Source organism: Trinickia dabaoshanensis (assembly GCF_002879885.1).
In the GTDB taxonomy this organism is placed as follows: Bacteria; Pseudomonadota; Gammaproteobacteria; order Burkholderiales; family Burkholderiaceae; genus Trinickia; species Trinickia dabaoshanensis.
Genome location: NZ_PNYA01000010.1, coordinates 168,977 through 224,823 on the forward strand (window position 1 = coordinate 168,977; position 55,847 = coordinate 224,823).

Sequence of the window (55,847 nt, forward strand, 5' to 3'; positions counted from 1 at the left end):
CGCCCGGCCGTAAAACCGGTTCTATTGCGATTGCGTCGATCTCCAAATAGAGACGTTCGATTCGCCGGAAACGACCGGCTCATAGGTCGCACCGCGGATTCGCGGCGGATCGATGCTGTGTCTCCGTTCTGAGATATGCTGTCGCCGATTGGAGAATTCGCCCGATCGTGCCGAACGACGGCACAGCCAGGAGCCACTACCTCAAATGAGCGATCCCATCGGCGTACCGGCCGATTACAGCGCGATCGTGCGCCGCGCGATGAATTCGTTGTTCAAGGCATTCGAGAATTTCAGCGAAGGTACGTTGATTGTCGATTGCGATGCTCGAATCGTTTGGATTAGCGAGCGCTATGCGGCGCGTTTCGGCTTTACGGATACTCGTCAAGCGATTGGGCTCGATTGCGAGGCGGTAATTCCAAACAGCCTGATGCGGGAAGTCGTGCAAACGGGCAAGCCGATCTTGCTCGACGTGCTCGAAAACGGACGCGAGCCGCTGGTCGTTACGCGCTTGCCGCTCGAGGACGAAACCGGAAGAACGGTGGGGGCCGTCGGCTTTGCCCTGTTCGACGAGATGAAATCGCTGACGCCGCTCTTTTCGCATTACTCGCGCATGCAGGCCGAACTGATTGCCGCGCGGCAATCGCTTGCACAAGCGCGGCGCGCCAAATACACGCTGGCGAGCTTCGTCGGCACGAGTGCGGCCAGTCTCGAGGTCAAACGGCAAGCCCGCCGCGCGGCAAGCGTGGATTCGCCGGTACTGCTGCTCGGCGAAACCGGTACCGGCAAGGAATTGCTCGCGCATGCGATACACGGCACGTCGCCGCGCGCGAGCGGCCCGCTCGTCACGGTCAACGTCGCGGCGATTCCCGATACGCTGCTCGAGGTGGAGTTCTTCGGCGCGGCCCCCGGCGCTTATACGGGCGCGCAGCGCCGCGGCCGCGCGGGCAAATTCGAACTCGCGCATGGCGGCACGCTGTTTCTCGACGAGATCGGCGATATGCCGCTGCACCTTCAGGGCAAGCTATTGCGCGTCCTGCAGGATCAGGAATTCGAGCCGTTGGGCTCGAACCGGATCGTGCGAACCGACGTGCGCATCGTGGCCGCCACCTCCGCGGATCTCCCGGCGCTCGTCGCCGCGGGGCGCTTTCGCGCCGATCTCTTTTATCGGCTCAATGTCCTGACGGTGCTCGCGCCCCCGCTGCGGGCCCGGCGCTCGGATATCGAGGCGTTGGCCTATGCGATCCTGGAGGATCTGTGCGCGCCCGGGCGGGGCGGGCACGGGCGCCACTTCGTCTTGCAAGACGATGCCTTGCGCCTGCTCTCCGCCTACGATTGGCCGGGAAACGTGCGCGAGTTGCGAAACACGTTGGAACGCGCGGTCATGCTGTCGGATTCCGAGCGCATCGATGCGCGCATGCTCGCATCGTTCATCGGCGCCTCGGCACTGCCGCCGCCGGATGTACCCGGTGCGGCCGAGCCGGGTTCGGGCAACGAGGCCCGCCCAATGGGTGCGGAGTCGTACGTGCAGGCGATGACCGAATTCGAGCGTCGCTTTTTGGCCGACGCGCTGCGCGCCACGGGCGGCCGCGTGGCCGAGGCAGCCAGCCGGATCGGCATGGGGCGGGCCACGCTCTATAAGAAGATAGCGGCCTTGGGAATCGATATATGAGCGATCTTGCTCAATCGCGGCTTGAAAGGCGTGCGCGCTTTACGGTTCCGGCATTATGCCGTGGCATACTCGGCCATTCGAAAAAAGAACGTTAGGCCAAAGGAGTTCGTTCGATGAAGGGTATGTCTTTCTTTCATTTGCGCGCGGTATCGATTGCTCGCTGCGTTGCGGCAGCGTCGGGATGCGCCGTTATCCTCGCCGGATGCGGCGCAAGCGCGCCGCTCTTCACGAGCGATGGGCGGCCCACGACGGTCGTGCAATGTTCCGCGAGCAGTGCGTGGGAGAACTGCACCGAGCATGCGCGTGCCATTTGCGGCCGCGATATCGACGTGCTCGATCAAACGGATGTGGACGGCTCGCATAAGTTACTGTTTGCTTGTAAGGCCAAATGAGCCGGCACGCCATGGACGCAGGGCGCGGCAAGGATGCATCGCCGCGGTCCATGGTTTGCTGTCTTTGCGGGAGGGTACCCGGCGATTGCACTTTTGCACGAACGGGCAGTCACAGAAGCGTTTACCGTCAATCAACAAGGAGGCGATTTTCTATGGCGACGTATAGGCAGTTGACCGAGCAATTGGCGAAGGTGCAGGCGCAAATGGAAGCGGCTCGTGAAAAAGAGCTTTCCGCCACGATCGATCAAATCAAGGAGCAGATCGCGGAGTACGGCATTACGGCCGAGGAGCTGGGTTTCACGAGCAAGCGTACGACGTCGCGTAAAACGGGCGGTCTTCCGCCGAAGTACCGCGATCCCAAGACCGGCGCCACCTGGAGCGGTCGTGGGCGAGCGCCGGCATGGCTCGGCAAGCGGCGCGAGAAGTTTCTCATTCAGTAGTACTCAGCGGTTCTCGGCGCAGAGCGGCGCCGTCGTAGTCGAACGAAAAGCACGCTTTTGCTTTTCGTTCGACTACGGTTTCGTTTAGCATCGCAGCCATCCACAACAATTCGAAATCCGGAGAGACATGGCTTCGATCGCGCGAAACCTTTTGGGCATGGCCGCCCTATTGGCGATTGCCTTCGCCTTTTCCACGAATCGCCGCGCCATCCGGCCGCGCACCGTCGTCACGGCGTTGCTCGCGCAGGTCGCGATCGGTGCATTCGTGCTGTTCGTACCGTTCGGTAAGGTGGTGCTGGCCGATATGGCGGCGGGCGTCAATCACGTTCTCGATTATGGCAACGCCGGAATCGAATTCTTATTCGGCGGTCTCGTCCAGTCCAAAATGTTCGCCCTGTTCGGGGACGGCGGATTCGTATTCGCCGTGCGCGTGCTGCCGGCAATCATTTTCGTGACCGCGTTGATTTCCGTCTTGTACTACCTTGACGTCATGCGGTGGATCGTGATCGTTCTCGGCACGCTCTTTCACAAGCTGCTCGGGGTGTCGAAGCTCGAATCGTTCTCCGCGGTGACGACGATCTTTCTGGGGCAAAGCGAGATGCCGGCGGTCGTGAAGCCGTTCGCGCGCGATATGACGGGAGCGGAATTGTTCGCGGTCATGTCGAGCGGGATGGCGGCCGTCGCCGGTTCGGTCTTGGCCGGCTATGCGGGGCTCGGCGTGCCGATCCAATACCTGCTTGCCGCCTCGTTCATGGCGGTGCCGGGCGGCTTGCTATTCGCGAAGATCATTCATCCCACGACCGAGCCGAGTCGTGTCCAACTCGAGCATCTGAGCTTCGAGGAGCGCCGCCCGGCGAACGTGATCGAGGCGGCGAGCTCGGGGGCCGCGGTCGGCTTGAAGATCGCCGTCATGGTTGGCGCGATGCTGATCGCATTCGTCGGACTCATCGCACTCCTAAATGGTTTGGTCGGCGGTATCGGCGGCTGGTTCGGTCATCCCAACGCGTCGATGCAATCGATCCTCGGCAGCGTCTTCGCGCCGCTCGCCTATTTGATCGGCGTGCCGTGGAACGAGGCCATGGTGGCCGGCAATTTTCTCGGCCAGAAAATCATTCTCAACGAATTCGTCGCCTATGCCTCGCTTTCGCCGTATTTGAAGGATACGGCGAGCGTCGCCGCGGCGGGACTGCAAGTGCTGACGCCACGCACGCTCGCGATTCTTTCGTTTGCGCTGTGCGGATTCGCGAACTTCGCGTCGATCGCCGTGCTGACGGGCGGATTTAGCGCCGTCGCGCCCGAGCGCCGTTCGGAAGTCGCGCGTTACGGACTGCGTGTCGTATTGGCCGGCACCCTATCGAACCTGATGAGTGCGACCATCGCCGGTATGTTTTTAACCTTCCATTGATCGCCGAAAAGAGAGAATCGGCGAGCTTGAACGAGGGATCCCATGACATTGGAACAATTGCTCGAAAGAGCGAAAACCGCACGTGAGCGGGCCTATGCGCCGTACTCGAAATTCAAGGTGGGCGCGGCCTTGCTGACCAAGGACGGGCGCGTGTTCGACGGCTGCAACGTCGAAAACGCCTCGTACGGGCTGTGCAATTGCGCCGAGCGCACGGCGCTGTTCAGCGCGATTGCGGCCGGGTGCCGGCGCGACGAGTTCGCGGCGCTCGCCGTGGTGGGCGATACCGATGGGCCGATTGCACCGTGCGGCGCTTGCCGCCAGGTCATCATCGAACTGGGCGGGCCCGACCTAACGATCAGGCTCGGCAATTTGCGCGGCGATACGCGCGATACGACGGCGCGCGAGCAACTGCCCGATGCGTTTTATCTTTGAGCTCGAGCATGCATAAAGTCATCTACGATACGGACCCCGGCGTCGACGACTCGATGGCGCTCGTATTCCAAGCGCTGCATCCCGAGATCGAATTGCTCGGCGTCACGAGCGTATTCGGCAACGCGACGATCGACACGACGACGCGCAATGCGCTGTACCTCGTCGAGCGATTCGCGCCCGGCGTGCCCGTCGCGCGCGGTGCGGCCGCGCCGCTCGAGCGCGAGGCTCCCGCGCCTATCGGCTGGATTCACGGCGACGACGGTCTCGGCAATACGGGCCTGCTGCCGCAAGGGCAAGCCGCGCTCGACGCGCGGCCCGCGCATCGTTTCATCATCGATACCGTGCGCGCGCATCCGGGCGAGGTCGCGCTCGTTGCCGTGGGGCCGCTGACGAACCTCGCGCTCGCGCTCGAGGAAGATCCCGGCATCGCGGGTCTCGTCAAACAAGTCGTCGTCATGGGCGGCGCGTTCGGCACGAACGGCCGCAACGGCAACGTATCGCCCGCGGCGGAGGCGAACATGCTCGGCGACCCGCATGCGGCCGATATCGTGTTCGGTGCACCGTGGCCCGTGGCCATCGTCGGCTTGGACGTCACCGAAAACACGATCATGACCACCGGCTACCTCGCGAAGCTGCGCGACGAAGCCGGAGAGAACGGACGCTTCGTTTGGGACGTGTCGCGCGACTACGAAGCGTTCCATCGATCGAGCGCGGGGCTCGAAGGCATCTACGTGCACGATTCGTCCGCCGTTGCTTATCTGCTCGCGCCGCAGTTGTATCTGACGCGCAGTGGGCCCGTGCGCGTCTTGACCGAAGGCATCGCGGCCGGTCACACCATTCAAAAGCCGATCGGGTTCGCGGCGCCCGCGCCTGCCTGGGACGGGCGGCCCGCATGCGAAGTGTGTGTCGGTGTCGATAGCGCGCGAATGCTCGAACTCTATGCGCGTACTTTGAGCGGCACGCTTTAGGCGATTCGGCGCCGTCCGAGAGCACGCGATCCAGCCCGCGTTGGCCTGCTCCCGAAAACACTCACCTCAAAGGCATTGAGCCGCCCATCGGACCGCCTCTACACGGTGCTTTGGGCAGTCTCCTAATCCCCACTCCCGCAAACCCTCACCTTTCGAACGATCAAAGCGTAAAACGGCGAGCGAGCCGCGATTACCGTTTTGCGCTAACGCGCGCAGTGCGTTTGCGTGCCGGGGGCGCGCTCGGCGTAGGTTTGCTCGGGGCCGGCGCGGCAGGTGGTTGGGCAGCCCACATGCGCAGCAGGGCCCGCGTGTTCGAGAACACCGTTTGTTTGACGAACTCGATCTTTTCCGCATCGAGACTGGCCCATCCGAACAGCAGCAAGATGCTGCGCGGTGCCGTGTGGAACAGCATGAACTGTCCGTGCAACGAAACGAGGCGCATGATCGTCAGCGGGTCGTCGGGCGGCATGCCGCAAATCTTCCCGATGAGTTTCGTGGCGACACTGTTCATTGGGCGCCGCACGCGCTGCTGAATGATCTCGGTCGCGATAGGCGGTTCTTGTCCGCCTTGTTCGCGCACGAAAAACAGCTTCAGCGTCGGCGCTTTCGAGGTCTCGAACGCTTTGTCCATCATGACGCCTTGCAAATCGACGAACGCCTCGATGAGCACCGATACATCGTCGGTCGACTCCAGCGTCTGCGCCGTATTGCGTACCACCGGTTCGAACTTCTTCCACGCTTCGTCGGCGAGATGCTCGGCGCACGCGCGATACACGCCTTCCTTGTTCTCGAAGTAGTACTGCAACGCCGGCGCGTTGACGCCCGCTTTGGCCGCGATATCGCGTGTCGAAGCGGCGAGGAACCCATGTTCGCCGAATAGCTCGATGGCGGCTTGGATGATGCGAAGGCGAGTTTCCTCGCCGCGCGCGTAGCCTCCCTCGGTCGAGCGGCGAGGGCGCTTCGTCTCGGTCATGACGTCGATTCCTTTCTAACGATTACGGCGGTGTGCGTCAGAAATATATCACTTGACACATTTCTTCCAACTGGAATAATTGTGGCCGAATCAATTTCCCCTCATGACGGGACACCGGAAACATGTCAACGACAACCGATGCGCGGCCACGCGGCCAGACGCAACAAGAGAGCGATGGCGCGCCGCGGCGCGCGCGCAATCGCGGCTGGCTGATCGGCGCGCTGATCGTCGCGCTCGTAGCCGGCATTGCCTGGGCCGCGCACTGGTGGACGGTCGGGCGCTTCATCGAGAGCACCGACGATGCGTATCTGCAAGCCGATAGCGTGACCGTCGCTCCGAAGATCAGCGGCTACGTCACGCAAGTCTATGTGCGCGATAACGAGACGGTGGCCGCCGGCGCGCCGCTCGTGCGGCTCGATACTCGGCAGTACGAAGCATCGCTCGCTCAGGCGCAAGCCACCGTCGATGCACGCGAGGCCGATCTGGCTCGCGCTCAGGCCGATTTGAAGCAGCAACAGGCGGGTGTGGTGCAAGCGCAGGCGCAAGAACAAGTGGCTCGCGTCGCGGCGCGCCATGCCCAAGACGACGTGACCCGTTACGCGCCGCTTGCGGCCACCGGCGCCGAAACGAGCGAGCGGCTGGCGAGCTTGGTGAGCACGCGCGATCAGGCGCGGGCGACGGTCGAGGCCAACGCTGCCGCCGTGCGCTCCGCGCAGACGCAAGTCGATGCCACGACGGCGCAAATCGCGCAAGCTCGCGCGCAAGTCGAAGCGGCGCGCGCGAGCTTGCGGCAAGCGCAACTCGACGTGAACGACACGACGCTCTATAGCCCCGTGGCAGGCAAGATCGGCGACAGGTCCGTGCGCGTCGGGCAGTACGTGCAGCCCGGCACACGTTTGCTCACCGTCGTACCGGTGCAAAGCGTCTATTTGGAAGCGAATTTCAAGGAGACGCAAATCGGCCATATGCGTCCGGGCCAAAGCGCGACGCTGCACGTGGACGCGCTGCGCGGCATCGATCTACATGGCGTCGTGGATAGCTTCGCACCAGGCACCGGGGCGCAATTCGCATTGCTGCCGCCCGAGAACGCGACCGGCAACTTCACGAAGATCGTGCAGCGGGTGCCGGTGCGGATTCGCGTCGATGCGGGACCGCAAACGCGCGCGCTGCTGTTGCCGGGCTTGTCGGTGACGGTCGACGTCGATACGCGTACGGCGCGCGGCGACGACCGGCGCTTGGCCGAAGAGAACGCGCATGGCTAACGCCGCATCGCCTTCAGCGGGCGCCGCCACGCCAAGCCAGCCCGAGCGCGCGAGCGCGATCGATTGGATCGCCGTGGCCGCGGGCTCGCTCGGGGCGCTGATGGCGACGCTCGACATCTCGATCACGAACTCGGCGCTGCCGCAGATTCAAGGCTCGGTCGGGGCAACGGGAACGGAAGGCACGTGGATCTCCACGGGCTATCTGATGTCGGAAATCGTCATGATCCCGCTCGCCGCGTGGCTCACACGCGTGTTCGGGCTGCGCAACTTCTTGCTAACGAACGCTGCGTTGTTCATGGCGTTCTCGATGGTCTGCGGCTTATCGCACTCGCTCGAATGGATGATCATCGGGCGGGTCGGTCAAGGGTTCACGGGCGGTGCGATGATCCCCACCGCGCAAACGATCATCCGTACGCGCCTGCCGCGTTCGCAGCTCGCCGTCGGCATGACGATCTTCGGCCTCATCGTCATGCTCGGGCCGCTGCTCGGGCCCGTGCTCGGCGGATGGCTTGCCGAGAACGTGTCGTGGAAATGGTGCTTTTTCATCAATCTGCCCGTGTGCATCGCGCTGCTGGCCCTATTGATCGCGGGCTTGCCGGCCGATCGGCCGCATTGGCACGACTTCGTCAACGCCGATTGGATCGGCATCGTGGGGCTGTCGATCGGCCTGAGTTCGCTCACGCTGGTGCTTGAAGAGGGGCAGCGGCATCAATGGTTCGAATCGAGCGAGATCGTGATTTTCTCGGCCGTTACGCTGCTCGGCTTCGTGTTGATCGGCATTTCGCAGTTCGTCGCGGTCAGACCGATCATGCGGTTGGCGCTCTTTCGCAATGCGCGTTATGCGAGCGTCATCGTGATCGTCTTCACCGTGGGCGCGGGGCTCTATGGCGTGGCCTACCTCGTGCCGCAGTTCTTGAGCCTCGTCTCGGGTTACAACGCGGAGCAGTCGGGCAACATCATGTTGCTCTCGGGCATCCCGGCGTTCCTCATGATGCCCGTGCTGCCGAGACTGCTCGGCAAGGTCGATTTCCGCGTGATGGTAACGAGCGGGCTCGTTTGTTTCGCCGTCAGTTGCATGTTCGATACGAGCTTGACCGCGCAGAGCGCGGGACACGATTTCGTCTGGTCGCAACTGCTGCGCGGCGTGGGTCAGATGCTGGCGATGATGCCGCTCAATCAAGCCTCGATGATGGCGGTGTCGCGCGAAGACTCGGGCGATGCGGCGGGCTTGTACAACATGGCACGCAATCTCGGCGGGTCGGTGGGTCTGGCCGTCATCGGCGTCGTCATCGATCGGCGCAACGCCTACCACGTCGCCACGCTGCGCGAGTCCGTCACCGCGAATTCGTCGATCGGCCAGGAACGGATCGCGGCCAGCGCGGCGAATTGGCTCGCGCAAACCGGCGATGCCGCCTACGCGAAGATGCAAGCCCTTGCGCAACTGGCGGGGCAAATCCAGCAGCAGGCCTTGGTCATGACGTACTCGGAGACGTTCTATCTGCTCGCGCTCGCGCTGCTCGTCTGCATTCCGCTCGCGTTGTTGTTGAAACGGCCGGCTTCGATGCCGGGCAACCCGCCGCCGGCGGGGCACTAAAGCTTTTAGGCTACGACTATGTCGATCCGTCGTTCTCCGCGGCTGCTTGCCGCGTCTTGTACCGCACTCGCGCTATGCGCGCTATCGGCCTGCACGGTTGGGCCCGACTATCGCGGCGCGCCGCCCGTCGCGGCCGACGCGATCAAGGCGGGCGCGTTCGTGCGTGCCCCGGGCGCGGGTGTCGTCGGCACTGCGCCGGCGCTCAACGCGTGGTGGCGTCAACTGGGCGATCCGCAACTCGACGCGCTCGTCGAGGCGGCGCTCGCCCACAATCCGGACGTCCATGTGGCGCAGGCGCGTTTGCGCGCGGCGCGCGCGCAACTCATGCGTACGCGCGCGGACGAGTTGCCGAAGGTGTCCGCCGATGCGGCCGCGGTGCGTATGCGCAGCCCCGATCTCTCGGCGCTGAGCTCGAACGGCAACGGCGGCAACACGGGCCGCGGCCCGTTGCAGCTCTATACGGCGGGGCTCGACGCATCGTGGGAGATCGATCTGTTCGGCGGCACGCGGCGCTCGATCGAAGCGGCCGCCGATGAAGCCGAGGCGCTCGACGCGGACCTGGCCGATACGCAGGTATCGCTCGCGGCCGAGGTGGCACAGGCCTATATCGACTTGCGCGACGAGCAGCAACGTCTCGTGCTGGCCCAACGTTCGGCCGAACTGCAGCAGCAGATGTTGACGCTGACGCAGCAGCGGCGCGCTCATGGAACGGCCGCCGATGTCGACGTCGAACGCTTGGCGGGGCAAGTGCAGACCACGCGCGCCGCGCTCGTCCCCCTGGACCAGCAGATCACCGAATCGCTCGATCGGCTGGCGGTCTTGACCGGGCAGGCGCCGGGCGCGCTCGATACGGAACTGGCCGGGGCGCGGCCGTTGCCCACGCTGCCCGCGACGGTGCCGGTGGGGGACGCCGCGGCGCTGCTGCGTCAGCGCCCCGATATCCGGGCGGCCGAACGGCGCCTGGCGTCGAGCAACGCGCAAATCGGCGAGCACGTGGCCGATTATTTCCCGAAGATTTCGCTGCTCGGCGATCTGGGATTTACCGCGGCCGACCCGGGGCACTTGTTCCGGAAGACGAATTTCTCCTGGCTCGGCGTGCCGTACCTGCAGTGGAACGTGCTCGATTTCGGGCGTGTGACTGCCGATGTTCGCTCGGCGCAGGCATCGCGCGACGAGGCCGGCGCCCGTTACGAGCACACGGTGCTCGCGGCGCTCGAGGATGCCAATTCGGCGTTGTCGCGCTACGGGCATCAACGCGAGCACGTCGTTCGATTGGAGGAGGTGGATGCCTCTGCGCAGCGCGCGTCGACGTTGATGCGGCAGCGTTATGGCGCGGGCGTGGCGACGGCGATAGACTTGCTCGACACCGAACGGACGCAGTTCAGCGCGGAGCAGGACGTGATAGCGGGCCGCGCGCAGTTGATCGAGGACTTCATTCAACTGCAAAAGAGCCTGGGCCTCGGTTGGCAAACGCAAGCGAGCTGAGCTATCGTGTTGCGTCGGCAGCTTTTACAAACGATGTAATTTGGATACGCCGTGCTCCATGAACCCATGGCTTTCGATTGGCTATCACGGCCTTCGAAGCCATGCGGCACTGCAAAAAAATTATAAAAAAGTCAGAAGACAATCAGCGTTTTAATCATGCGAATGCCTGGCCTGGCGCGCTTGGCGCGGGGTGCTGCATTTTTTTGAAATAATTTCGACCTTTCCCCGGAATACTTTGTTCGTAGGCTAGTGCGGCTAGAGGAGAAGCGCATGAGCCACCACACTTTCGCCGACGCATCCGTCACGTTGGATCGCCACAGCGAGGCCTCGAAGGCCCCGCAACCGGCGCCGATCGCACGCGCGCCACGCGTGGCGATCGTTCACGATTGGCTTGTCACGTACGCGGGCGCCGAGCGCGTGCTCGAGCAAATGATCGCGTGCTTTCCGCAGGCCGATGTCTTCAGCCTCGTCGATTTTGTTGAAGATCGTAAGTTCTTGCACGGCAAACGGGCCACGACCTCGTTCATTCAACGCCTGCCGCTCGCGCGCAAGAAGTATCGCGCCTATCTGCCGTTGATGCCGATCGCCATCGAGCAGCTCGATTTGAGCGCTTACGATCTCGTCATCTCGAGCAGCCACGCGGTGGCCAAGGGAGTACTCACCGGGCCCGACCAAGTGCACATCAGCTATGTGCACTCGCCGATTCGCTATGCGTGGGACTTGCAGCACCAATACCTCGAACAGTCGAATCTCACTCGCGGGCTACGCTCGGCGATGGCCCGGGCGGTGTTGCACTACATCCGCAATTGGGACACCCGGACGTCCAATGCCGTCGATCATTTCGTCGCCAATTCGCAGTTCATCGCGCGGCGCATCAGGAAGGTCTACCACCGCGACTCGCGCGTGATCTTCCCGCCCGTGGACGTGCAGTCGTTCCTGGTCCGCGAGGATAAAGAGGACTTCTACCTCACGGCGTCGCGCATGGTGCCGTACAAGAAGATCGATTTGATCGTCGAAGCGTTCTCGCGCATGCCCGGCAAGCGGCTCGTCGTGATCGGCGACGGCCCGGAGATGAAGGCGATACGCGCGAAGGCGGGCCCGAACATCGAGATCCTCGGCTATCAGCCGTTTGCGGCTTTGCACGACCATATGCGGCGCGCGAAGGCATTCGTATTTGCAGCCGAGGAAGATTTCGGCATCGCGCCGGTCGAGGCCCAGGCATGCGGTACGCCCGTCATCGCATACGGCAAGGGGGGCGCGCTCGAGACCGTGCGCGAACTCGGCGATGCGCACCCCACCGGAATCTTCTTCCGCGAGCAAAGCGTGCCGTCGATCGTTGCCGCCGTTCGCGAGTTCGAGGGCAATGCCGGCCGCTTTTCGGCGCTCGATTGCCGCTTGAATGCCGAACGGTTCTCGATCGCGACGTTCCGCGAGCGGTTCATGGCATTCGTCGAACAAGTCATGCCCGGGGCGACGAGCCCGATCGAGGACACCCCCTCGGCAAGCGGCACGGGCGGTACTTCGCCGGTCTCGACGGCGGGCTCGGTCCGGGTGCTCGCGCTCGACCAAAGCGGGGGGCTCGACGAAGCGGAAGTCTCGTTGCTCGACGTCGCCAGTCATATGAAGGAATCGGTAGAAGTCGTGCTGTTCGACGACGGCCCGTTCCGTCTGGCCCTCGAAGAAGCGGGCGTCGCGGTGGATGTGCTCGATGCGCCCGTGCTGAACGGTGCGAGCGAGCGCAAGCGCCCGCCCAAGGCGCGCACCTTGTCGGGCATCGCCTCGCTCGTGCGCGAGACCGTCAAACGCGCGCGTCACGTCGATGTGATCTACGCCAATACGCCGCGCACGATGCTCGTGGGCGCGCTCGCGGGGATGGTGGCGCGACGTCCGGTGGTATGGCACTTGCGTCAAAGCGTCGGGGCCGATCCGCTTGGAAGGGCTCAGCGTTTGGCGTTGAAGTGGTGCGCACGCGTCGCGCTCGATCGGGCGATTGCCGATAGCGCAGCCTCCAAACACGCGTTCGAAGCCTTTACCAAAGCGCCCCGCTTGCGTATCGACGTCGTCGACGAGGAGCCGCGCGCAGTACGTGGCGCCGAGGCGGCCAAATCCCAAGCGGGCTCGCCGCGCAAGCGGATCGAGAGCGTTTCGGCCATCCTCGCGCAAGCCGCGATGCGTGGCGCTCGCTGAGCGGACGAGCATGCCGCGCCAGGCGGGCGGCATACGAAAACAACGCGCCGGCGCGGGCAATTGCGCGCCGAGCCGCATAGCCGGACGGGGGCGGACCGGCTACGAAAATACCCACTATTCAATCAGATAGCTGTATTTCGGCGGGTTCGAGTCAAAAATGCGCGTCGCGTAGTCGAGACGCGATGACCGGCTTTTGTTGGTAGTGTGCGATTGCATTGGATCGCTTCTATCGAGCGGCGCGAAGCTTGGGATGAGCGCGCGCCGCGGTCACGATAACAATTACCCCAAGGGAACGAACGATGTTGAAAGTTACCAAAGCGGTGTTTCCAGTGGCGGGTCTGGGCACGCGGTTCCTTCCGGCCACGAAGGCAAGTCCCAAGGAGATGCTGCCCGTCGTCGACAAGCCGTTGATCCAGTATGCGGTCGAAGAGGCGATCGACGCGGGTATCACCGAACTCATCTTCGTGACGGGACGCAGCAAGCGTGCGATCGAAGATCACTTCGACACTTCGTATGAGATCGAAGCGGAGCTCGAAGCGCGCGGCAAGGAGAAGCTGCTGGAGCTGGTTCGCGGCATCAAACCGAGCCACGTCGATTGCTTTTACGTGCGTCAACCGGCTGCGCGCGGCCTCGGTCACGCGGTGCTGTGCGCCGAAAAGCTCGTCGCCGACAGCCCGTTCGCGGTGATTCTCGCCGACGATTTGCTGCACGGCTCTCAGCCCGTCATGAAGCAGATGATCGATGTCTTCAATCACTATCACAGCACGATCATCGGCGTCGAGTCGATCGCGCGCGAGGACAGCCGCTCCTACGGCATCGTCGAAGGGCGCGAATGGGAAGAGGACATCTTCAAGCTCTCGGGCATCGTCGAGAAACCTTCGCCCGAGGCCGCGCCATCCAATCTGGGCGTCGTGGGCCGCTATGTCCTGATGCCGAGCATCTTCGAGCATTTGCGCCGGCTCGAGCCCTCCGTGCAAGGCGAGTTGCAGTTGACCGACGCATTGCATGCGTTGCTCGCCGAAGAGCAGGTGCTCGCCTATCGGTACTATGGCCAGCGCTTCGATTGCGGCAGCAAACTCGGCTATTTGAAGGCCACCGTCGAATTCGCGTTGCGGCACCCGGAGATCGGGCAGGCATTCGATTCTTATCTGCGCGATTACGTCGGCCATCTCTCGCCGTCGTCGTAAGGCCCGGGCGATCCGTTCGCGGCCCGTCATCGCGGCGGGCCGGCCGGATCGCCGGCGGTAACTATCCTCTCATACGCGCGCCCGGCGTCTCGCCGCGCGCGCGTATTCGCGTATTCGCGTCTTCGCATGAGCGCATGCGCGTCGGCGACGCATTCCCCTTCATCAAGCGGACACGATTCGTTCTTATGCTTGTCGCCCATTCGGTCGGATTCACGAGCATGCCGCGGAGTTCGGCATAGTGCGCGGACTTACAAGCGGGAGCTAGCAGTGGCGATTATCCAGCGAAGATCATCGATACGCTTCGTCTTACGGAGCAAACGTTTCGCACCCGCTTCGACGCTTGCCACTGGCCGCCGCCTCCTGATTTCGGCGTTTGCGGCGGGAACGCTTTGCTTACTGGCCGCCGGCTGCGATGGCGGTCATGACGATATCGACGCGCGATCGAGCGCCGCCGGCGCGACGGCGATGTTGCCGGGCACGCGCGACGCGCTTGCGCCGCAACCGGGGGCCGCTGCTCAGCGCTTCGATACGGAGGGCGGCACGCCTGCACGCGCCGCATCCGATGCACTGTTGCCGCCCGTCATGCACACCGCCGACTGAGTCGTTTGCTTGACCGTCATTCGGGCGGCAAGCGCGCAGGCTGAATTAGCGCGCCCATCGCCTATCTTCGTAGTGCCATCCGTTGCCGTTGCCGTTGCCGTTGCCGTTGCCGTTGTCTTGCAGTCGTTCGTTTTGCCGTAGTGCGCCGATGTGCATCGCCCATGGCGAGGCCGTCATCGTTCCATTCCTTCGTCAGATACGCGAATTCAATATGACATCGAAAAGCCGCCGTGATTTTCTGCGCGCCGCCGCCCAAGCGGCAGGCGCGGCCGCCGCCATGGGCGCCGTGCCCGCCGGTATCCGCAACGCGCTCGCGATTCCCGCGAACGACGCCACGCGCAGTATCAACGACATCGAGCATATCGTGATCCTCATGCAGGAGAATCGGTCGTTCGACCACTACTTCGGCACGCTGCGCGGCGTGCGGGGCTATGGCGACCGGCGCGCGATTCGTTTGCCGAACGGCAACACCGTGTGGGAGCAGCCCTTGTTGGCCGATGCCGGGCGTGTTCTCCCGTTCCGGCCGAGCGCACCCGATCTCGGCATGCAGTTCCTGCAGGACTTGCCGCACGATTGGACGACCACGCACAACGCGTGGAACGGCGGCCGTTACGATCAGTGGGTCAGCGCCAAGGGCACCACGACCATGGCCTATCTCACGCGCCAAGACATTCCGTTTCACTACCAGCTCGCCGACGCCTTCACGATCTGCGACGCGTATCACTGCTCGGGCATGACTCCCACCGATCCGAATCGCTACTACATGTGGACGGGTTGGGTCGGCAACGACGGTAAGGGCGGCGGCCCCGTCATCGACAATGCCGAGGCCGGGTACGGGTGGTCCACGTATCCGGAGGTGCTGCAATCGGCCGGCATCTCGTGGAAGATCTATCAGGACATCGGCACGGGTTTGAATGCCGCCGGTTCGTGGGGCTGGACGCAAAACGCCTACATCGGCAACTACGGCGACAACTCGCTGCTCTACTTCAACCAATACCGCAACGCGCAACCGGGCGACCCCCTGTACGAGCGCGCGCGCACGGGGACGAACGTGGCCGTGAGCGGCGGTTATTTCGACCAGTTGAAGCAAGACGTCGCTAACGGCACGCTGCCGCAAGTGTCGTGGATCGTCGCGCCCGAGGCGTATTCGGAGCATCCGAACTGGCCCGCGAATTACGGCGCATGGTACGTCGATCAAGTCCTGCAGGTGCTCACGTCCAATCCGGCGCTTTGGAGCAAAACCGCGCTTCTGATCACCTACGACGAAAACGACGGCTTCTTCGATCACGTTGCGCCGCCGTTCGCGCCGTGGTCGAAAGAGTCGGGCCTATCGACCGTCGATACCGCGAACGAGTATTTCGCCGGTAACTCGACGTATCCCGCGGGTCCCTACGGTTTGGGGCCGCGCGTCCCGATGCTCGTGGTGTCGCCTTGGTCCAAGGGCGGTTGGGTTTGCTCGGAGACGTTCGACCATACGTCGATCATCCGCTTCATCGCTCGACGCTTCGGCCATGCGCACAACTTGTCCGAGGCGAACATCACGCCGTGGCGCAAGACGGTTTGCGGCGATTTGACGCGCGCTTTCGATTTCGCCAACCCCAATGCGTCCTTTCCGACGCTGCCGAGCACGAGCGGATATGTGCCGCCGGATCAGCAGCGCCATCCCGATTACGTGCCGTTGCCGCCGCTGGTTCAGGCCAAACCCGCGCAGGAACCGGGGGTGCGTCCGGCACGTGCGTTGCCCTATGAGCTGTTCGTGCGCGCACACGTGGAGGCGGGCGATGCGCAGTTGCGGTTGAAGTTCACCAATACAGGGCATGCGGGCGCCGCGTTCCACGTGTATCAGGCGCATAGCCTCGACGCGCCGCGCGCGTATACGGTCGAACCGCATAAGCACCTCACCGACGAGTTCTCGCTCCATCTGGACGGCAGCTACGATTTCGCGGTGCACGGGCCGAACGGTTTCGCTCGCCGGTTCGCGGGCCGCGCCGTCGCGGCGCACTGGTGGAGCGCAGGCGTGGCCGTGCCCGAAGTGGTGGAGTCGTACGACGTTGCCAACGGCAACATCGAATTGTGTCTGCAAAACAAGGGGTCGGCGGCGTGCGAATTCACGATCGTCAACGCGTATGACGGCACGACGCACAAGCGCCGCGTCGCCGGCGGCGAAAGTGTGGACCTGTATGTCGATTTGCGCGCGCAGCATGCCTGGTACGACCTGCACGTGAGCGTCGACACAGACCCGCTGTTCGCGCGGGTGCTTGCCGGTCACGTCGAAACGGGCCGCCCGAGCATGAGCGATCCCGCACTCGGACTCGTCTGAACGAGGCTCGTAGACGCGTCTTCATCCCAGGGCTTGCCCCTATCGGGCAAACCCTCTACACCCGTCGTCGAAGGCTCTCGCCGATCGACGACGGGGCCCGCCTAGCGTCGAAATAGTCGGCCGCGCGCAACAAACCCCCTGTAAACACGCTCTTGAAATACAAAAAGAGATGCATGAAGCCGCGCGGCGCTTGTAGAATCCGGCCTTGAAGCGATGCACGTAGTGCCCGTTTCATGCGTTCAACGACCAACAGGTAGGAGAAACATGGTTACTTCCGCAAAGAAGGTTGCGAAAAAGGCTGCTGCTGCACCGGCGAAAAAGGCCGCTGCCAAGAAGGCTCCCGCGAAGACTGCCGCGGCTAAGAAGGTCGCCGTGAAGGCGTCCGGCGCTCCGTCGCCGATCAAGGACACCTTCACGAAGGCCTCGCTGGCTGCTCACCTCGCGGAGCGTGCGGCTATCGAGCCGAAGTCCGTCAAGGCGGTGCTCGCGGCGCTCGAAGACACGATCCTCGGCTCGGTGCACAAGAAGGGTGCCGGCGAGTTCACGTTGTCGGGTCTGCTCAAGATCGTCGTGCAAACCGTGCCGGCGAAGAAGAAGCGCTTCGGCAAGGATCCGTTCACGGGCGAAGAGCGTTGGTTCCCGGCTAAGCCGGCAAGCGTGCGCATCAAGGCACGTGCGCTGAAGAAGCTGAAGGACGCGGCAGCGGGCTAATCCAGCCGCACCGGTCGTACGAGAATCCGCAAAGGCGCTCGCGCCTTTGCGGATTTTTTATTGCCCGACGTTCGTTGCCCAACGGTTTTCAGCGGCCTCGGCGGCCTTGGGTGACGCGGCCGAGGCGCCGGGTTTTTGCGTTTGCACGGCTTGGGGCTGACCGGCGTTGGCGCTTCCAGCCGCGGCGCCGCCATAACCGCTCGCCGCGTTCATCGCGGCAACCTTCGCTTCCGCGGCTTGGATGTCCTCCGGGTAATGCGGGTCGTTGCCGGCGGCCGGGCGCCAACCCGTGCTTTCGAGTTGGATCAGTTCGGCGCGCACTTGAGCACGGGTGACGGGGCCGTTCGATTGCGATTGCGCGAACGAAGCGGCGGGTACGGCGAGAATACAGGCGAGCGCGACGGCTCGGGAAAGCGGCTTCATGCTGATGGGCTCCGTGGCAGTGAGGGGCGGTGCAGGTATTGCATCGATGACCCAGTGTAGGGCGGGGGCCGCCCGCGGTTAACGGCCGCGCCCAGAAGGAATCTTTCCATCGGCGCCCGCAATCGATTCACGATCGACCCACGTTCGATCCATTCAGGCGGCGACGCTCTGCGCCTCGACGTCCACGGCGAGTGCATCGAGCACGGCAACGTCTCGCTCCAGCCGAGGCGGCAGCCAATCGCAAATGAAGTTGATCCACGAGCGCGTGCGCGCATCGACGAACCTGTGCGAGGGATAAAGCAAACACACTTCGCGCGTATCGAGCGTATAACGCGGCAAGACCCGCACGAGCGTGCCGTCGCGCAGTTCGTCGAGCGCCGCATAGGCCGGGATGGCCGCGATGCCCATGCCCTCGCGCGCGGCGATCGCCAGCGATTCGGCGATATTGATACTGACCACGCTATCGACTTGCATCGAAACCACGCCGCCGTCCGGCCCTTCGAGGCGCCAAACGCTCGGCACAGAGGCGCAGGCACCTAGCGTCAGGCAGTCGTGCGACACGAGTTCTTGCAGCGATTGCGGCTCGCCGTGCGCATTCAGATAGGCGGGCGACGCGCACAAGATACTGTGCGAATAGCCCATCCGATGCGCGGCGATGTTCTCGCCCGATGGCGAAGACAAGGCGACGACCGAGGCGTCGCACGTCCCATCGAAGAGACTCGGCAACGTCTGCGAGAGACTCAATTCAACCTGCACCTCGGGGTAGCGCGCGCGATAGTCCTTGATCGCGGGCATGACGTGCCGTTGACCGAGACTGGCCAGACTGTGCAGACGCAGCAAGCCGCTCGGGCGGTCGGCGGCGCACGCGGTATCGTCCTCGGCGCGCACGACGTCGGCGAGAATGCGCCGGCACCGCTCGGCGAAAACGAGCCCTTCCGCCGTCGGCGCGATGCGGCGCGTCGAGCGGTGGATGAGGCGCGTATGCAGGTGATCCTCGAGTTCGCTGATGGCGCGCGATGCGGTGCCGAGGCCGACATCGAGCGACGCCGCCGCGGCGGTGAAGCTGCCCGTGTCGAGGACGCGAACGAGGATCTGCATGTTGTGCAAGGTGTTCATGGGGGGCATCTGCGTTGGCTGTGCGCGCAGTATCGGGGTGCGCCGTTTCGTCGCTGTTTCATCGCCGCGCGCGATGAATTTCAAATGTAACGGGCGCCTTTGGCGCGCAGGCGCGCGCTACGGCCGTGCGCTGTGGTTTCGATGCAACTCGGTTGCGGCTCTCACGGCGGCGATCGATGCTCGAATCGTTCGCGGGGCTCGGCGCAGCGGCACTGTGACGAATCCTTGAACGATTACCCGGCTCCGCGGAACGGACTCATTCGCATGGATGGGCTTTTCTCGGGCGCGGCGATTTTTACACTGCGTCCGCTGATTCATTCAGTCCATCCGAAAAATCGTGGAGCTAATTCGTGAAAAAGTTGCACTTGGCATTGTCCGCAGTGGGTTTGGCTGCCGCGTCGGCGGCGCACGCACAAAGCGCGGTGACGCTGTACGGCCTGATCGATGCCGGAATCATGTACACGAACAACGTGGCGAGCGGCACGGCGCACGGCCCGTTGTGGCAGGCGACGAGCGGCAACGTCAATGGCAGCCGCTTCGGCGTGCGCGGCGCGGAAGACCTCGGCGGCGGTCTGAAAGCGCTGTTCGTATTGGAGAACGGATACAACGTGCAGAACGGCAAGCTCGGGCAGGATAGCCGGATGTTCGGCCGCCAAGCGTACCTAGGTCTCGCGAGCAGCGAGTTCGGCACGCTCACGTTGGGCCGTCAATACGATTCGCTCGTGGATTACGTGGCCCCGTTGTCCGCCACCGCCGGCACGTTCGGCGACACGGGCTTCGCGCATCCGTTCGACAACGACAACCTGAATCACTCGGTACGCATCAACAACGCCGTCAAGTATGCGAGCAACAACTACGGCGGGTTGAAGTTCGGCGGCATGTACGCGTTTTCGAACAACCAGAATTTCTCCGCTGATCGCGCGTATAGCGTCGGCGCGAGCTATCACAATGGTCCGCTCAACGTCGCGGCCGGCTACCTGCAGATCAACGGCTCGGCGGGCACGAGCGCCGGCAGCCCGGGCGCGGTCGATATCGCGGAATCGGCGGCCAACGGCAAGGGTGGCTTCGCGCTCGGCGCGAGCGTGCAGCGCGTGATCGGCGGCGGCGTCAATTATTCGCTCGGACCGGTGACGGCGGGGTTCGTCTATACGCACAGCCTATTCGAGAATTCGACTTCCTTCGGCTCGGCCGGGGGCAACGTGTCGTTCAACAACTATGAAGTGAACGGAAAGTATGCGGCGACCCCGCATCTCACGCTGGGTCTGGCCTATACCTACACGGATGGCCATGTCGATAACACGACCACGTTCGGCAACGATCCGAAGTGGCATTCGGTCGATTTCCAGACCGTTTATGCGCTGTCCAAGCGGACCGACGTGTATGCCGAAGCGATGTATCAGCATGCATCGGGCAACCATTACGTCGCGTTCCTGAACACCGCGGGCGGCGCGTCCTCGACGGCTAACCAGGTGGTCGGCACGCTCGGTATGCGTACGCGGTTTTAAAGAAAGCGCGGTATCCCTGTCGTTCGTAGTCCCCTCTCGCTGGTCGAGAGCAGTTGTTTTTCTTGAGTGAGTTTTGCGCGGCGTTCTCGCCGCGCTCTTTTTTTGGGGCAGACCGCCGCCGGCCGTTTCATCTGTAATTGCGGCGCGCGGCATTGGACATGTTGCCGCAACCGCGGCGTCCGATTCTGTTTCGCCGCTGCACGCAGCGCCCGCCCAAACTCAATCGTGACTTCCCGACTCGTTCCCGAATCGTCGCTTTCCAGTGAAGGCGCCCGGCCCGATTTTCTAAAGCGGCTGCGCGACGCTGCGACGCAATTCGCCCTCAGCGACGGTTTGATATGGCTTCATCTGCTGAAGACCGCTTGCGCGGCGCTGACGGCTCTTGGTATTGCGATGACGCTGGAATTGCCGACGCCTCCCGTTGCGATGCTGACGGTGTTCGTGCTGATGCAGCCCGTGACGGGCATGGTGCTCGCCAAGTGTTTCTATCGCGTGCTCGGCACGGCGGCGGGCGCGATGGCCGCCGTGCTGTTCGGAGCGATCTTTCCGCAGCAGCCCGAGCTGTATCTCGCCGTGCTCACGCTCTGGACCGCCACCTGTACCGCGCTCGCGGTGCGTTTCCGGCATTTCCGCTGGTATGCCTTCGTTCTAGCGGGCTATACGGCGGTCCTCATCGGCATACCGGTCGTGACGCACCCTGATGCGTTGTTCGTTGCGGCGATGACGCGCGCGGCCGAAGTCACGATCGGCATTCTGTGCTCGGCCGCGTTCAGCGCATTGGTGTTCCCGGTTCGCGCCAGCACCGCGCTGATGCTCGGGCAGCGTCAGCGCCGCGGGGCGATGCTCGAACTCTGCGCGGACGTGCTCGCTTCGCGCTGCGACGACGCTTCGTTTCAGCGGCGCTTTGCAGGCCTCGCGGGCGGTATCGCGGGTTTCGAGGCTGCGCGCACGTTCGCTTCATACGAAGACCCGAACCTGCGCATGCGCAGCCGGCGGCTGACCGCAATCGACAGCGAATTCGCCTCGCTCTGCTCGCGGCTGCACGTGCTCGAGCAGCAGATCGAACGGCTGGAGTGTGCGGGCACGAACGCGTTGATCGCGGACGTGTCGCCGGTCTTGCGGCAAGCCGCTGCGCTGATCGACCGGCTGCACGACGAGCGGCGGGAGACAACCGATCCCGAGCCGCTGACCGCGTTGGCCCGCCTCGCCGCTTCACTTGCGCCCGCACCGCCGCTCTCGCCTCGAGCAGGGCAGGCCAGCGAGCGCGGCGCTTCGATCGACGAAGCGCGCACGATGCGCGAGGCGCTACGCCGGCTCATCGGCAACGTGCTCTCATACTTGGACGCGGAAGCAGGCCCGGCGCCAGTCGATCGGCCGTCGCGCGCGACGCTGCCGCCCACGCGCACGAGCGCCTACGTGGTCGCCCTGACCTTCGTGCGCAATGCCTTGACCGTGGGCGCCGCCAGCGCGTTTTGGCTGCTCACCGCATGGCCGAGCGGCGAGTTCGCCGTCATTGCGGCCGCCATCGTGTCCGGCCTGACCTCGGCCGCTCCGCGGCCCGAGAAGGTTTCGATGCAGATCGCGTTGGGCGCGACCGCCGCCGTGGCGCTCGGCTATGTCTATCTTTGCTTCGTCTATCCGGCCATCGACGGCTTTCCGTTGCTGTGCGCCGTCCTTGCGCCGATCCTGGCCGGCAGCGCGTGGCTCGCGACGCGGCCGCCGGTGTCGGGCTACGGTATCGGTCTGTGCGTGTTCTTCGTGGTCTTGGCGGGACCCGAGAACGCGATGCGTTATGCGCCGGACGCGCTATTGAACAACGGGCTCGCCGCGGTCTCGGCGCTCGTCGTGGCGGTGCTCATGGCGGCGTTGGCGTTTCCTTTGCAGACGCCGTGGGTCGTCGGCCGTATTCAACGCGATCTGCGCCGAGAAGTGGCATTCGCATGGACCACCCGTCTCGAAGGGGCCGATGCGCGCTTTCATGCGCGCACTCACGACCTGTCCTCGCAATTGCGCATGCTGCTCGTACCGGGCACGCGTCGATACGACGAGGCCTGGCATTGGCTGCTCGCGACGCTCGAACTCGGGCAAACGTTGTTGGACTTGCGCACGAACCTCGGCGCGCTCGTATCGGCAGACCCATCGGATCGACATGGTTGGGCGCGCTGCGTCGAGCATGCCGGCCGGCGCGTCGCGGATCTGTTCGAGCGGCCCGACGCGCGGCGGGCGGCACTGGCCGTGCGCGCAGCCGAGCGTGCGCTGCAACGGGTGGGCGCGCAGACACGCAGGACGGCGCGCGGGCCGCGTCAACTCGCGTTGGAGCGCCTGTCGGGCGACCTTTATCTCATGCGCAGCGCGCTGCTCGACTATGACGCGCCGTTCCATCGACACGATGCGAGCCACGCATGAGGGATACGCATGACGGACACCTGAAAGCCGCCGCCGTTTCGTATCGCCGGCCATTGCCCGCATTGACCCGGACGCGCAAAGTCTCTTTTCCGCCGCGGCCGCTTAATTGGCGCGGTGCCCGAACTTATAGTGGCTCCCGTCGCAGCACGCTTTGCTGCTCGTTCGGAGTCCAGTCGTGAAACCCCTGCAATACCTCGCTCTTTCCCTCTCCCTTTGCGCCGTTGCCGCTCACGCACAGAACCATGCCCCCGAGTCCGTCGCCGCGAGTACGTCGAGCACGCCGAGCACGCTAAGCGCGGCCGGCGCGCAAGACGCGGCGCACCCGGCCGGACGTGTCGAGCGGCGATCGCAAGCTTCCGCCGAGGATCGATGCGTCGGCCCGGTCTCGTTTTGCAACACCTATTTCGGCAGTTGACCTGGTTGTCGCGCGCCCGAATGTTTCGGATGTAACGTAGCGGCAGGCCCGCCGAAACAGGACGGTAACCGCACGCACTTACCGTTGCCTTGCCAGCCCGCGCTCAGCGGGCATCGTGGCGAGGCGAATGGATACTGTGAGTGCGGACAAAATTCTGGTGATCGAGGACGATCCGGTGATGCGCGAGTTGATCGTCGCGACCCTGCTCGATGCGGGTCGCGCGGCCACGGCCTCGCTCGCCGAAGCCCGCGCCGGCGCGGCGCCGAAACTGCTCGTGGTCGATCTCGGCGAACCGAAGACGCACGGGGCGAATAGCTTGCGCGCGTGGCGCGCGCGTTTTCCGAATGCGCGTATCGTTGCCATCTCCGGCCGTTTCCGGTTCAATGCGGCCACGGCGGCCTCCGTTGCGCGGCAACTCGGCGCCGACCGAGTGCTCGCAAAACCGCTCGACTGCGCCGCGCTCGTCGCCAACGTTGGAGAACTCATGGGCCAGCCCGTCCAGTAACGCCTGCCTTTCGAACTGTGTCCACCCCCACTCCCGGCAGGCCCGCCGGACAATACGACGGCTGGCCGATACATAGCCGTTATCGCACGACCGTCGCGGGCGGCCTGTTGCTCGTTGCGCTCGTGTGCATCGCAGCTTGGCATCACGTGCGTCAGGCCCGCGAAACCGCGCTTGCCGACGGTCATCGCACCATCGCGCTCGTCGCGCGCGTGTTGGCCGATCGTCTCGGCGGCGCGGTGGATCGAACCCCGCCCGCGCTGCGCTACGAAGCCGATTCTTGCCCCGCGCTGCTCGCCCGCTTGGGCGACATGGCGCGCGACGAACGCTTGCTGCTGACGTTCTCGGGCAGCGGCGCCCATAGCGGCTTTCGATGCTCGGCGGGGGCATCGCTGCGGCAAGATGAACTAAGCGGCTTGGAAACCGTGCAAATGCCGGTGCCCGGCCATCCGCTGACGCTCGAGGTGGGCCGTCCGCGCTCGGACATCCTGCGCGAGTGGCGCGGCGACGCGTGGACCACGCTCGTGCGTACGTTGGCGATTTCCGCGTTCGTGCTCGCCCTGCTTTACGTGATGGTGCGTCAGGTCCGCCGCCAGGCGCTCGCCAACAGCGAGCTTGCGGCCGGCGAGCAGCGTTGGCGCGCCGTGTTCGACGAGGCACCCGTCGGCATCGTCATGCTGCAGCCGAACCAGCCCTACATGGTGGCCAACCCCGCGTTCAAACGGATGGTGGGCTATTCGATAGACGAATTGCAGCAACTGGGCGCCTCCGACATTACGCACCCCGACGACATCGAACTCATGCAAGCCAAGATTGGCGAACTCGAGCGCGGGGAGCGTTCGTCGGTGAAGTTCGAGAAGCGCTATCTGCATCGGGACGGTCACGTCATTTGGACGGAGATCACGATCTCGCGCCTTTCCGAAAGCGGCGCGCTGGGCGGGATGCTCGTGGCCGTGATCGACGACGTGAGCGCGCGCCGCGAGGCCGAGGTGGAGCGGCTGCGACTCGAGGCGCAATTGCGCCAGTCGCAAAAGCTCGAGGCGCTGGGCACGTTCGCGGGCGGTATCGCCCACGACTTCAACAATATCTTGAGCGCGATCGTCGGCTACGGGGAGCGCGTGTTCCGGGCGCTCGGCGCCGATTCGCCGCTACGGCACGACGCGCAGCAAGTGCTCAACGCGGGCATGCGGGCGAGCCTATTGGTCGAGCGTATTCTCGCGTTCAGCCGCAGCGGTATGACGGCTCGCCTGCCGGTCCACGTGGAACAGGTGCTCGTCGAGACCGTGGAGCTGTTCAAGGCAAGCCTGCCGCCTGAAGTCTCGGTCACGCTCGAACTCGGCGCGCCGCAGGCCTATGTGCTGGGCGATCCCACACACTTGCACCAGGTCGTGATGAACCTTTGCAGCAACGCGCGGCACGCGCTGCATGGGCAGGGATCGATCGGCGTGTCGGCGCGGGAAATGTCCACCGTTCGAGCGTTGACGTTGACCTCGGGCCCGCTTCAACCGGGCCGCTATGTGCGCATTTGCGTGGCGGATACGGGGGCCGGCATCAGCCCCGCGGTTCAGGAGCGCATGTTCGATCCGTTTTTCACGACGCGCAAGACAGTCGGTGGGACCGGGCTAGGCCTTTCTTTGGTCGACGGCATCATCAAGGAGTACGGCGGCGCCATCGAGGTCGAGAGCGAAGTGGGACAAGGCGCCCGGTTCGACGTCTATCTGCCGTTGTCGGACCAGCGTCCGGCGGTGATCCCGCGGCAAGCCATCGAGACGAAGCGTGGAAACGGCGAGACGATCTTACTGGTGGACGACGAGCACACACTGGTCGAACTGTGCGAGGACCTGCTGGCCGAGCTCGGCTATGAACCGCTTGGATTCACCTCGCCGCTCGATGCTTGGGAAGCGTTCCTCGCCGACCCGTCGCGTTTCGATCTCGTACTCACCGACCACTCCATGCCGGAGATGACCGGTACCGAATTGATCGAAAAAATACGGACCGTGCGCGCGGACTTGCCGGTCCTGCTCATGAGCGGGTACGGCACCGCGGTCGCCGAGCAAGAGTCGCGGACGCTGGGCGTGCATTCCGTGTTGAAAAAGCCGGTGTTGCTCGTCGACTTGGCCGTCGCGGTGCGCGATGCGCTCGCGCGCGATTGATTCGCCCGCTCCGGCGGCCGAACGGGCGCTTCCTACTATAATTTTTCTTTGCGTAGTTCCAAGCTGCCCTCCATGAACGACATCAACCCGGCCCATGTACTCGTGGTCGACGACGACGAAGCGGTGCGCGATCTCATCGCCGCCTATTTGAGCGAGAACGACATGCGCGTGAGCGTCGCGGCCGACGGCAAGCAAATGGCCGAGGTGCTCAAGGACGAGGCCATCGACCTCGTCGTGCTCGATCTGCGCTTGCCGGGCGAGGATGGCATCGACATCGCGCGCAAGATCCGCGAATGCTCTTCGTTGCCGATCATCGTCGTATCGGGCCGTCGCGATGAAGCCGACCGCGTCATGGCGTTGGAATTGGGCGCCGACGATTATCTGACCAAGCCCTTCAGTTCGCGCGAATTGCTTGCTCGCGTGCGGGCGCTGCTGCGCCGCTCGGCGGCCGCGGTCGCGCCGAGCGGGCGTCAACTCGACGCGCGCGCCTACCGCTTCGCGGGCTGGCAGCTCAATATCGGCACGCGCAAACTCACGACGCCCGCGGGCGAGAACGTGCCGCTGACCAACGGCGAGTTTTGTCTGCTGAGCGCTTTTTTGTCCGCGCCGGGCCGGGTGTTGACGCGCGAACAACTGCTCGAAGCGAGCCGCTTGTACGACGATGTCTACGACCGGTCGATCGATGTCCAAATTTTGCGTTTGCGGCGCAAGATCGAGGAAAACCCTTCGCGGCCCGAATTCATCAAGACCGAACGCGGCGCCGGGTATGTATTCTCGGCCGCGGTGGAAAAGTTGAGCCGGGCCGGCGCATGGGACGACGGCGGCGAAGCGGACCGATGATTCGGCCAATCCCGCATCACGCGTTTTGCGGTTCGGCGATGAGGCTCGTGAGCGATCTTTGATCGCGCGCCAGCGCGGGCGGCAGGTACTCGCGCATGAAGTCGGACCAGCTCCGCGTTCTTGCGTCGAGGTAGCGGCGCGATGGAAAGAGCGCGCAGATATCCTTCGTCTCGAGCATGTACTCGGGGAGCACGCGCACGAGCGTGCCCGCGCGCAATCCGGCCAGCGCGGAATAGACGGGTAGCGGTCCGATGCCCATGTCCGCGCGAATCGCTCCGGCCAGCGACTCGGCCATATTCATCCGAAACACGCTGTTGATCGCGATGCGCTCGCTTCGGCTGCCGTCCGCCTTCTCGAGCGTCCATTCGCGCGGCGAAAACGTGGGGGTGCTCAATGCGAGGCAATCGTGCTCGATGAGGTCGCCCGGACGATCGGGCGTGCCGCGCGCGTCGAGGTAGGCTTGCGACGCGCACAGCACGCTGTAAGTCGAACCGAGTCGATGCATGACGATTTCGGAGTCGCGCAAACTGGAGACGGCGAGGATGGAGGTATCGCACGTGCCGTCGAACAAGTCGGGCAGGGTCTGCGACAGTTGAAGCTCGATCCGCACGTCGGGATAGAGCCGGCGATACGCGTGAATCGCGGGAACGACATAGTGCTGACCGAAACTGGCGAAGCTATGAATCCGCAATACCCCTTGCGCGCGGCTGCTAGCTTCGCATACCTCTTGCTCCGCCGCCTCGACCGCGTTCACGATCTTTCGGCAGTGTTCCAGATAGTTGCGCCCGGCATCGGTCAAAGTAATGCGGCGCGTGGACCGAGTCAGTAGACGAATGCGCAAATGCTGCTCGAGCTCGCTCACCGCTTTCGACGTCGATGCCGCGCTCATGTCGAGCAAGTCGGCCGCGGCCGTGAAACTGCCCGAGTCGACGACTTGCACGAAAGTCCGCATGTTCTGCAAGGTATTCATAATCCGTTTCCATCAATCCGAATTCAATCCGGCTTCAATCCGAATGAAGCGTTGCATGAGGTGCGAAGGCGGCGGCGAACATCGCGGCGAGCACTCCGATCGTCAAAGGCGTGAGACGGCCGAGCGCCGCGCAGGCGAAACGCTGCAGATCGGGATCGCCTTGCAGCGCGAGCCAGCCCGCGCCCAACAGGGCATAGCAAAGCGCCGCGCCCACGCCGCACCACAGTGGAAATACGCTCGCCCACGCCAACTCGTTGCCGACGTGGGATATGCGCCCGAACGGCACGCTCTTCACGCAGGTGCCGATCGCGACGCCCTGCGCGAAGGCGGCGAGCAGTGAGCCGGCGAACAGCAGCGGGTGCCACACCCGGGGAGACGCATGCGTTTGGCGGCGAAACTCGAGGGCGATGCCGCGCACGAGCAAGCCGGCGAGGATCGCCGCAAGCGGGGCATGGAGCGCGGGAAGCGAAATCGAATAGATGGCCGGGAATACGCCGAATAAGAGGGTGCCCGCTGTCATGAGCCAGATCCCAAGGCCGTCCCAGACCGGGGCGATCGAGGCGACGATTCGGATGCGGCGCGAGGCGCTCGTGGTCAAGCCGCTGAGGATGCCGGCGCCGAGATCGAAGCCGTCTAGCACGAGGTAGGCAGCGAGGCCAAAGGCCAATTGGGCCGGCCATAACCAGGCGAGCATGATTTTCTTCGCGATGAGCGATTAAACGCCGACGAGCAAACGGCCACCTAAGTGGGGTTGAATGCAGTTTGGTTTTCGTCTGTTGCGGCCCGATTGCGATTCGGCATGCGCCCGTTACATTCGTAACCGGCGACGCGAGCGGCGGGAGAGGGGGGAGGGGCGGTCCAGCGAAGACATTGCGGCCCGTGTCCGTAATGTCTCATGCGTGGGCGGCGCGCGCGTTCGAGGTGCGCGCCGCTTCGATCAAACGTCTTTCAGTGCCCGGCGCCCGGCTGATAGCCGTCCGTGAGTGTGTTCAGGAACGCGATGATGTCCTTGATGTCGGCGTCGGTCATCGCCGGCGCGTCTCCCTGCTTGCGATCGAACGGTGCGTCGGCCGTATCGATATTGGCGTGGTACTTCGCGGGCAGATCGTCGTACTTCATGACGTGCCCCTGCGCATCGTGCGGATAGATCTTGCCCGGCTCGATCTCGCGCAGGTTGTAGAAGTTCATGACCTCATCGAGCGAGTGGTAGACGCCGTTGTGAAAGAACGCATGGCGCGTGGCTGCATTGCGCAGCGTCGGCGTGAGGAACATACCGCAGTACTGGGTTTGCGATGCGAGATCGGTGCGATGGGGACCGCATACGCCCATGTCGTAGTAACCGGCGGTGCGGTTGACCGCGAGCGCGCCGTTGCGCGGTACGCCGAGCGCTTCGTACTGATAGTCGGTAAACATCGGCGGCTGTCCGTCGCGCGAAGGCTTCGACAGATGGCAGCCGGCGCAGTTGGCTTTGGCCGGATCGTTGAATAGCTGCAGGCCGTGCAATTCGGCACGCGTGAGGCGCGCGCGGCCCTCGAGCCAGTAATCGTACTTGCTCGAGTACGGATGGAACGAAGGATCTTCGACTTGGTAGCGCGCGACGGCAAACATCGCTTCCGACAGCAACAGGCGCGAGTCGTTGAAGATGTTCGGCCCGAATAGTTGCTGCAGTTGCTCGCGGTAAGCGCCGTGCTCGAATTTGGCCGCGACATCGGCTTCGCTCTTGTTCGCCATCTCAACGGGATTCATGAGCGGGCCGAACGCTTGCGCCTGCAAAGTATCGGCGCGGCCGTCCCAGAACATCCCGCCTTGCGGCACCATCGCGGGGGCCGCGGGTGCCGCGCCTGCCGTTTTCTGTGCGCGCGCGACGCCCGATGCCGCAGCCGCTTCCTGCGCGAAATTCGCCGCGGTATCCGCATCGGCGGTGTCCGGTCCGATACTGAAGTTCGGTTGCCGATTCAAGTACATCAACGAGGGCGGTGGGCGATCGCCTTGCAACGTCATCGAAGGCCCGCCGAATTGGACGGGCAGGGCGTTCGGCGGCCCGTAGGCATGCGCGGGGCTATGGCACGACGCGCACGAGAGCTTGCCCGAGGCCGACAGACTCTGATCGAAGAAAATCTGCTTGCCGAGTAGCGCCATGGCGCTCAGCGGCGCGACGGCGGGGCGCTGCAGCCGCACCGGATGGGGGTTGGCGCCCGTCAATTGCTCCACGATATCGCCGACGGCGGCCGGTGCGCGCTCGGGGTAGGCCAACGCCCATGCACAGGCGAGCACCGCTGCGATCACGACACCCGAAGCGGTGACGCGAACGAGCATCTTGCGGCGGCGGGAAGAATCGCCGCGATCGGCGGGCGGATTGGGCAAGGCGGAATCGAGCGGCTGCATCGTGTCGGTGATGAAACGTGAAGTGCTTCTCTAGCAAAAAACCACAGCCCGTTGCCGGGCTGTGGGGACTCATCGTTGCGCCGGCGCGGTTCGACCCGTACCGGCGGCGAGCGGCGTGGCGCGGTTTAGCTCTTCGGCGCCGTGCTCACCTGCGTACCCAGCGTCGGGTCGAGGAACAGCGGCGTCGTACGCGGCGCGCTCGAGAAGTCGAACATGCTCATGATGCTGCCGGCCGTGGCATCGAACGAACCGCCGCCGATGCGCTGACCGCCGAGCCAGTTGTCCTCGATGAAGCGGACGACGGATGCTTGCGAAACGAGCGTGTGGTCGACGTAGTTCTTCTTCGCGTACGGCGAGATCACGACGAACGGGATGCGCGTGCCCGGACCGCAGCGGCCGTTCACGGGCAGACCGTTCAGGCCGGCCGGTGCCGTACCCGTGCCGCAGATGCCGCTGCCGTTCAACTGATCGGCGCTCGAGAACGAAGCCGACGTCGGCGTGACGTACTGGTGGTCGTACCAGCCGTCCGAGTCATCCCATGCGACGATCACGGCCGTGTTTTGCCAGTCGGGTTGTTGCTCGAGGAAGTTCACGACCTTCGTGACGAACGCTTGCTCGTCGAGCGGATCCGAGTAGCCGGCGTGGCCGTCTTGGTAAGCGGGGGCCTTCACGAAGCTCACCGACGGGAAGTTGCCGGCGCTGACGGCGGCGAAGAAATCGTCGGAGTCGTACTGGTGGTTCGCGGGATCGACGGTCGACGTGTTGGGCACGTTCGTGTAGCCGACCGCGGCCATCGACGTCGGACGCGCGTGCGTCGGATTCGAAGTCGACTGGTAGTACTGGAACCAGTTGTGGTGCGGGATGTAATCGGCGGTTGCGGCACCCACGACGGTCGACGTCGTGCTGCGCGCGCAGCCCGTCGTACCGTTGCTGTTCGTCGTCGACAGGTTGAAGCCGCCCATGAAGCCGCCCCACGTGATGCTCTTCGCGTTCAGCAGGTCGCCGATGTTCTTGCCTTGCATCATGGCTTGGTCGGTCGTGCTCGAGCACACGTCGGAGCCCGGATCGACGTCGTTGATCATCGTCAAGCCGCCTTGGCCGTCGGCCGTGTAGTACGACGAGCGCGACGATTTGACGATCTGCATGCCGTTCGTTTGACCGGCGACGACTTCGAGCGCGCCGGGCGTCGACGGGCCATACGTGTCCGTGTAGGCGTTATCGCTCATCGCGTAGTTCTGCGCGTAGTTCCACAGCGCCGTCACGGTATTGCCGTCGTAGTAGCCCATGACCTGGCCCGTCGTGCCGAATGCGCCGGCGCCGCCGCTCGTGCCGCGACCCGTGTACTTCGGGAAAAGGTCCATGAGGCCGTTGTCGTACGCTTGCTCTTCGGCCGTGTACGCATGGTTTTGATCGGCCGTGGCCGCTTGCGTGCGGTCGAGGCGGAACGGGTTCGATGCGCCCGTGCCGTTCGCGGCATTCGTCGAGTTTCCGTTAGCCGTCAAAAGTGTACCGGTCAAGCCGTTGACCGTCGGCGTGCCTGCCGCTGCCGTGAATGCCGGTTCACCCGTCGGGTTCGTTGCGTTGGGGTAGGTCGCGAAGTAGTGGTCGAACGAGACGTTTTCCCCGTAGATCACCACCACGTGTTTGATCGGCGTTGCCGTTGCGATCGAGTCTTGCGCGGAGACCGCCACGCTTGCAGGGGTGGACGGGCTGTTGCTGCTGCCGCATGCGGCCAGCACGGCGAGCGATGCAACGGCCACTGCAACGGGGAGAAGCTTACGGCGAAACATGGGGACGCACTCCTGGTTTGCCGTCGCCGCGCCTTCCTCGCCGAGTTCGTCATTCGATCCCGGGAGAATGAAAGCGAAGGAAAGTGCGGTGGACGGTGGTTATTTTTCGGAAGAACGGCGCATTGGACCATGCGTGTGTTAAGCGTCCGCGACACATAGCTTTCGACTCTATTTCTTAACCTTTCGATTTCATTTGTGGTGGCGTGATGGCGCGCGGGCATGCGGCGTGGCCCCGGGTGAGTGGCCGGAAGGGCGCCGAAACCGGCTACGGTATGATGTGCATCGTCAACGGCTTAGCGCCGAAAATGCATGGTTGAGGTGAAGGTGATGACGCTTTTCGAGGCGCTTGGGTTTCAATGGGATCGCGCTGCTGTTCCGAAAGACATTCCGCGGTACTCGCTCGAGCGAGTCAGCTTCCGTTTCCACAAGATGTTGCCGGAGTTCGTCTGGGATGCCGGTGTCCTCGAGGGTAACCCGTTCACTTTTCCGGAAGTGAAGACCTTGCTGGACGGAATCACGGTGGGCGGCCGCAGGATCTCCGACCAAGAGCAGATTTTGAATTTGGTCGAGAGCTCGAAGCTGCTGCTCAAGCTGGTGAGAAGCGGACAGTTCTGCTTGGACAAGCAAACATTCGTGCATTTGCATGGCCTCGTCGCACGCAACGAAGCGTTGGAATGGGGGCATTTCAGGGGGGAAGGGGATGAGTGCAACTACACCCCGGACGTCGGTTTGGGAGAGCAAGGGCGCTATACGCCCTTGCCTACGGTCAAGGGCGGGGCGAATCTAGACGCGGCATTTAGCCGTGGCCTGGCCGCGCTCAACGACGAAGTGCCCGACGCTTTCGAAAAGGGCGCGGCGTTTTTCCTGTTCGGCGCGCTGCAGCAGTTCTTCTTCGACGGAAACAAGCGGACATCCCGCTTCATGATGAACGGCGTACTGATGTCTCATGGCATCGACGCCATCAGTATCCCCGCCGCAAAGGCGCAGGTCTTCAACGAGAAGATGATTCGCTTCTATCTAAAGCGCGATGCTACTGAAATGGTGCGATTTCTCGTGGATTGCCACCCCGAGGCCCGGCAAACGCCAGAGCCGGCACCCGGCCTGCCGCCGGCTCCGTCCGATTCCCATGCGGACGAGTGATCGATTCGCCGTTCGTTAAGGATTCGCGAAGGACCCATGCGGCAATAAAAAAAGCCAACCGGAGCGACTCCGGTTGGCTTGATACGGCGTACTGCTAGCTATTGTTCTCGTCGATTGCTCGAGCGAGTTTGTTAGAACTTGTGGCGCAGGCCCAGAGCGACGAGCTCTTGGCTGTTCGTGCCGCTGTAGCCGTACGAGCCGATCGACGCTTGGGCAGGAATGCTGCCGCCGGCGCCGTCACCCGTATTGCCGCTGGCGTGCTGATATGCGCCAACGAGGTACACGTCGGTGCGCTTCGACAGGTTGTAGTCCGCGCCCAGCGAAGCTTGGTGATACGTCGCCGACGTGTCGCCGCTCGCCTTCATATACGTGTAGCCCAGGCCCAGCAGCAGAGCCGGCGTTGCTTGGTAGTTGAAGAAGCCGCTACCCGAGTTGTACTTTTCGGTCGAACCGAAACCCGAGAACGCATCGGGCTTGTACTGCGCGTTGCTGTAGCTCAGACCCATCGTGAACGGACCGACCGTGTATTGACCGGCAACGCGCGCGATGCCGATCGACTTCGCCGTTTGGTAGCCGTCGTTGACCGGATCGACGTCGAATGGGCCGTCCGACGTACCGTTCCACGTCGTGCGATGGTTAGCCGTCAGCGTGTTCGTGTTGTCTGCGTGGAAGTAGCCGGCAGCTACAGCGATCGGACCGTTGGTATACGAAGCCGCGAGCGACCACGTTTGGCCAGAGCCCGTCGAACCCGCGACGCCGCCGAACGCATACATGCCCTCGGCTTGGAAGCCGGCGTAGTTCTGCGACACGTACTTGATCGCGTTGTTCGTACGCGAGCTGTTGTCGTAGTTGTCGACGTCGCCCGGCGTGGCGAACGCGCTACCGAAGTAGTTGTCGGCCGTGATGCCTTGGACCATGTCGACAACCGGGTCGTACTGGCGGCCCAGCGTCAACGTACCGTACGTTTGGCTCGTCAGGCCGACGAAGGCTTGACGGCCGAATTCGCGGCCGCCTTGGCCCAACGTGCCGTTTTGCGGGTTGAAGCCGTTTTCCAATTGGAAGATGGCTGCCAGGCCGCCGCCCAGATCTTCTTGACCCTTGAGGCCCCAGCGCGTGCCGGCCAAGTCGCCGCCGCTCGTATTGCCGAGCGCCCACAGGTTCTTATTGCCTTGGGCGTTGTGCACGTACGTGAGCGACTCGTCGATTACGCCATAAAGCGTGACGCTCGATTGAGCGTGCGCGGCACCGGCAGCGCCGAGCAGGGCGAGCGAGAGGGTTGACAGAGCGATTTTTTTCATCATTTCTCCACGCGAAGCGTTTATTAGACTGTTGCGGGAAGGAGAATAGCGCAACGTCATTGAAAGGTTGAATGGAAAAAAACGCACTGTCGTCAAAAGGAAACACGCGCGCCGATAGCGCGCAAAAATGGCATATAGGATTATTGTTGACTTTGAAATACTGAATTAGAGAAAGCGCAAAACTGCGGCGCAATTGCACAAGTTTTCCCAACGTCTGGGCACCGCGCACAGCTTGGGTTCCAAACGTGCCGCGGAGAAGCAGCGCGGCGCGATGGATCGGTGCGCAGCGCACATCTATGCGGCACGATGCCCTACGACGGGACGAATATGGCGACTAGACAAACTCAACCGAATATGTCTTAGCGTGCGGTGCAATTTAATGATCAGTCTTATCGGTCTGTCCACGCAATTGCACTCGCCCGTGGCGCCGCCCACGCGCCGCCGCGTATTCGGCGCCGAGCAATAGCACCGCGGCGGAAAAGTACAGCCACATCAACAACACCGCGAGCGATCCGGCGGCACCGAACGCATTCGAGAGTCCGGCATGTGCGAGATAAAGCGCGAACAGTTTCTTGCCGGCGGTGAACAGGAATGCGGCGACGACTCCGCCCGTCAAAGCGTCGTGCCATGCGACACGGGCATCGGGCAAGAATTTGAGCAGCGCGGCGAAGGCGAACGCCAATACGACGATGCCGAGCACGAGTTGCAAGATGTTGCCGATGACGACGAACGGGGTGCCGCCCAACAGCCAGTCGCCGATGTAGGTGACGACGGTATCGAGTACGAGCGAAACGATCGCGAGAAAGGCGACGCCGAGGACCAGGCCGAATGAAATCAATCTAACCTTGACGAGTGCGATCACGCTCGAGACGCGCTGCGACGCATCGGCCGGCCATACCACCGACAGCGCTGTATTGAGCGAGGCGAACGTCGCCGAAGCGCCTAGCGCGAGCGCGGCGAACGAAATGACGGCGGCCAGCCCGCCCGAGCCGCTGTTCGAGCGCGCGTTGACCACGATCATTTGGATGGCGGCGGCCGCTTCGTCGCCGATCAACAAATGCGCATCCTGAAAGATCTGTCCGCGTATCGCATTGGTGCCGAAGAACCAGCCGGCCACGGCAATCACCATGACGAGCATCGGTGCAAGCGAGAAAGCCGAGTAAAAGGCGATGCCGGCCGCCATCGTCGTGCAGCGGTCATTGCCGAAGTGTTGCACCGCATCGACGGCGCAAGCCCCCTCGGTGCGCGCGGCACTCGGCAAACGATTCAGCGAGAAAGAAGTCATGGATCGATCCCCGTGCGTTTGCATCGTACTTGCTTGCAACCGTTGCAGGCAGCATGCCCGCATCGTCCGCACGAGGATTGCCGCCCACCGCAAGCGCCAGCGTGCAGGCGACCGTGCGCGAAAAGCCTCGCATTTAACAAAAATTTACCGCTGCGCCCGGCTCGACCGACTAGAGTGCAGGATTGCCCCCTTTTTATTTTGTCGAGGGGCAAATCAATCGACCCATGCAACACGGGTCAACGATCCGAAGCGGGGGAAACTATGCAACACGGAATCATTGCCTGGCTCATCATCGGCGCCATTGCCGGATGGCTGGCCGGTCTGCTCGTTAAAGGCAGCGGCTTCGGCATCGTCGTCGATATCATCGTCGGCATAGTCGGCGCCTTCATCGGCGGTTGGCTGGCCGGTATCCTTCACCTTTCGATCGGCGGCGGATGGATCAGCTCGATCATCACGGCGGTCATCGGCGCGGTGATTCTGCTTTTCGTCATTCGATTGTTCAAGCGATCGTAGCGACCGCGGCCGGCGCGGCGCGCTGGCGTTTGAGCGCGGCGCGCGCGAACGCGACGAAGTGGCGGGTGACGACATCCTCACGGCCTGCTTGCCAGGCCAGGCCGACGCGCCAGCGCGCGTGCGGCCCTTGGAGCGTGAGCACCGTGGCGTCGCGCAGGAGATGACCCATACGCGAAGGGACGAACGCGACGCCTACGCCCGCCGCGACCGTTGCCAGCACCGATTGCACGTCCTGTGCTTCTTGCACGATCCGCGGGATGAAACCGCGCTCGGCACACCAGCGATCGACCTGGTCGGCCGTTCCCGCTTGCCGCGCCCGCGTGAGCGCAACGAAGCCGATCTCGTTCAGGACGTTCAAATCGGCCGGTAGCCGCTTGATCTTCGCTTCTTGCGGGATCGCCAGTGCCAGCGATTCCTCGACGATCGGAAACGTGGCGAGTTCATCGCTGCTCGATATGCGCATGAAGCCGACATCGAGCGTGCCGGCAAGCAGCCGGCGCGTTTGTTCGGCCGACGAGAGATCGACGAGCGTCACGTTCACGTTCGGATGCAAGCGCCGGAAGTCGGCAATCAAGCGCGGGGCAATCGTGAGCACCGAGAGACACAGGCCCACGCGAAGGCGGCCGCGCTTGCCGCCGCTCGCCTCTTTTGCGCGCAGCAACATGTCGTCCGCATCGCGCACGAGTGCGGTGGCGTCGGGCAAAAAGTCGGCGCCGAAACGCGTCAACTGCGCGCCGTGCCTGCCGCGTTCGAATAGCCGCGCGCCGAGGCTCGTTTCGAGCGCGCCGATCTGCTTGCTCAATGCTGGCTGGCTCGTGTGCAGGGCATCGGCGGCACGGCCGAAGTGCCCGAGTTCGGACACGGTCAGGAATGCGCGGAGGAGTTTGAGTTCCATTCGATAAAAGAATCGAACCGGTAAAAGCATTCATTTTACTAATCGATGGTGCGGCGATCCAATAGCGATATTGCATCGCCGATTCGCTCACGCCATGTCCAGCCCTTCCGCTTTACCGCTTCGTGTCGCCGCTTTGCCTTTCGCGTCGGCGTGCGCAGCGCGAGAAAAGCCGCCGTTCGCCGCGATCGCCGAGCGGCTGAACGAACTCGCCCGCGAGCACGTGAGCTTGGCCGTATTTCCCGAGATGAGCCTGGTGGGCGCCGCCCGCATGGAGCGGCTGCGCCGCACTGAACTCGAAGCGCTCTCGGAGCCGCTCGACGGGCCTTCGATCGCCGCCGTCTCGCGCGCGGTCGAAATGAGCGGCGTGGCGGCGGGCGTCGGATGGATCGAGCGCGCGAACGACGGCGCGCTCTACAACAGTTACGTCGTATGCATGCCCGACGGTGCGCGGCATGTCCATCGCAAGCTGTACCCGATGGAGAGCCCGCATTTGCGCAGCGGGGCGCTGTTCGACGTGTTCGATACGCCGTGGGGGATCAAGATGAGCATCTTGATCGGCGCGGACAATTACATGCCGGAGAATGCGCGTGTGGCGGCGCTCAAGGGCGCGACTTTGCTCGTTGCGCCGCATCGCAGCAGCGTCGGGCCCGGCGTTTCGCTTCGGCCCGACTGGTTGGCGCGTTCCATACCGGCACGCGCGGGCGAGAACGGGATGTTCGCTGTACTTTGCGATGCCCGGGCGGAACCGAGAGGCGCATGCAAGCCCGGCGAGGCGATGATCGCCGATCCGTGCGGCGTCGTGATTGCGCGAGGCGAGCACCCGGAACGCCCGATGGCGACCGCGTCCATCGATCCCGAACTTGCGCGGCACAGCGAGGCACGCCGCTGGCTGACCGCGCGCAGGCCGGAATTGTATGCCTCGTTGATCGCCTCGGAAGCGAAGGAGGGGGGCGATGCGCGACCCTGGGCGCAGCCAGAACGAGAGGTGCGCGCGCGCGGGTCCGTGGCGGTGAGCTTCGCGGTCGTCGGACGAAAGCGGCCGATCCGGTAGTGCCGGACCGACCGCACCTATCGGCGATCGGTACGCAAGAGTCCGTAAATGGCGCCGTCCGAGATCTCGTCGTCGATGATCCAGCGTTCGCGTAGTAAGCCTTCTTTGACGAAGCCGAGGCGTTCGAGCACGCGTGCCGAAGGCGTATTGCGCGGATCGATTTCCGCTTCCAGGCGATGCAGCCGCAACAGGTCGAACGCGCAATCGACGGCCGCTCCCGCGGCTTCGGTCATATAGCCGTGGCCCCAGAACGGACGATGCAAACCGAAGCCGATTTCCGCGCGTTTGGAGACTAGGTCGGCATTGAACAGACAGCAGGTGCCGATCGTTTCGTTGGTCGCCGTAAGATCGATGGCCCAGAAAATCTCCGTTTGGGTGACCGAGCCTTGCATGCGGCGGGCGACATAGTCGACGGCCTGTTCGTAGCGCTTCATCACGGGAAAGGACCAGTAGCGCATGAACTCCACATCCGAATACATGGCGAACAGGGGGCTGGCATCTTCCGTTCGCAGGGGGCGCAGCGTCAGGCGCGCCGTGGATAGCGTGGAGACATCGTGTAGCGGCATGTGAATTCGTTCTTTGGCAGGCGCATCGATGCTTCGCAGTGTATACCGGCAGGTGGTCCGCATTAAGCGGCGGCTAATCCGGCTGCATGCCTCGACACTGCGCGTCGTACCACCGATCGACCTGATGCTGGGCTGCTTGCAGGTCTTCCGGATAGTACGGATCGAAGAACGGCGACGGTTGGTATCCGGCTTCTTCGAGCGCGGCCAATTCGCTCAAGTTGCGTTCGCGTGTGAGCGGCGCGCCGTTTTTCAGCGCCGTTAGATCGCGGCACTGTGCGGCGCTCAGCGGGGCGTAGCCGCTTTGCGGCGCGCCCTGGACAGCGCAGCCGGCAAGCGACAACGTCAATACGCAAAGGAGCGTGATCGTGTGCGACGTGTATTTCATCTCGGGCCTCCTGACGATGACCACGAGTTTCTCACGCAAAGGGTATTCCCCGCTGGCGCGAGTCCGATGAAAAGCAGCCGCCGGGTAGACGATGTGCGGACGGCCGGATGATCGCGTAACCGCGATACAAGGCGATGATCCGACTTGGGGTGACGGTTCGTTGCGCACGCAAGGCGCAACGGGCGGCACAGTTAACGCCGGCGAAACTGCTGCGGCCGGGCCGCACCGGAGCCGGCGCGTTCGTCTTTGTGTCGGTAATTGATGCGACCTTTAGTCAGGTCGTAAAGCGATAATTCCAGTCTTACGCGGTCGCCGGCCAGGATGCGGATATGGTTTTTCTTCAGTCGGCCGGCCGCATAGGCGGCGATGATGGTTCCGTTCTCGAGCGTGACGCGGTAGCGGCTGTCGGGCAGCACTTCTTCAACGACGCCGTCTAGTTCAAGCAACTCTTCCTTTGCCAAATTGATATCCCCAGTGTTTGCGGCCGTGCCGTGCCGGAGTGGTAAACCGAGGGCACAGGCTGACGGCCGTGATGTTTCCGGCGCCTCGCGCCGTATGCCGGCGCGTGTGACGGGAAGTGCTTGCAGCGATTAAAGCGGCTTGATGTTCGAAGCCTGCAGACCCTTCGGGCCTTGCTTCGTTTCGAAGCTTACGCGCTGACCTTCCACGAGCGTGCGAAAGCCGTCGGCACGAATTTCGGAGAAGTGGGCGAACAGGTCGTCCTTGCCGTTATCCGGCGAGATGAAACCAAAACCTTTGCTGTCGTTGAACCACTTGACGATACCGGTATCCATGAAGAACCTTTGAATAAAAATAAACGAACGAATGCGCACGCCGTAGGGGCGCGAAAATGAAAATCAAGGAGGGAGAGGGCAACGAATACCGCAGGGTGGCGGTCAATGATGAACAGCAATCACGCTTCTTGAAGACTTCAGCTATGGACCATACGCGTGATTGCCGATGCGGTCAAGATATTTCGCGCGCGTGGTTCGGGACCGGCGTTCCTCGACAGCCCGCGACGGCTTGGAAACGGCGGCGCGCGAAAGACGAATCGTCGAATCGTCCAGCGACTGGAGTATGATGACTCGCACGTCGAGCCGAATCCGCACTCGCCGACGATAGGCCGCTTAAGTCCCCACCATGGTGGACACGGCCTCATCCCGCCGTCGATCGTTCGACTTCCCTCCCTACCCAATCGCTGAGCGCGAACCGCGCGCCGGCAGTCCTCAACATCGATGGCGTCACGATCATGTGATCGCCAAGGAGTCAATCATGAGCATGCACGCCTATCGCGGTTTCGAGTTGTACCCGTTGGTCTATTCTCACGCGCAAAAGAAAGAGGGTTCGGGTCACAACTTCGAGGATGGCTTCGACGCCGCCGTGAGAATTTGTGTCCGCGGCTCCGATGCGACCTTGACCTACAGCAATACCTATAAGCTCGACGAGCGCACGCCGTTCCCCACCGCCGGTGCCGCGCGCCGCGCATCGCTGAAGTTCGGCGAAGAGATCATCGATCAGCACGGCGGCGAAAAATGGACGCCGGCTTAACGGCGCGGCGCCCGCCTCGCAGCCGAGTTCAGCCGCCTGCCTGATTGCGCGTTTTGACGACCTTGCCTCGTTGCAGCACGTATCGTACGTACTTGCCATCGTGCGCGACGACACCGATATCCTCGAGCGGATTGCCGTCCAACACGAGCAGGTCCGCGAGGGCCCCCGTTGCGACCACGCCCAACTGTCCTTGCATGTTGACGATCTCGGCTGCGACGCTCGTCGCCGAGCGCAGCGCCTCCAAGTTGCCGAGCACCTCTGCGCGAATGCCGAATTCGCCGCATTGGAACGCGTGCATCTCGCCGAGCAAGTCGGAGCCGAAGCCCATTTTTACGCCGGCTCTCGCGTAGATCTCCAACGATTCGCGCCCGGCCTGCCGCACCGATCCGACTTTGGCGATCGAATCCGGCAGCATGCCGAATCGCGCGCCGTGCTGCGCGAGCGCGTCGTAAGTGACGAGCGTCGGCACGACGAACGCGCCGCGATCGTGCATGAGGCGAGCGGCCTCTTCGTCGACTAGATTGCCGTGTTCGATCGTGCGCACGCCGCACCGGATGGCGCGAGTGATCGCGCGCCCGGTGTACGCATGGGCCATGACATAGGTGTTGGCCGCATGCGCTTCATCGACGATCGCGCGAATTTCATCTTCCGAATATTGCGTGTTGGCGATCGGATCGGTCGGAGAGGCCACGCCGCCCGATGCCATGATTTTGATTTGCGTCGCCCCTTTCTGAATTTCCTCGCGCACGGCGAGCCGCACGGCGTCGACCCCGTCGGCCACGCGTGCGATCGCACCGGTGCGAAAGCAGCAGGAACACGGTTCGAGCACATCGCTGCGCGGACGGAAGTCGCCATGTCCGCCCGTCTGCGAGAGCGCTTTACCCGAGGGAAAGATACGCGGCCCCGGTATCAGGCCCGTTTCGATCGCATGCATGAGGCTCCAATCGGCCCCGCCCGCATCGCGCACGCTCGTGAAGCCACGCGATAGCATGGCATCCAAAATCGGTAACGCGCGAATGACCGCCAATATGTTCGGCTGCGTGGCGTTCGCGCCAAGGTTGGCGTTCGACGCCAGCACGTGCACGTGGCAATCGATGAATCCCGGCATCACGGTTTTGCCGCGCACGTCGATCCGATGCGCATTCGGCAGATCGACCGGCCGATCCGTGACTTCGACGATCCGCTCGCCCTCGATGACGACATGATGATGTTCGAGCAGCACGCCACGATCGAGATCGAGGACGTTCCCGCCTTCCAGCAAGGTAATGGTCATTGCAAAATCTGAGTCGGTTGAAAATGGGCAGGGCGTCACGCGAACAAGCCGGGATGCATTGCCTCGCAATGGCCGGCAGCGCTCGCGACGCCGAGCGGTGCATGAACCGGTTGCGCGTTATGTATGATAAATGAGTCGATGGCATGCGCTCCGATGATGGGCATCGAGGCGGTTTTCTTTCTTCTTCATTTCGACTATTATCGAAATATGGAAACGAACCAAGTTGTACGCGCATTGAGCGCGCTCGCGCAGGAATCCAGGCTGGCGGTGTTCCGGCTGCTCGTGCAGGCGGGGCCGAGCGGGTTGGCTGCCGGGCAGATCGCCGAACGTTTGGACATCGCCCCCTCGTCGTTGTCGTTTCATTTGAAAGAACTGGCGCATGCCGGCCTCGTCGACGCGTTGCAGAGTGGCCGGTTCATGATTTATTCGGCTAACTACGCGGAAATGGGCGCGCTCCTCACATTCCTCACGGAGAACTGTTGCGGTGGCAATCCATGCGTTCCGGTCAGTGCGTCGAGTTGCAAGAAGCCACGCCAAAAGCAGTCATGAACAATCGGCGGGGCCTTGCGCCTGAACGCCGATAACCTCGATCGACCCTGCTATCAATCGGATTTGAATCATGACCAAGACAGTGCTCGTTCTGTGCACGGGTAACTCATGCCGGTCCCAAATGGGCCAAGTCATTCTCGAACATGAGCTTGCGGGCAGTGTCCGCGCGATTTCGGCCGGCACCGTTCCGCAGCCAAAAGTCGCCGATGGCGCACTTCGAGCGCTGGAGTTAGGCGGTCTTCCCACCGCCGGACTTTATCCGAAGACGATCGATTCGGTGATGGGCGAACCCATCGATCTCGTCGTCAGCGTCTGCGACAACGCGAAGGAAACGTGTCCGATTTTCCCCGGCCCGGTCAAGCGTATTCATATCGCATTTCACGATCCGCACGGCGAGCCGCTGGAAAGTTTTATCGCCGTGCGCGACGATATTCGCGCTCGGTTGGTGCCGGCGGTGCGCGAAGCACTGGATCTGTGAGGGAGCGGCCATGTCCATTCAATGCGAGCAGGCCGGCGAGCTTCGCACTCGAGCCGCGATGAGTGTCTTCGAGCGCTATCTGTCGCTCTGGGTATTCCTCTGTATCGTGGCCGGGATCGCGGCGGGGCAATTCGCACCGGGCGTCTTTCACGGCATCGGCGCGCTCGAGTTCGCTCACGTCAATTTGCCTGTCGGGTTGCTCATCTGGGTGATGATCGTTCCGATGCTGGTCAAGGTCGACCTCGGTGCGCTTCACGAGGTCAAGCAGCATGTTCGCGGGATCGGCGTCACGTTGTTCGTCAATTGGTTGGTCAAACCGTTCTCGATGGCGTTTTTGGCGTGGCTCTTCGTTCGCCATCTATTCGCCTCGATGCTGCCCGCCGATCAGCTCGACAGCTACGTCGCCGGACTCATTTTGCTCGCGGCGGCGCCGTGCACGGCCATGGTCTTCGTCTGGAGCAAGCTTTCGAACGGCGATCCGCTGTTCACGCTGTCGCAGGTCGCGTTGAACGATACGATCATGGTGTTTGCGTTCGCGCCGCTGGTGGCCTTCTTGCTCGGCATCTCGGCGATCACGGTTCCTTGGGAGACGCTCGTTACATCGGTGGCGCTGTACATCGTCATTCCCGTGATACTCGCTCAACTCTGGCGTAAGGTCCTGTTGAACAAGGGCGAAGCAGCGTTCGACGCGGCGATGTCCAAGATCGCTCCGTGGTCGATCGCCGCGCTGCTGGCGACGCTCGTCCTCCTATTCGCGTTCCAGGGCGATGCGATCATCAGGCAGCCGCTCGTTATCGCGCTGCTCGCCGTACCGATCGTCATCCAAGTCTTTTTCAATTCCGCGCTTGCCTACGGGTTGAATCGCGTCCTTGGAGAAAAGCACGACGTCGCATGCCCGTCGGCGTTGATCGGGGCGTCGAACTTCTTCGAGTTGGCCGTTGCGGCCGCGATCAGTTTGTTCGGATTTCAGTCGGGGGCGGCACTGGCCACCGTCGTCGGCGTGCTCATCGAGGTGCCCGTCATGCTGCTGGTGGTGCGCTTGGTCATGCGTTCGCGCGGTTGGTACGAGCGCGGAGCCTAACAACGGGAGGCTCGCAATGATTGGCTACACGATCCGTTCGGCGCAGCCGGGCGATTATGCCGCGATATGCGCGTTGTTGGCCCGCGAGGGTTTGCCTATCGACGACGTGCACGACGACGCTCCTGCCCGCTTCCATGTCGCGTTCGGCGATGACGGTGTACTGCTGGGGTGTGTCGCGATCGAGCGCTACGGGCCCGAGGCATTGCTTCGCTCCCTTGCCGTGTTGCCCGAACTTCGCCGGGGTGGTCTGGGCGCGGCGTTGGTCGCCACTATCGAGCGGCAAGCAGCGGCCTGCCAAGCCGAGCGTGTGTTTCTACTCACGACCACGGCGCGGGCATACTTCGAAGCGCGTGGATATCGCGCGGTCGATCGCAGCGAAGCTTCCAGCGCGGTCCGGGCTTCGACGCAATTCGCTTCTATATGCCCGCAATCGGCCGTCTGTATGATGAAGCGCCTCGAGTAATAGGCGATCGAATGAGCGCCGGTCGAGCCGATCGCGCGCCTACGCTCTCTTCTTCGCGAGTTTGGGCAGCGCGTGCTGTGCCCGAATGATGTTGATGAGCGTAACGAGCGCCGGATGATTGTAGCGGCGGCTGCTGTAGTACATATGGAGCGGATCGTCGACGAACGCATTGCGTTCCAGCACGACGCGTAATTCACCGCGCGCCAGTTCGCTCGCGATCCGCGCCTCGAGTAAATACGCGATGCCCAGTCCCGCCTTGCACGCGGCGATCGTCGTGGCCGTGTCGTTGATGGTCAGCAAGCCCGGTACGCGAACACGGCGTTTCTCGCCCGCGTCGTTGATTTCCCAACGGTAGCTCGAATTGTCGCCCAGCAAGAGCTGCAGGCAGGTATGCGTGGCCAGCTCATCGGGCTCACTTGGCGCACCGTGCCGGTCGAGATAAGCGGGCGAAGCCGCCATGACCCATCGTTGCGCTCTCGTGAGCGGCACGGCAACCATATCTTCCGGCACGTAATGACCATAGCGGATGCCCGCGTCGTAGCCCTCGGCCACGATGTCGATAGGCCGGTTCTCGACGACGACGGTCAGTCGCACTTCAGGGCACTGGCGCGCGAACTCCGCGAGTGCGGGCGCCACGAGCAAGTCGGCCGCATCGGCAAAAACGTTCAGCCGTATTTCGCCAAGCCGGGCCGTGCCGGGCGCGTCGAACGTTTCGAGCGCCGCGCCGATCTGATTGAATCCGTCTTCCAATCGCGCCGCCAAATCGCGGCCTGCCGCCGTCGCGGAAACCGCTCGGCTCGTTCGATTCAAGAGCTTGGCCCCGAGGCGCGCCTCCAGCCGCCGCATGGCATGGCTGACCGCAGAGGGCGTCTGTCCCATTTCGATGGCGGCGAGCTTGAAGCTGCCGCATCGAACGATCGTGAGAAACGACTTGAGGTCTGCGAAATCGATTCGGTCGGTCTTCGCCATAATGAATGTCGTTCAACAAGTCAGTGAATTCCGTTCATTTTAAGTCATGCCATGATTTGCTTCCCGGCCGTCGTGGGCGTGGTGCGAGGCAAGCCGGGCTCATGCTTCGCCCTTTTGCGGAAACAAAGTCATGTCGGGTTTCGAGCAAATACGTATCGGCGATCTTCAGGGCACCAAGGTCCTCGTCACGGGCGGATCGACCGGAATCGGCGCGGCACTCGTGCGTGCGTTCGCAGCGCAAGGTGCGCGTGTGGTCGCCCATTACAACGAAAGCGAAGCGGCCGCTTCGGCATTGCGGGCCGAAGCGCCCGAGCGTATCGAGATCGTGCGCGGCGATATGAGTGAGCCCGGCGTCGCGACGCGTGTCGTGGCGGCCGCCGCCGACTTGCTCGGGGGCCTCGACGGTCTGATCAACAACGCAGGCGGCATGTTGGGGCGCATCAAGTCCACGGAAACGACGGAGGCGCATTTCGATCGCGTCGTCAATCTCAATGCCCGTTCCGTGTGGGAGGCGACCGCAGCCGCTCATCCGTTTCTTAGGACGTCGCGCGGATACGTCATCAACACCACGTCCATCGCCGCCCGTAACGGCGGCGGCACGGGGGCGGTGCTCTACGCGGCGACGAAGAGCTTCGTGAGCAGCGTCACGCGCGGCCAAGCCAAGGAATTCGTACAGGACGGCATTCGCGTGAATGCGGTGTCGCCCGGACTGATTCAAACGCCGTTCCACGATCGTTACACGCCGCCGGAAGTCATGGCGGTGCAAACGGCCTCGGTGCCGATGGGCAGAGCGGGGCTCCCCGAGGAGTGTGTCGGCGCGTTCTTATTTTTGGCTTCGCCCACGCTGTCCGGCTACATCACCGGGCAGATCATCGAAGTGAACGGCGGACAACTGATGCCATGACAGAGGAAAGCAAATGAAACAGCGGCCATTTGGGCAAACAGGAAAGGCGGTCTCCGAGATCGGTTTCGGTGCATGGGCGATCGGCGGATCGTGGGGCGACGTGTCGGAAAGCGATGCGAAGGCCGCGTTGCATGCGGCGCTCGATAGCGGCACTACCTTTATCGATACGGCCGATGTCTACGGCGACGGACGGTCGGAACGGATCATCGCGGCGGTGCTCAAGGAGCGCGGCGGCCCGCGCCCGTTCGTTGCGACGAAGGCGGGCCGGCGGCTCGATCCGCATTCGGCGGCGGGATACAACGCGGCGAACCTCAATGCGTTCGTCGAGCGCTCATTGGTCAACTTGGAGACCGATTGCCTGGATCTCGTTCAATTGCACTGTCCGCCGACCGAGGTCTACTACCGTCCCGACGTTTTCGAGGCGATGGATGCCATGGTGGCGGCGGGCAAGATCCGCGGCTACGGCGTGTCGGTGGAAAAGGTCGAGGAGGGGTTGAAGGCGATCGAATACCCGGGCGTCGAATCGGTTCAGATCATCTACAACATCTTCAGGCAGCGGCCCGCCGATCTATTCATGCGAGAGGCGAAAGCGAGAGGGATTGCCGTGATCGTGCGCGTGCCGCTCGCATCGGGTCTGCTCACGGGCAAGATGAAAGCCGATACGACGTTTGCCGCCGACGATCATCGCTTGTTCAATCGCGAAGGCCAGGCGTTCGACAAAGGCGAGACGTTCGCTGGCGTGCCTTACGACGTGGCGCTCGACGCGGTCGAGGAGATTCGTCCCCTGGTGCCGCCGGGGATGTCGATGTCGCAGTTCGCCTTGCGTTGGATTTTGATGAACGACGCGGTGACCACGGTCATTCCAGGGGCCAAGAATCGCGAACAAGCCGAGGCGAACAATGCCGCCAGCGACTTGCCGCCGTTGAGCGATTCCGCGATGAAAGCGTTACGCGCACTGTATTTGGACAAGATCGCGCCGTTCGTCCATCACTACTGGTAGCCGCTCCGTGTAAAAGCCTTTAGCTCAGCAAGCCGTTTTCGAGCGCATAGCGGGTCAATTCGGCGTTGCTGCCGAGGCCCATTTTGTCGAGAATCCGCGACCGGTAGGTGGTAACCGTCTTCGGGCTCAGATGCAATCGTTCGCCGATATTGACGAGGCTTTCACCGCGCGCGAGCAGCTTCAAGACTTCGAGTTCGCGATCGGACAAAACCTCGTGCGTGGATGCCGATTTGCCGCTCATCACGCTGGCGAATCGCTCCGCCAGCGACGGGCTGACATACTTGCCGCCCTTCGATGCCTTGCGCACGGCTTCGATCAGCGTGGCCGCGGAACTGTCTTTCGTCAGATAGCCCGCGGCGCCGAGCTTGAGCGCTCGCATCGCGTAGATGTCCTCGGCATAGGTACTGAGGATCAGTACGGCGAGCTCCGGGTGGCTGGCTTGCATGCTTTTCAACAAGTCGAGCCCGTTCTTGCCGGGCAACGCGATATCGACCAAGGCCACGTCGAACCGCTGCGCTTCGATCGCGCGCGTGGCCTCGATGGCGGACGCGGCCTCGGCGGCCACCTCGATATCGGCCGCCGAACTCAACATGAGCCGCACGCCGTTGCGGACGATGGTGTGGTCGTCGACTAGCAGGACTTTAATCGTCTCAGTGGCCATCTGTATCCTCGATCGGAATGCGCAGTTCGACGGTGGTGCCGTCCCCGGGGCGGCCGGAAATGGTCAAGCTACCGCCGAAGTGCCGCGCTCGTTCGTGCATCCCGAAGATGCCCCATGACTGACCGCTGACCGGGTCCTTGCGCGCGATGCCCTTGCCGTTGTCCTTGACCTCGATGACGATTTCTCCGTTCCGGGCCTGCGCCCGGATGCTGACATGCGATGCGTTCGCATGGCGCACGGTATTGGTCAGCGCCTCCTGCACGACTCGAAACAGCATCGTGCTCAGTTCGGCGTCGATCGAGCGCGCCGATAGCGCGCTATCGATCGAGCAGTCGCACATGAGATCCGATCGCGTTTGAATCTGGTTGGCATACCACTTCATGGCTTCCCACACGCCCAACTGATCCAAGACGCTCGGCCTCAAATCGGTAATGACTCGCCGCACGGCCCCGATCGCGTCATCGGCGAGGCGCGTCGCATCCACGAGCAGCGGGTCCGCCGTACCGCCCGCTTGAAGGGTCCGCTCGACCGATACGGACACATAGGCCTTGATGCCCGTCAGCAGGCTTCCGAGCTCGTCGTGGATCTCTTGAGCGATGCGTTTGCGCTCGTTCTCCTTGATCCGCTCTTGGTGCGCGGCCAGCGACCGCAGTTCGGCTTGCGACCGCTGCAACGTTTGCTCGGCGAGCTTGCTATGCGTCACGTCGAGCAAGATGCCTTGGATCGGCGGGCGAGCCGAGCCGTCGTGGATGACTTGCGCTTCGTCGCGAAACCAAAAGATCTTACCGTCCTTGGCCGTCATGCGATATTCGATGCTCAGCGGCTCGCGGTTCGCGCGACTCGCCGTCACCGCTTCGATGACCCGGTCGCGATCTTCGGGGTGAACATGCATCTCATGGAACGACGGACCCGATAGCCACTCCTCGGCCGTAAAGCCGAGCATGGCGATCTGCGGACTCACGTATTCGAGCCGGTTTTGCGCGGTCGACCAGATATAGGTGATGGCTTGGATCTGTTCGACCAGTGTTCGAAACCGCGCTTCCGCCGCGCGCTTCGCTTCGAGCAATCGCTGGGCGCCCAGCATGCGCTCGATCGCGGCCGATATCTGCCCGAGGTAATTGCGATCGGCATCCTTGGTCAGATAATCGCGGGCGCCGCGGCGCATCAATTCCACGGCCAATGCCGCGCTGCTCCCGCCGGTCAGCACCATGACCGGAACGGACACTTCTCCGTTCTCTTGTGCGAGCGCCTCGAGAAACTCGAGACCGGTTTGATCGGGCAGGTGATAGTCGAGCAAGATGCAATCGGGCCGCTGCTGGGCGGCGAGCTGCAAGCCCTGTTCGCCCGTGTCGGCCTCGATGAATACATACTGGCGCTCGCTATCCGCCGCGAGCGCCCGCTTGCTCGCGATTCGATCGACGAGATCGTCCTCGACGAGCAGGATACGGATTTCGCGTGGTGCAGACATATCGCTCCGGCAATCGGCATGACGACGGCACAATGCCGTCAGGGAAGCTCGCTCAGCGACCAGTAGACGTCGATCGAGCGCATGACATCGACGAATTGACGATAGTCGACCGGCTTGGCCATATAACCGGCCACGCTGAAATTGAAACTGTCGACCTTGTCCTCTTGCTCCTTCGAGGTCGTCAGCACGACCACCGGGATTCGCTTCAAATGCTCGTCGTTCTTGATCACCTCGAGGAATTCGATGCCGCTCATGACCGGCATATTCAAATCCAGCAAGATGATGCAGGGCATCGCGTTTTGCGGGTCGCGCAGATAGGCGATCGCGTTCTCGCCGTTTTCTTGGCGTACGACCGGATTCGTGACGTGGATTTCCTTGAGCGCACGCCGGATCGTCATGACGTCGACGTCGTCGTCCTCCACGACTAGGATGGGCTTGTTCGGAATCCTCATGCGTTGTTCTCCGTCGATGGGGCAAGCATTTGCCGCGGTAGAGTGAAATGAAAAGTACTGCCTGAGCCCACCTCTGATTCGAGCCAGGCCTGGCCGCCGTACATCTCGACTATTTTCTTGACCAAGGCCAAGCCGACCCCCGTGCTTTCGAACTGATCGCGCGGCGTCAGTGTTTGAAAGAGTTGGAAAATTCTTTCGAAGTGCCGTTTCTCGATGCCGGGGCCGTTATCGGAGACGGAAAACCGCAGGGCATCGTCCTGCTCGGCGCATTCGACACGAATACGACCGGCCGGTTTATCCATGTATTTGATCGAATTCGACAACAGATTTTGAAAGACCTGTTGAATCCGCGTCTTGTCCGCGAACAACGCGGGGAGGTGCCCCGCCACCTCGATCTCGATGTGCGGCGGCGGCGCCAAGAGATCGATGACCTCGCGCAGCAAGACGTTCAAATCCACGCGCGTCGATGTTTCCTTGATCCGGCCGGCGCGAGAGTATTCGAGAATGCCGTCGATAAGGGCGCTCATGCGATGCACGCGGCCGATCAACAGCCGCATGTGCTCTTTACCTTCCTCGTCGAATTTGTCGGCATAGTCCTGCGACAGCCAATCCGCCAGCGAACCGATTCCGCGCAGGGGGGCCTTCAGATCGTGCGATACGACGTAGGCAAAGTTGGTCAACTCCTCGTTCGCGGCGCTGATTTCCTGCATCAGCGCGCGCAAACGGGCTTCGCTGTCGCGCAGCGCCTGCTCCGCTTTCTTGCGCAGCGTGACGTCGTGGATCGTCGCCATGACGAGCTTGAGCCCACGGTCGGTTTCCAAGGGCGATAAGCTCACCTCGATGGGAATCTCGGTGCCGTCCTTACGTTGCCCGCGCAACTCCATGCCCACGCCCATTGGACGCGCTCTCAATTGCGAGAAGTAATCCACGCGCTCATGAACGTGCGCCGCGCGGAATCGCTCGGGCATCAGAATCTCGAGTGCCTGCCCGATCATCTCTTGGTTCGAATAGCCGAATAGGCGTTCCGCGGGTGGATTGGCGAGCGCGATTCGACCGTCTCGATCGACGATGATCAAAGCGTCTGCTGCCGAACTCAGCAGCCAGTCGAGTGTTTGGCCTTCGAGGATGTGGTTTTGCATAGGTGCGTAAGTCAGTGGTGGGCTTGCGCGCCGTCCGGCGCGCGCATCGGATTCGCCGCTTATCGCGGAGCCGATTCGGTGCGAGATACCCGACCGACGTAATTGAGGGATTTTAACAGTGCGCAAGGTTTTTTCGATGCATCTGCGCGCTTAGGGGCGTCGTTTCGAGGTGAAAGGCGGCCGGCGGCGGGCGGGCGAGGGGAGTGCTTGACGCAGGTCATGTCTGCGGGCGCGCGGTCAGTGGAAGATATGCGCTCCAGTGTCACTACGATCCGGCCGCGCGTCATGCACGCCATGCACTTTAGTTATCCCGGGCCAGAATGGTTTGTGCAGGCCCTTGGTGCGTCCTACGTCGAGTCGTGGATCAGGGCTAGCCGTCAACCGCATTGGTTCCGCCCATCGACGTTGGCCGTTTTTGCGCCCCTCCCCCGGAGGAAGGGCGAGGGCGACGCATCGGGCAACGACGACGTTCGCGCGAATCTGTTGCGGCAAGAAATGTCGCTCTTCGCGCGAAAGCACGGCACCCGCGCCGGCTTGGCGCAGGTGTATTGGTCCGTTGGCGTAACGGCCTTGCCCGAGTCCGCGTTGGCGCGTGTCCACGCGAGCATGATCGACTCGTACGACGTTCAGGAAAACGCCGAGTTCATCGCGCATGTCGCGATGGATTCCCGTCCGCCCGAGCAGCTCTCGACATTGCGCGCGCTGGGCGTCACGACTTTGCGTGCGAGTATCGCCGCGACGCGGACGGCCAACACGGCATCGATCGAGCGATTTTTCGACGAGGCGCGCGAAGCGGGGTTTCGCTGCGTCGCAGTCGATTTACCCATCGCGGTACCCACCGTGCCGATGCGGACGGTGCGGGAATGGGCGGCGGTCCTTTCCACATACCGGCCCAGCCGCATTTTTCTCGCTCGCCCGGGCTCGGATCATCTTGCCCGCAGATTGGGCGTGCGGTGGGAGGACACGGGTCTCGTGCGGCGCGCCTGGCAAGAAGCGTATGCGACGTTCATCGGAGCGGGCTACGAATATGTTGCTCACGACGTGTTCGCCCGGCGCTCCGATGCGTTCGCCGAGGCCAAGCGGCTGGCGACGCTCGTGCCCGGCCCATACGGCTATTGCACGCGCGTTTCGCATACGTCGATCGCGATCGGCCCGGGTGCGATCGGTAACGTGGGTCCTATGCAATATCAGAACTACCGCGATCAGAAAACCTACGCCGCGATGTTGCAGGCGGAAAGACTGCCGATCGAGCGCGGGTTTCTTGCCACGGCCGACGACTTGGTGCGCCGCGCGATCATGGCGGCGCTGCTGACGAACTTCTCGGTGGATATCGAAGCGATCGAGCAATGCTACGGCATCGATTTCCCGGTGGCGTTTCGCCGGGAGTTGGCCGCGCTCGACGCGTTGCGGCGGGAAGGGGCGGTCGAGATCGGGGAAACGCAGCTCCAGGTTACCTCGATCGGCCGCGTCGCATGCGATCGTATTGCCGACGTTTTCGATCGCTACATCCGACGCGTGGAACAAGCCCGGCCCGAGCGCGATGGATTGTGAGCCCGCGCGTGCAGAGCGAGCATCTCCGTTCGAATCCCGCGGAACGACCGTCCGCAGGGCGTGTCCTGTAGGGGATCCCCTACGAAATGCGACATGGATCGCCGATAGTCGCGGCGCGACCCGTGCCCGACAATTCGTCCTAACGGTGGTAGACGACGTACCGACGTACGAAAGTGTTCCGCCGATCGATCCACGTCCCCTGGGAGCACGGACATGCACAGCACGACACTCGCGGAAATCGAACTCGGCGCGCCGCGCGCGGCAATGAGCCTACCGCACCGTGCGGCGGGCCGGTTGGCAACCCAAGGGGCACGCGCGGCGGCCGAAGCGCCCATCGCATGGCATGCGCAATTGCCTGAATCCACGCCGAACGCGGCGCGGGCAGCGGAGCGCAACGACTGCGAGCATTGCAGTTCGCGTAAATTTTGTATGCCCGAGGGCTTCGACACGAAGAAGGCCGGAGCGCAAAACGGCGTTTTCGGTAACACCCGCAAGGTCAAACAAGGCGAAGCGATCTTCCGGGCCGGCGAGCCGTTCAAAAATCTCTATGTCGCTAAAGTCGGTTCATGCAAGACGGTCGCGATCGATAACGACGGCCGCGAGCAGATTATCGGCTTTCCGATCGCGGGCGAATTCATCGGCTTGGATGGCATCGGTACCGGCGTACATGCGTTCGACGCCGTTGCGCTCGAAGATGGCGTCGTCTGTGCGCTTCCGTTCAATGCGCTGACCGAGATGAGCGAGCACGATTTCAGCTTGAGAAGCCACCTGCATAAGCTGATGAGCCGGGAGCTCGTCCGCGAATCGGCGCTGCTGATGCTGATGGGGCGGATGACGGCGCTCGAGCGGTTGGTCTCGTTTCTGCTCAACATCTCCAAGCGGTATGCGCAGCGCGGGTATTCGTCGCATGATTTCAATCTGCGGATGACGCGCGACGAGATTGGGTGCCACTTGGGTTTGACGCTTGAAACGGTGAGCCGCAGCCTGTCCAAGCTGAGCTCGCTCGGGCTCGTTAAGTGCGCCGGCAAGCAAGTGTCCATCATCGATATGGCGGGGCTCGAAGAGGTCAGCGGGCATTACATTCCGCACTGACCCGCCCGGCGCCGCGCTGCTCTTTTCGAAACTACGTCCGGGCCGTGCTCCGGGTCGTTAGACGATTCCAAAGCATGCCTGCCCGGCTTCCGCTTCGGCAATAGGCAAGTATGGGCTTGGGCAATGCATCGACCAACGCGCCGAAGGCATCGACCTGCGCATCGTCGATGCTGCCGGCTTCGATCGGTAGATAGCGCGCTTCGATGCCCAATTCACGTGCGGCCGCGGCGATTTGTTCGAAAAACGGCTGGTCGGGGCCCTCGCCATCGGGGCGATTGCAGATCACGGACCGGAAGCCCGCATGGCGAATTGCCTTGAGATCGGCAGGCGCGATTTGCGGTGAAGTGGCGAATCCGCTTGAAGCGGTCGCGCGGCATTGCTCGATGGCGCGACGCAGACACGACACCGCGAAGTCGATGTCGCGCTCCGTCGTATAGCGGCCCAAGCTCACGCGCACGGTTCGGGCGGCTGCATCCGCATCGAGGCCGATTGCCGTCAGTACATGCGACGGCGTGCCGGCGTTCGAGTTGCAGGCCGATGTGGAGGACACGGCGAGCGCATCGCCGAGCATTGCCGGATAGAAGCCGGGCACATCGACGGTCAAGCTCAACGTATGAGGGATGCGCTTCGCAAGGCCAGCGTTTTCGGTGACATTTCCGAGTGCCAGGACGGACTCTTTCAAGCGCGCATTAAGCGTGGCGATCCTGGCGGTGTCGGTCTCGAGTTGGGATGCCGCCAATTCGCACGCGGTACCCATGCCGACGATCTGATGCGTTGCGAGCGTACCCGAACGCAATCCGCGCTCGTGTCCTCCGCCATGCATTTGAGGAGCGATGCGTTGGGCGACGTCGCGGCGGATAAAGAGCGCACCGATACCTTTTGGCCCATAGACCTTGTGCGCGGACATCGAGAGCAGGTCGATTCCGAGGGCGCGGACATCGATGGCGGTCTTGCCGAGCGCTTGGGCCGCATCGACATGCAAGAGGGCGCCCGCGGCATGCACGATCCGAGCGATCGCAGCGATGTCGGTCAGCGTGCCGAGTTCGTTGTTCACGAGCATCAGCGATACGAGCCCCGTGTCCGCACGCAGGGCGGCGGTGACGGCTTCTGCCGTGATTTCGCCGTTCGATGACGGCGATAGATAGGTGACCGCAAACCCTCGCTGAGAGAGGCTCGCCATGGTATCGAGAACGGCCTTGTGCTCGAGCCGGCTCGTGATCAAGTGGCGCTTATCGGTGGCCGCGTCGGCGTAGCCTTTGAGCGCGAGGTTGTTCGATTCGGTGGCGCCCGACGTCCAAATGATTTCATCCGCGTCGGCGCCGATCAGCGTGGCCACCTGGGCTCGCGCTTGTTCGACCTTTTTGCGCGCCAGTGTTCCGGCTGCGTGTGAGGTCGACGCGGGATTGCCAAATACACCATCGACACCCAGGCACGCGCACATCGCTTCGATCACGCGCGGATCGGCCGGCGTCGTGGCCGCGTAGTCGAGGTAATGCAACGGTTCGTTCACGCTCATGCTGATTCTCTTGCCAGTCTATAAGCGGACATGATATGGCGAGCGTGCTGGAAAATGGATCCAAAATTTATCGAGAATTCGAATATCGATAGAAGAATTTTCTCTTTGAGCGGGGTGCGAGATTTTGCGTCTGGTTCCTGTGTTGGGGCGAACCGATGGGCTTCGTCTGCGCGTGCGGGGCATGCGCGCGGCCGTGCCGCCACGGTGATCACCTCGCGAGCGGGCGCTACGAACCGTTGTCATCCACGGATCCCGATGGAGTCGCGACCAACTATGCGTATGACAATCGCGGGCGAATCACGTCTATCACGGTGAACCCCGGCGTGAGTCAGTCGGTGACAGGTTTTGCCTACGATTTAGCCGGTAACCTAGCGATCATTACCTTCCCCGACGGTTCTTCGTTGACCTACGCCTACGACGCGGCGCATAGTTAAAAGTCT

General features: G+C 63.0%; 54 protein-coding genes. 32 read left to right on the plus strand and 22 right to left on the minus strand.

Annotation, left to right across the window (positions count from 1 at the left end; genetic code table 11):
* Positions 1–205: 205 nt before the first annotated feature.
* From C0Z18_RS13140 to C0Z18_RS13165, 6 genes are all read left to right on the plus strand, one after another.
* A complete protein-coding gene (locus C0Z18_RS13140) occupies positions 206–1,669 on the plus strand; it encodes a sigma-54 interaction domain-containing protein (RefSeq protein WP_102645837.1) in 1,464 nt (487 codons plus the stop codon).
* Between the two features lie 113 nt (positions 1,670–1,782).
* Complete coding sequence (locus tag C0Z18_RS13145) at positions 1,783–2,061, plus strand: hypothetical protein (protein ID WP_233217299.1); 279 nt, start codon at positions 1,783–1,785, stop codon at positions 2,059–2,061.
* 152 nt (positions 2,062–2,213) lie between these two features.
* The gene (locus tag C0Z18_RS13150) at positions 2,214–2,501 is read left to right on the plus strand and encodes an H-NS histone family protein (RefSeq protein ID WP_102645838.1); all 288 of its coding nucleotides are present in this window, start codon (positions 2,214–2,216) and stop codon (positions 2,499–2,501) included.
* A gap of 127 nt (positions 2,502–2,628) precedes the next feature.
* Complete coding sequence (locus tag C0Z18_RS13155; RefSeq protein ID WP_102645839.1) at positions 2,629–3,906, plus strand: NupC/NupG family nucleoside CNT transporter; 1,278 nt, start codon at positions 2,629–2,631, stop codon at positions 3,904–3,906.
* A 42-nt stretch (positions 3,907–3,948) separates the two neighbouring features.
* Positions 3,949–4,338 (plus strand): cytidine deaminase, encoded by a 390-nt coding sequence (locus tag C0Z18_RS13160; protein ID WP_102645840.1) that lies wholly within the window; start codon positions 3,949–3,951, stop codon positions 4,336–4,338.
* Between the two features lie 8 nt (positions 4,339–4,346).
* Complete coding sequence (locus C0Z18_RS13165; protein WP_102645841.1) at positions 4,347–5,306, plus strand: nucleoside hydrolase; 960 nt, start codon at positions 4,347–4,349, stop codon at positions 5,304–5,306.
* A 190-nt stretch (positions 5,307–5,496) separates the two neighbouring features.
* On the opposite strand, the gene C0Z18_RS13170 is transcribed toward C0Z18_RS13165, so the two are convergent.
* The gene (locus tag C0Z18_RS13170; protein ID WP_102645842.1) at positions 5,497–6,279 is read right to left on the minus strand and encodes a CerR family C-terminal domain-containing protein; all 783 of its coding nucleotides are present in this window, start codon (positions 6,277–6,279) and stop codon (positions 5,497–5,499) included.
* Between the two features lie 122 nt (positions 6,280–6,401).
* On the opposite strand from C0Z18_RS13170, the gene C0Z18_RS13175 reads away from it, so the two are divergent.
* The 6 genes from C0Z18_RS13175 to C0Z18_RS13200 all read left to right on the plus strand — a co-directional run bounded on the left by C0Z18_RS13175 (position 6,402) and on the right by C0Z18_RS13200 (position 14,594).
* Positions 6,402–7,541 carry an HlyD family secretion protein gene (locus C0Z18_RS13175; RefSeq protein WP_102645843.1) on the plus strand — a complete coding sequence of 380 codons (1,140 nt, stop codon included), beginning with the start codon at positions 6,402–6,404 and terminating at the stop codon, positions 7,539–7,541.
* Positions 7,534–9,135 (plus strand): MDR family MFS transporter, encoded by a 1,602-nt coding sequence (locus tag C0Z18_RS13180; RefSeq protein WP_102645844.1) that lies wholly within the window; start codon positions 7,534–7,536, stop codon positions 9,133–9,135. Before C0Z18_RS13175 ends, C0Z18_RS13180 begins: the two co-directional genes overlap by 8 nt.
* A gap of 18 nt (positions 9,136–9,153) precedes the next feature.
* Positions 9,154–10,620, plus strand: a complete 1,467-nt coding sequence (locus C0Z18_RS13185; protein WP_102645845.1) for an efflux transporter outer membrane subunit — start codon at positions 9,154–9,156, stop codon at positions 10,618–10,620.
* Positions 10,621–10,890: 270 nt separating this feature from the next.
* A complete protein-coding gene (locus C0Z18_RS13190) occupies positions 10,891–12,807 on the plus strand; it encodes a glycosyltransferase (protein WP_102645846.1) in 1,917 nt (638 codons plus the stop codon).
* Positions 12,808–13,106: 299 nt separating this feature from the next.
* Positions 13,107–13,994 (plus strand): UTP--glucose-1-phosphate uridylyltransferase GalU, encoded by an 888-nt coding sequence (gene galU / locus C0Z18_RS13195; protein ID WP_102645847.1) that lies wholly within the window; start codon positions 13,107–13,109, stop codon positions 13,992–13,994.
* A 267-nt stretch (positions 13,995–14,261) separates the two neighbouring features.
* On the plus strand, positions 14,262–14,594 hold the full coding sequence (locus C0Z18_RS13200; RefSeq protein ID WP_102645848.1) for a hypothetical protein: 333 nt from the start codon (positions 14,262–14,264) through the stop codon (positions 14,592–14,594).
* Between the two features lie 45 nt (positions 14,595–14,639).
* Here C0Z18_RS13200 and C0Z18_RS33770 read toward each other — a convergent pair whose 3' ends face one another.
* Positions 14,640–14,771 carry a hypothetical protein gene (locus tag C0Z18_RS33770; RefSeq protein ID WP_269845311.1) on the minus strand — a complete coding sequence of 44 codons (132 nt, stop codon included), beginning with the start codon at positions 14,769–14,771 and terminating at the stop codon, positions 14,640–14,642.
* Between the two features lie 34 nt (positions 14,772–14,805).
* Between C0Z18_RS33770 and C0Z18_RS13205 the strand changes: the two genes are divergently transcribed.
* A complete protein-coding gene (locus C0Z18_RS13205) occupies positions 14,806–16,914 on the plus strand; it encodes a phosphocholine-specific phospholipase C (protein ID WP_102645911.1) in 2,109 nt (702 codons plus the stop codon).
* Positions 16,915–17,178: 264 nt separating this feature from the next.
* The gene (locus tag C0Z18_RS13210) at positions 17,179–17,625 is read left to right on the plus strand and encodes an HU family DNA-binding protein (RefSeq protein WP_102645849.1); all 447 of its coding nucleotides are present in this window, start codon (positions 17,179–17,181) and stop codon (positions 17,623–17,625) included.
* Between the two features lie 57 nt (positions 17,626–17,682).
* Here the strand turns inward: C0Z18_RS13210 and C0Z18_RS13215 are convergent, their stop codons facing one another.
* Together C0Z18_RS13215 and C0Z18_RS13220 are read right to left on the minus strand one after the other, a co-directional pair.
* The gene (locus C0Z18_RS13215; protein ID WP_102645850.1) at positions 17,683–18,048 is read right to left on the minus strand and encodes a DUF4148 domain-containing protein; all 366 of its coding nucleotides are present in this window, start codon (positions 18,046–18,048) and stop codon (positions 17,683–17,685) included.
* A gap of 153 nt (positions 18,049–18,201) precedes the next feature.
* Positions 18,202–19,164 (minus strand): LysR family transcriptional regulator, encoded by a 963-nt coding sequence (locus tag C0Z18_RS13220; RefSeq protein ID WP_102645851.1) that lies wholly within the window; start codon positions 19,162–19,164, stop codon positions 18,202–18,204.
* Between the two features lie 350 nt (positions 19,165–19,514).
* Between C0Z18_RS13220 and C0Z18_RS13230 the strand changes: the two genes are divergently transcribed.
* From C0Z18_RS13230 to C0Z18_RS13255, 6 genes are all read left to right on the plus strand, one after another.
* Entirely contained in the window at positions 19,515–20,669 is a 1,155-nt protein-coding gene (locus tag C0Z18_RS13230) for a porin (RefSeq protein ID WP_102645853.1), read from the plus strand.
* A 225-nt stretch (positions 20,670–20,894) separates the two neighbouring features.
* Complete coding sequence (locus C0Z18_RS13235; protein WP_158244236.1) at positions 20,895–23,075, plus strand: FUSC family protein; 2,181 nt, start codon at positions 20,895–20,897, stop codon at positions 23,073–23,075.
* Between the two features lie 175 nt (positions 23,076–23,250).
* Positions 23,251–23,490: a hypothetical protein gene (locus C0Z18_RS13240; protein ID WP_102645855.1), complete on the plus strand. Its 240-nt coding sequence runs from the start codon at positions 23,251–23,253 to the stop codon at positions 23,488–23,490.
* Between the two features lie 127 nt (positions 23,491–23,617).
* Positions 23,618–23,995 carry a response regulator gene (locus C0Z18_RS13245; RefSeq protein WP_102645856.1) on the plus strand — a complete coding sequence of 126 codons (378 nt, stop codon included), beginning with the start codon at positions 23,618–23,620 and terminating at the stop codon, positions 23,993–23,995.
* 17 nt (positions 23,996–24,012) lie between these two features.
* A complete protein-coding gene (locus tag C0Z18_RS13250; RefSeq protein ID WP_146014008.1) occupies positions 24,013–26,145 on the plus strand; it encodes a PAS domain-containing sensor histidine kinase in 2,133 nt (710 codons plus the stop codon).
* A 72-nt stretch (positions 26,146–26,217) separates the two neighbouring features.
* The gene (locus C0Z18_RS13255) at positions 26,218–26,985 is read left to right on the plus strand and encodes a response regulator (RefSeq protein ID WP_102645858.1); all 768 of its coding nucleotides are present in this window, start codon (positions 26,218–26,220) and stop codon (positions 26,983–26,985) included.
* Positions 26,986–27,001: 16 nt separating this feature from the next.
* Here C0Z18_RS13255 and C0Z18_RS13260 read toward each other — a convergent pair whose 3' ends face one another.
* The 4 genes from C0Z18_RS13260 to C0Z18_RS13275 form a co-directional block, all read right to left on the minus strand.
* A complete protein-coding gene (locus tag C0Z18_RS13260) occupies positions 27,002–27,955 on the minus strand; it encodes a LysR family transcriptional regulator (RefSeq protein ID WP_102645859.1) in 954 nt (317 codons plus the stop codon).
* 34 nt (positions 27,956–27,989) lie between these two features.
* Complete coding sequence (locus C0Z18_RS13265) at positions 27,990–28,649, minus strand: cytochrome d ubiquinol oxidase subunit II (protein ID WP_102645860.1); 660 nt, start codon at positions 28,647–28,649, stop codon at positions 27,990–27,992.
* A gap of 254 nt (positions 28,650–28,903) precedes the next feature.
* A complete protein-coding gene (locus C0Z18_RS13270) occupies positions 28,904–30,271 on the minus strand; it encodes a cytochrome-c peroxidase (protein WP_233217304.1) in 1,368 nt (455 codons plus the stop codon).
* A 194-nt stretch (positions 30,272–30,465) separates the two neighbouring features.
* Positions 30,466–32,130 carry a phospholipase C gene (locus C0Z18_RS13275; protein WP_102645862.1) on the minus strand — a complete coding sequence of 555 codons (1,665 nt, stop codon included), beginning with the start codon at positions 32,128–32,130 and terminating at the stop codon, positions 30,466–30,468.
* Between the two features lie 327 nt (positions 32,131–32,457).
* Between C0Z18_RS13275 and C0Z18_RS13280 the strand changes: the two genes are divergently transcribed.
* Positions 32,458–33,270 (plus strand): Fic family protein, encoded by an 813-nt coding sequence (locus C0Z18_RS13280; protein ID WP_233217305.1) that lies wholly within the window; start codon positions 32,458–32,460, stop codon positions 33,268–33,270.
* Between the two features lie 131 nt (positions 33,271–33,401).
* Here the strand turns inward: C0Z18_RS13280 and C0Z18_RS13285 are convergent, their stop codons facing one another.
* On the minus strand, positions 33,402–34,568 hold the full coding sequence (locus tag C0Z18_RS13285; RefSeq protein ID WP_102645912.1) for a porin: 1,167 nt from the start codon (positions 34,566–34,568) through the stop codon (positions 33,402–33,404).
* Between the two features lie 376 nt (positions 34,569–34,944).
* A complete protein-coding gene (locus C0Z18_RS13290) occupies positions 34,945–35,853 on the minus strand; it encodes a YihY/virulence factor BrkB family protein (RefSeq protein ID WP_102645863.1) in 909 nt (302 codons plus the stop codon).
* 261 nt (positions 35,854–36,114) lie between these two features.
* Here C0Z18_RS13290 and C0Z18_RS13295 point away from each other — a divergent pair, with 261 nt between their 5' ends.
* Entirely contained in the window at positions 36,115–36,366 is a 252-nt protein-coding gene (locus tag C0Z18_RS13295; protein WP_102645864.1) for a GlsB/YeaQ/YmgE family stress response membrane protein, read from the plus strand.
* Here C0Z18_RS13295 and C0Z18_RS13300 read toward each other — a convergent pair.
* Complete coding sequence (locus C0Z18_RS13300) at positions 36,353–37,261, minus strand: LysR family transcriptional regulator (protein WP_102645865.1); 909 nt, start codon at positions 37,259–37,261, stop codon at positions 36,353–36,355. The two genes, C0Z18_RS13295 and C0Z18_RS13300, sit on opposite strands and share 14 nt — an antisense overlap.
* A gap of 94 nt (positions 37,262–37,355) precedes the next feature.
* On the opposite strand from C0Z18_RS13300, the gene C0Z18_RS13305 reads away from it, so the two are divergent.
* The gene (locus tag C0Z18_RS13305) at positions 37,356–38,312 is read left to right on the plus strand and encodes a nitrilase-related carbon-nitrogen hydrolase (protein ID WP_102645866.1); all 957 of its coding nucleotides are present in this window, start codon (positions 37,356–37,358) and stop codon (positions 38,310–38,312) included.
* Between the two features lie 17 nt (positions 38,313–38,329).
* Here the strand turns inward: C0Z18_RS13305 and C0Z18_RS13310 are convergent, their stop codons facing one another.
* The 4 genes from C0Z18_RS13310 to C0Z18_RS13325 form a co-directional block, all read right to left on the minus strand.
* Positions 38,330–38,878, minus strand: coding sequence for a GNAT family N-acetyltransferase (locus C0Z18_RS13310; RefSeq protein ID WP_102645867.1), 549 nt, complete (start codon positions 38,876–38,878; stop codon positions 38,330–38,332).
* Between the two features lie 73 nt (positions 38,879–38,951).
* Positions 38,952–39,263 carry a DUF4148 domain-containing protein gene (locus C0Z18_RS13315; RefSeq protein WP_102645868.1) on the minus strand — a complete coding sequence of 104 codons (312 nt, stop codon included), beginning with the start codon at positions 39,261–39,263 and terminating at the stop codon, positions 38,952–38,954.
* Positions 39,264–39,454: 191 nt separating this feature from the next.
* Complete coding sequence (infA, locus tag C0Z18_RS13320; RefSeq protein WP_102645869.1) at positions 39,455–39,724, minus strand: translation initiation factor IF-1; 270 nt, start codon at positions 39,722–39,724, stop codon at positions 39,455–39,457.
* Between the two features lie 129 nt (positions 39,725–39,853).
* Entirely contained in the window at positions 39,854–40,057 is a 204-nt protein-coding gene (locus tag C0Z18_RS13325; protein WP_102645870.1) for a cold-shock protein, read from the minus strand.
* A gap of 478 nt (positions 40,058–40,535) precedes the next feature.
* Here C0Z18_RS13325 and C0Z18_RS13330 point away from each other — a divergent pair, with 478 nt between their 5' ends.
* A complete protein-coding gene (locus tag C0Z18_RS13330; protein WP_102645913.1) occupies positions 40,536–40,811 on the plus strand; it encodes a hypothetical protein in 276 nt (91 codons plus the stop codon).
* A gap of 28 nt (positions 40,812–40,839) precedes the next feature.
* Here the strand turns inward: C0Z18_RS13330 and C0Z18_RS13335 are convergent, their stop codons facing one another.
* Positions 40,840–42,084, minus strand: a complete 1,245-nt coding sequence (locus C0Z18_RS13335; protein WP_102645871.1) for a metal-dependent hydrolase family protein — start codon at positions 42,082–42,084, stop codon at positions 40,840–40,842.
* Positions 42,085–42,291: 207 nt separating this feature from the next.
* Here C0Z18_RS13335 and C0Z18_RS13340 point away from each other — a divergent pair, with 207 nt between their 5' ends.
* The 4 genes from C0Z18_RS13340 (at position 42,292) to arsN2 (ending at position 44,655) form a co-directional block, all read left to right on the plus strand.
* Positions 42,292–42,633, plus strand: a complete 342-nt coding sequence (locus C0Z18_RS13340) for an ArsR/SmtB family transcription factor (protein ID WP_102645872.1) — start codon at positions 42,292–42,294, stop codon at positions 42,631–42,633.
* 70 nt (positions 42,634–42,703) lie between these two features.
* Positions 42,704–43,111, plus strand: a complete 408-nt coding sequence (locus C0Z18_RS13345) for an arsenate reductase ArsC (RefSeq protein WP_102645873.1) — start codon at positions 42,704–42,706, stop codon at positions 43,109–43,111.
* A 10-nt stretch (positions 43,112–43,121) separates the two neighbouring features.
* The gene (gene arsB / locus C0Z18_RS13350; RefSeq protein ID WP_102645874.1) at positions 43,122–44,192 is read left to right on the plus strand and encodes an ACR3 family arsenite efflux transporter; all 1,071 of its coding nucleotides are present in this window, start codon (positions 43,122–43,124) and stop codon (positions 44,190–44,192) included.
* A gap of 16 nt (positions 44,193–44,208) precedes the next feature.
* Positions 44,209–44,655: an arsenic resistance N-acetyltransferase ArsN2 gene (gene arsN2, locus C0Z18_RS13355; protein WP_102645875.1), complete on the plus strand. Its 447-nt coding sequence runs from the start codon at positions 44,209–44,211 to the stop codon at positions 44,653–44,655.
* Positions 44,656–44,694: 39 nt separating this feature from the next.
* Here arsN2 and C0Z18_RS13360 read toward each other — a convergent pair whose 3' ends face one another.
* Positions 44,695–45,624, minus strand: a complete 930-nt coding sequence (locus tag C0Z18_RS13360; RefSeq protein WP_102645876.1) for a LysR family transcriptional regulator — start codon at positions 45,622–45,624, stop codon at positions 44,695–44,697.
* A 130-nt stretch (positions 45,625–45,754) separates the two neighbouring features.
* On the opposite strand from C0Z18_RS13360, the gene C0Z18_RS13365 reads away from it, so the two are divergent.
* Complete coding sequence (locus C0Z18_RS13365) at positions 45,755–46,528, plus strand: SDR family NAD(P)-dependent oxidoreductase (protein WP_102645877.1); 774 nt, start codon at positions 45,755–45,757, stop codon at positions 46,526–46,528.
* Positions 46,529–46,541: 13 nt separating this feature from the next.
* Positions 46,542–47,528 (plus strand): aldo/keto reductase, encoded by a 987-nt coding sequence (locus C0Z18_RS13370; protein WP_102645878.1) that lies wholly within the window; start codon positions 46,542–46,544, stop codon positions 47,526–47,528.
* Positions 47,529–47,547: 19 nt separating this feature from the next.
* Here C0Z18_RS13370 and C0Z18_RS13375 read toward each other — a convergent pair whose 3' ends face one another.
* The 4 genes from C0Z18_RS13375 to C0Z18_RS13390 are packed head-to-tail and all read right to left on the minus strand — an operon-like array spanning position 47,548 to position 51,248.
* Positions 47,548–48,189: a response regulator gene (locus tag C0Z18_RS13375; protein ID WP_102645879.1), complete on the minus strand. Its 642-nt coding sequence runs from the start codon at positions 48,187–48,189 to the stop codon at positions 47,548–47,550.
* On the minus strand, positions 48,179–49,657 hold the full coding sequence (locus tag C0Z18_RS13380) for a hybrid sensor histidine kinase/response regulator (RefSeq protein ID WP_102645880.1): 1,479 nt from the start codon (positions 49,655–49,657) through the stop codon (positions 48,179–48,181). Before C0Z18_RS13380 ends, C0Z18_RS13375 begins: the two co-directional genes overlap by 11 nt.
* A gap of 38 nt (positions 49,658–49,695) precedes the next feature.
* Positions 49,696–50,109, minus strand: coding sequence for a response regulator (locus C0Z18_RS13385; protein WP_102645881.1), 414 nt, complete (start codon positions 50,107–50,109; stop codon positions 49,696–49,698).
* Positions 50,106–51,248, minus strand: coding sequence for a sensor histidine kinase (locus C0Z18_RS13390; RefSeq protein ID WP_102645882.1), 1,143 nt, complete (start codon positions 51,246–51,248; stop codon positions 50,106–50,108). Before C0Z18_RS13390 ends, C0Z18_RS13385 begins: the two co-directional genes overlap by 4 nt.
* A gap of 495 nt (positions 51,249–51,743) precedes the next feature.
* On the opposite strand from C0Z18_RS13390, the gene C0Z18_RS13395 reads away from it, so the two are divergent.
* Together C0Z18_RS13395 and C0Z18_RS13400 are read left to right on the plus strand one after the other, a co-directional pair.
* Complete coding sequence (locus C0Z18_RS13395; RefSeq protein WP_158244237.1) at positions 51,744–52,799, plus strand: oxygen-independent coproporphyrinogen III oxidase; 1,056 nt, start codon at positions 51,744–51,746, stop codon at positions 52,797–52,799.
* A 213-nt stretch (positions 52,800–53,012) separates the two neighbouring features.
* A complete protein-coding gene (locus tag C0Z18_RS13400; protein ID WP_102645884.1) occupies positions 53,013–53,891 on the plus strand; it encodes a helix-turn-helix domain-containing protein in 879 nt (292 codons plus the stop codon).
* 31 nt (positions 53,892–53,922) lie between these two features.
* Here the strand turns inward: C0Z18_RS13400 and C0Z18_RS13405 are convergent, their stop codons facing one another.
* On the minus strand, positions 53,923–55,407 hold the full coding sequence (locus C0Z18_RS13405) for an aminotransferase class V-fold PLP-dependent enzyme (RefSeq protein WP_102645885.1): 1,485 nt from the start codon (positions 55,405–55,407) through the stop codon (positions 53,923–53,925).
* Between the last annotated feature and the right edge of the window lie 440 nt (positions 55,408–55,847).

Bases quoted from the DNA above. Each gene is read 5' to 3' on its own strand.
- C0Z18_RS13220 (WP_102645851.1), bottom strand. From the start codon at position 19,164: ATGAACACCTTGCACAACATGCAGATCCTCGTTCGCGTCCTCGACACG.
- C0Z18_RS13295 (WP_102645864.1), top strand. From the start codon at position 36,115: ATGCAACACGGAATCATTGCCTGGCTCATCATCGGCGCCATTGCCGGA.
- C0Z18_RS13175 (WP_102645843.1), top strand. From the start codon at position 6,402: ATGTCAACGACAACCGATGCGCGGCCACGCGGCCAGACGCAACAAGAG.
- C0Z18_RS13140 (WP_102645837.1), top strand. From the start codon at position 206: ATGAGCGATCCCATCGGCGTACCGGCCGATTACAGCGCGATCGTGCGC.
- arsN2 (WP_102645875.1), top strand. From the start codon at position 44,209: ATGATTGGCTACACGATCCGTTCGGCGCAGCCGGGCGATTATGCCGCG.
- C0Z18_RS13185 (WP_102645845.1), top strand. From the start codon at position 9,154: ATGTCGATCCGTCGTTCTCCGCGGCTGCTTGCCGCGTCTTGTACCGCA.
- C0Z18_RS13245 (WP_102645856.1), top strand. From the start codon at position 23,618: ATGGATACTGTGAGTGCGGACAAAATTCTGGTGATCGAGGACGATCCG.
- C0Z18_RS13360 (WP_102645876.1), bottom strand. From the start codon at position 45,624: ATGGCGAAGACCGACCGAATCGATTTCGCAGACCTCAAGTCGTTTCTC.
- C0Z18_RS13375 (WP_102645879.1), bottom strand. From the start codon at position 48,189: ATGGCCACTGAGACGATTAAAGTCCTGCTAGTCGACGACCACACCATC.
- C0Z18_RS13330 (WP_102645913.1), top strand. From the start codon at position 40,536: ATGAGCATGCACGCCTATCGCGGTTTCGAGTTGTACCCGTTGGTCTAT.
- C0Z18_RS13210 (WP_102645849.1), top strand. From the start codon at position 17,179: ATGGTTACTTCCGCAAAGAAGGTTGCGAAAAAGGCTGCTGCTGCACCG.
- C0Z18_RS13310 (WP_102645867.1), bottom strand. From the start codon at position 38,878: ATGCCGCTACACGATGTCTCCACGCTATCCACGGCGCGCCTGACGCTG.
- C0Z18_RS13190 (WP_102645846.1), top strand. From the start codon at position 10,891: ATGAGCCACCACACTTTCGCCGACGCATCCGTCACGTTGGATCGCCAC.
- C0Z18_RS13290 (WP_102645863.1), bottom strand. From the start codon at position 35,853: ATGACTTCTTTCTCGCTGAATCGTTTGCCGAGTGCCGCGCGCACCGAG.
- galU (WP_102645847.1), top strand. From the start codon at position 13,107: ATGTTGAAAGTTACCAAAGCGGTGTTTCCAGTGGCGGGTCTGGGCACG.
- C0Z18_RS13345 (WP_102645873.1), top strand. From the start codon at position 42,704: ATGACCAAGACAGTGCTCGTTCTGTGCACGGGTAACTCATGCCGGTCC.
- C0Z18_RS13150 (WP_102645838.1), top strand. From the start codon at position 2,214: ATGGCGACGTATAGGCAGTTGACCGAGCAATTGGCGAAGGTGCAGGCG.
- C0Z18_RS13385 (WP_102645881.1), bottom strand. From the start codon at position 50,109: ATGAGGATTCCGAACAAGCCCATCCTAGTCGTGGAGGACGACGACGTC.
- C0Z18_RS13255 (WP_102645858.1), top strand. From the start codon at position 26,218: ATGAACGACATCAACCCGGCCCATGTACTCGTGGTCGACGACGACGAA.
- C0Z18_RS13270 (WP_233217304.1), bottom strand. From the start codon at position 30,271: ATGCTCGTTCGCGTCACCGCTTCGGGTGTCGTGATCGCAGCGGTGCTC.
- C0Z18_RS13215 (WP_102645850.1), bottom strand. From the start codon at position 18,048: ATGAAGCCGCTTTCCCGAGCCGTCGCGCTCGCCTGTATTCTCGCCGTA.
- C0Z18_RS13170 (WP_102645842.1), bottom strand. From the start codon at position 6,279: ATGACCGAGACGAAGCGCCCTCGCCGCTCGACCGAGGGAGGCTACGCG.
- C0Z18_RS13380 (WP_102645880.1), bottom strand. From the start codon at position 49,657: ATGTCTGCACCACGCGAAATCCGTATCCTGCTCGTCGAGGACGATCTC.
- C0Z18_RS13300 (WP_102645865.1), bottom strand. From the start codon at position 37,261: ATGGAACTCAAACTCCTCCGCGCATTCCTGACCGTGTCCGAACTCGGG.
- C0Z18_RS13265 (WP_102645860.1), bottom strand. From the start codon at position 28,649: ATGCTCGCCTGGTTATGGCCGGCCCAATTGGCCTTTGGCCTCGCTGCC.
- C0Z18_RS13155 (WP_102645839.1), top strand. From the start codon at position 2,629: ATGGCTTCGATCGCGCGAAACCTTTTGGGCATGGCCGCCCTATTGGCG.
- C0Z18_RS13180 (WP_102645844.1), top strand. From the start codon at position 7,534: ATGGCTAACGCCGCATCGCCTTCAGCGGGCGCCGCCACGCCAAGCCAG.
- C0Z18_RS13400 (WP_102645884.1), top strand. From the start codon at position 53,013: ATGCACAGCACGACACTCGCGGAAATCGAACTCGGCGCGCCGCGCGCG.
- C0Z18_RS13165 (WP_102645841.1), top strand. From the start codon at position 4,347: ATGCATAAAGTCATCTACGATACGGACCCCGGCGTCGACGACTCGATG.
- C0Z18_RS13315 (WP_102645868.1), bottom strand. From the start codon at position 39,263: ATGAAATACACGTCGCACACGATCACGCTCCTTTGCGTATTGACGTTG.
- C0Z18_RS13325 (WP_102645870.1), bottom strand. From the start codon at position 40,057: ATGGATACCGGTATCGTCAAGTGGTTCAACGACAGCAAAGGTTTTGGT.
- C0Z18_RS13395 (WP_158244237.1), top strand. From the start codon at position 51,744: ATGTCGCTCTTCGCGCGAAAGCACGGCACCCGCGCCGGCTTGGCGCAG.
- C0Z18_RS13260 (WP_102645859.1), bottom strand. From the start codon at position 27,955: ATGAATACCTTGCAGAACATGCGGACTTTCGTGCAAGTCGTCGACTCG.
- C0Z18_RS13205 (WP_102645911.1), top strand. From the start codon at position 14,806: ATGACATCGAAAAGCCGCCGTGATTTTCTGCGCGCCGCCGCCCAAGCG.
- C0Z18_RS13145 (WP_233217299.1), top strand. From the start codon at position 1,783: ATGAAGGGTATGTCTTTCTTTCATTTGCGCGCGGTATCGATTGCTCGC.
- C0Z18_RS33770 (WP_269845311.1), bottom strand. From the start codon at position 14,771: ATGACGGCCTCGCCATGGGCGATGCACATCGGCGCACTACGGCAAAAC.
- C0Z18_RS13285 (WP_102645912.1), bottom strand. From the start codon at position 34,568: ATGAAAAAAATCGCTCTGTCAACCCTCTCGCTCGCCCTGCTCGGCGCT.
- arsB (WP_102645874.1), top strand. From the start codon at position 43,122: ATGTCCATTCAATGCGAGCAGGCCGGCGAGCTTCGCACTCGAGCCGCG.
- C0Z18_RS13275 (WP_102645862.1), bottom strand. From the start codon at position 32,130: ATGTTTCGCCGTAAGCTTCTCCCCGTTGCAGTGGCCGTTGCATCGCTC.
- C0Z18_RS13280 (WP_233217305.1), top strand. From the start codon at position 32,458: ATGACGCTTTTCGAGGCGCTTGGGTTTCAATGGGATCGCGCTGCTGTT.
- C0Z18_RS13390 (WP_102645882.1), bottom strand. From the start codon at position 51,248: ATGCAAAACCACATCCTCGAAGGCCAAACACTCGACTGGCTGCTGAGT.
- C0Z18_RS13335 (WP_102645871.1), bottom strand. From the start codon at position 42,084: ATGACCATTACCTTGCTGGAAGGCGGGAACGTCCTCGATCTCGATCGT.
- C0Z18_RS13365 (WP_102645877.1), top strand. From the start codon at position 45,755: ATGTCGGGTTTCGAGCAAATACGTATCGGCGATCTTCAGGGCACCAAG.
- C0Z18_RS13305 (WP_102645866.1), top strand. From the start codon at position 37,356: ATGTCCAGCCCTTCCGCTTTACCGCTTCGTGTCGCCGCTTTGCCTTTC.
- C0Z18_RS13160 (WP_102645840.1), top strand. From the start codon at position 3,949: ATGACATTGGAACAATTGCTCGAAAGAGCGAAAACCGCACGTGAGCGG.
- C0Z18_RS13370 (WP_102645878.1), top strand. From the start codon at position 46,542: ATGAAACAGCGGCCATTTGGGCAAACAGGAAAGGCGGTCTCCGAGATC.
- C0Z18_RS13340 (WP_102645872.1), top strand. From the start codon at position 42,292: ATGGAAACGAACCAAGTTGTACGCGCATTGAGCGCGCTCGCGCAGGAA.
- C0Z18_RS13405 (WP_102645885.1), bottom strand. From the start codon at position 55,407: ATGAGCGTGAACGAACCGTTGCATTACCTCGACTACGCGGCCACGACG.